The following is a 57,671-nucleotide window of genomic DNA, read 5'->3' on the forward strand; positions in this document are numbered from 1 at the left end:
AGAGCCACTGCCACCAGAACCGTTACCGCCAGAACCATTGCCGCCAGAGCCACTGCCACCAGAACCGTTACCGCCAGAACCATTGCCACCAGAACCGTTGTCACCAGAGCCACTGCCACCAGAACCGTTACCGCCGGAACCATTGCCGCCAGAGCCATTGCCACCAGAACCGTTACCACCGGAACCATTGTCACCAGAGCCACTGCCACCAGAACCGTTGCCACCAGAACCATTGCCGCCAGAGCCACTGCCACCAGAACCGTTACCACCAGAACCGTTACCGCCAGAACCATTGCCACCGGAACCACTGCCACCAGAACCGTTACCACCAGAACCGTTACCGCCAGAACCATTGCCACCGGAACCATTGCCACCGGAACCATTGCCACCAGAACCGTTGTCACCAGAACCACTGCCGTCAGAGCCGCTACCACCAGAACCGTTGCCACCGGAACCACTGCCGTCAGAGCCGCTACCACCAGAACCGCTACCACCAGAACCGTTACCACCAGAACCATTGCCACCGGAACCACTGCCGTCAGAGCCACTGCCACCAGAACCGTTACCGCCGGAACCGTTACCGCCGGAACCATTGCCGCCAGAACCACTATCGTCCTGAGAACCGTTATTTCCTGGAGGTTTATTATTATCCTTTAAATTTCCTTCGGCAAAATGATCGCTATTTTGTACAATAGCGTTTGTTAATGGTTGGAAGTTTTCAGTTGCAGCATTACCGATATTTAAACCGCTAAAAAAAGATAAAGAGAGTGTTGATGCTAAAATGAAGATTTTCGTCATGGTTTTCCTCCTAAGAAATTAATATTCCATCTAAAATACATCCCTTTGTAATATTTCTTAGGAAAAAGAGTTTTATGCAAAAAAAACTATATATAGAAAAAGGTGGTGTATTTGTCAAAGCAGAAAAGAGTTAATGTAGATTTCCTACAAATAGTAGAGGCGGAGAATTTACATTCATAACGGTAGAGGAAGTGGCAGTAGATGAAAGAGTACATAGCGTTTGATATTGGCGGTACGCAAATTAAGTATGGCATTGTTTCAGAAATAGGGAGAGTATTAAAGCGTAAAACAGTTGCAACAGAAATTCATTTAGGCGGAGAACAAATTATTCAAAAACTTATATATGTATCCAAAAAAATAATGAATGAACATACTATTGCAGGAATTGGTATTAGCACTACGGGAATTGTTGATATTAATAAAGGAATTGTGACGGGAGGTGCGGATCATATTCCGGGATATAGTACTATTCCTATTATTGATAGATTGCAAGAGATATTAAAAGTACCAGTATCGATTGACAATGATGTGAATTGTGCAGCGTTTGGAGAAAAGTGGAATGGTAGTGGAAGAGAGAAAGAGAACTTTATTATGCTCACCCTTGGAACAGGAATTGGGGGAGCAATTTTTATAGATGGAGAATTGTACCGAGGACATTCATTTAGTGCTGGTGAATGGGGGAATATGTTAATAGAAGGAAAAACGTTTGAAGAGGTTGCTTCGATTTCAGGATTAATTCGGCTTGTAAGAAAATATAAAGGCAAAGGCGAGTGGAATGGGAAAAAAATTTTCGAGTTGTATGATAAAGGAGATTGGGAAGTTGCTCAAGCAGTTGGGATCTTCTTGAAACATTTGGCGATCGGAATTAGTAATCTTGCTTATATTTTTAATCCAGAAACGATTATTATTGGTGGAGGAATTACCGATAGAGGAAATGAGTTTTTAAAAGAAGTAAAAGAGGAGGTCAGTAAATACTTAAATCAAGAGATTTATAATAATTGTGAGATTGAACTTGCACAAAACGGTAATTGTGCAGGAATGATTGGTGCTATTTACCACTTCTTACATCATCATAAGTAAATTATATGAATGTTTTCATATAACTGAGAATTTATCCTTTTTATCGCTAGGTAAATAATGCTACAATATAAGAGAAGAATACAATATTTTCCGATTTGGAAAATGCTTTGTAGAAAGGGAGAAACTTCATGCCTATTATTTTAGAAAAAGGTCAAAAGATCGATTTAACGAAAGGACAACCAAAAGTAGCAAAACTACAGGTTGGCTTAGGCTGGGATCCAATTGGGCAATCAGGTGGATTTCTGTCTTCATTATTTGGAAGTAAACCAAATGTAGATTGTGATGCATCTGTTGTTATGTTAGAAGGAGATCGTTTTTTAAACAAAAATGATTTAGTTTACTTCGGAAATAAACTTTCTACTTGTGGTAGTATTATTCATTCAGGAGATAATTTAACAGGCGAAGGCGCTGGTGATGACGAAACAATTTTCGTAGAATTACATAAAGTTCCGAGCCGTATTAATCGTTTAGTATTCGTTGTAAATATTTATGACTGTGTAAATCGTCGTCAAGATTTCGGGATGATTCGTAATGCATATATTCGTATTCAAAACCCGCAAACTGGTGAAGAATTAGCACGCTATAATTTATCGGATAATTATGCTGGCAAAACGACTCTAATTGCAGGTGAAATGTATCGTCACGGAAGTGAATGGAAGTTTTCAGCAGTTGGAGAAGGAACACAAGATAAAAACTTAAGTGAGATTGTATCACGTTATCAATAAAATAACCGAGGAGGAATTGTATATGGCATCAATTTCATTGAAAAAAGGACAAAAGGTAGACTTAACAAAAACGAATCCAGGTCTTTCAAAAGTTCTTGTAGGACTTGGTTGGGATACGAATCGTTATGATGGACAAAACGATTTCGATTTAGATGTTAGTATTTTCTTAGTAGGTGCTAACGGTAAAGTTTCAGGTGCAGAGGATTTCGTCTTCTATAATAACCCAAAAGGTGCGAATGGTGCTGTAGAGCATTTAGGAGATAACCGAACTGGCGAAGGTGAAGGCGATGACGAATCGATTAAAGTAGATTTGAAAAATGTACCTGCACATATCGAACGTATTTGCTTCACAATCACGATTTACGATGGAGAAGGACGCAGCCAAAACTTTGGACAAGTTTCTAACTCTTTCGTACGTATTTTAGATGAAGAAAAGAATGCAGAATTAATTCGTTACGATTTAGGAGAAGATTTCTCTATTGAAACAGCCGTAGTAGTAGGTGAATTATATCGTCATGCAGGTGACTGGAAATTCAATGCAATCGGAAGTGGATTCCAAGGTGGATTAGCGTCTCTATGTAATAATTTTGGTTTAGATGTAGAGTAATAGATTTGATTTATATATCCATCGGTGAAATGCGTGTATACCGATGGATATATTTTTAAAGATAAAAATATAGAGGTGAATATAGATGGTTATTCAATTACAAAAAGGACAGAAAATCGATTTAGGTAAGACAAGCCCTGGTTTAACAAAAGCAGTAATTGGTCTTGGATGGGATATTAAATCTTATGACGGTGGATCAGATTTCGATTTAGATGCATCTGCCTTTTTATTAGATGCAAACGGAAAATGTACGAAGGAAACTGATTTTATTTTCTATAATAATTTACAGTCTCCTTGTGGATCTGTTTTACATACAGGAGATAACCGTACAGGCGAAGGCGAAGGCGACGATGAGCAACTTGTTGTAGATTTGAAGAAGGTTCCAGCAGATGTTCATAAAATTGCTATTACAGTTACGATTTATGATGCAGAGGGCCGTAGTCAAAACTTTGGGCAAGTTGGAAATGCGTTTGTTCGTTTAGCGAATGAAGAGACGAATGAAGAAGTTCTTCGTTTTGATTTAGGGGAAGATTTCTCCATCGAAACAGCAGTTGTCTTTTGTGAATTATACCGTCATAATGGACAGTGGAAGTTTAATGCAGTAGGAAGTGGATTCCAAGGTGGTTTAGGTGCGCTTGTAAGAGCGTATGGCTTGGATGCATAGAAAGGAAACGATATTCGTTTCCTTTTTTTGACCTTTCTATAAATCTAGCAAAGAATAGGGGATAAAGGTAAGATGAGTATTTTGCAAGGAATCCTTGATACGTATGCTCAGTTTTTCGACTTGGACATGTGGATTAAAGTGTTGCAAGATCCAGTATCTTGGGGATTAATAGGTACACTTGTTGTACTTGAAGGGTTGTTATCTGCTGATAACGCACTTGTGTTAGCGGTAATGGTAAAACACCTTCCGGAAGAAAAACGTAAAAAAGCATTATTCTATGGACTTATTGGAGCTTATGTGTTCCGCTTTATTGCGATTGGAATCGGGATGTTCTTAATTAAATTAGCATGGGTAAAAGTGTTAGGTGCACTTTACTTAGCGTGGCTTTCAGTTAAATACTTCATTGATAAAAGAAAAGGTAATGCAGAAGAAGAGGAATCTCATGGTATGAACCAAAATAGTATTCTCTTCAGAATGTTCGGTGTCTTCTGGGGAACAGTTGCGATGGTTGAATTAATGGATATCGCATTCTCTGTAGATAGCGTACTTGCTGCATTTGGTGTATCTAATGAAGTTTGGATTTTACTATTAGGCGGAATGCTAGGTATTTTAATGATGCGTGGTATCGCTGGTGTATTCTTAAAATTGTTAGAGCGTATTCCAGAACTTGAAACGACAGCATATATTTTAATTTTAATTATTGCAGCAAAAATGTTATTGTCTGTTATTCATATTGAAATAAGCCATACAGTGTTCTTCATTATTTTAGTTGTAGCATTTGGAGCAACATTTATACTTCACTACATGAAGAATTCTGGACAAGCTAAAGAAGAAGTAGCAGCTACTAAAGAAGACAATAAATAATTGAAATGGGTTTGCTCGTTTTGCGAGCGCCCATTTTTTATAACCAAAAATAGTTTATAATAGAAGAAGGACTTAGAAAAAACGTAAATGTTTTTGGAGGTGAACTGTTGTGTTTTCACGTTTTACACTTCAACCATATGCATTAAAAGATGAATCAGATTTAAAGCAATTTGAAGCGCTTTTAGAAAAACGCCCACAATATGAGCTGACAGAGAATGAGATGAAATTTAGTTATATAGCATGTCGAATCCTAGGCGTTCCTAATGATGTAGATGAATATTTCAATGAACTGTTTGATTATAGTGAAGCGAAAGGAATCGAAGTTTTACACGAACAAAATTTAAACAAAGTGATTGATTCAGAAAAGCTTCGTCATATTCAAGAAGTGTTCGGATTACATCAAGAAGCACCAAATGGTCTGACAGTAAATAGGTTAGTTGCACACTTATCTGGGAAACAACTTTTACCGAAAGTAGACAACCCTGATTTACAGCATTACATACATACGACGTTTATTGCAGTATTGAAATTATATGAGAAACAACATAATCAGTCGTTAAAGACAGAAGGCTTCCGTCGTTTCTTAATCGACATAATTAAACTAAGCGAAAATTACGTAGCGAAGTGGTTCTCTACGATTAATTATAAGAAACAGATGCCACGTATCGTTTGGTATGGTGATGCACAGGAAAGCCGTATATATTTCTTATATTTTCTTATTATGCTCGGTTGTGATGTGCTTTATTATCACCCCGAAGGAAAAGATGGATTTGAAAATATTGATGAAGAGGGAAGAACTTTTATTGTGTCCCATCCGGGTCGCATTTCTCTTGAACCATTCCCTGATCGCCGCCGCGAGCGTGTTGCAACAGTAGCGTATCAAGCTTCGAAAGAAATTGAACAAGTACTTCACCACGATAATTCACTATTATATAAACCGTGGCAATTCCGTTCGTATACACCTGTAGCACGTACGTTAAAAACGACATATGATGAACTCTTTTTAATTACGAAAGAAAAGGCATTTGTACGTCCAACATTCTTTGTTGAAAATAAACATATTTATATTCCTTCTTTATTTGCGAAAATATCAGGCGTTTCAAAGAATGATAAAGAATATTTTCAACGATTAAAGGCTGTTACATCATTTGATAACAGTTTATTAATTAATACATTCCCGTTTACGAAAGAGCAAAAAGCAAACTTCCAATATCATTATCGAGATGCATTGGACCGAGCTGGAAAATTACATCCTGATCTAATTATGAATAGCCATTGGTGGCCGCATAAGCGTTTACCGGAAGGTTTACAACATGGGATTGCAGAGGCGATTATCCATACGTGCGAAAGTGAAATGTGCAAACCAATTGCGAAAGAGACGAAACAAGATGTAGCGCTATATGTTTTCGCACAACTTTCTCAAATACCACCCAATATTTTAGAACAGCTTGAGAAATTTGATTATTCACAAGATGTACCGAAAATTGTTATATTTAATAATGAGAAGAGCGGAGAATTAACTCGTTCTGACGCTGTTTTATTACTATTTTTAAATCAAATTGGAGTAGATGTATTCCATTTCAATCCCACGGGCAGAAACGATATTGAACCATATGTTGAAGCGGGAGCATTTGATTCCCATTGGCTTGAAGAAGTTAATTTCGATCTTGAGTTTCATGGTTCATCAGCCTATAAAAATTTATCACAAACAATAAAAGGACTATTTCGTCCATTTTTATAAGGAAAGGGAGAATACCATATGAATAACCCAGTCGTACTAGATTCGAAAACTGAATTGAATGAGCAAACCGCACAAGATGTTCGCTTGCAACTTAGACAAGATGCAGATGTGCAACGTATTTATAACGCAGTAGATATTAAAGATCAATTGGAATTAATTGAACTTGGAAAAGAACCTTCTATGGAAATTTCACGTTTTGCTGATCAAATTTTACATACAATGTCATTATCAAAGATAGAAGATTCTGGTGAATTGTTAAAGCAACTTGGTAAAATTATGGACAGATTTGATAGTAAAGACTTTGCAGAAGAAAAAAGTGGTTTCTTCTCGCGCATGTTCAAAAAAGCGGATAAAATGATAGAACAAATCTTTAGTAAATATCAAACGATGGGCCGCGAAATTGATAAGGTTTATGTGGAAATTACGAAGTACCAAGATGAGATGAAAAAATCAATTGGAACGTTAGATGGCTTGTATGAGCAAAATTTAAAATATTATTTAGACTTAGAGAAGTACGTAGTAGCAGGAGAAATGCTATTAGAGCGTTTAAATACAGAATTAGTTCCGATGTATGAAGAGCGCGTGCGTAATAATGATCAATTAGCAGGTATTGAATTAGAGTCGCTTAAAAACTCGGTTGAAATTTTAGAGCAACGTATTGATGATTTAGAAAAAGCGCGTATGGTTGCGCTACTTACAGCGCCGCAAATTCGCATGATTCAACGTGGTAATAATAAATTAATTGGTAAAATCAATACAGCATTTATTACAACGATTCCTATCTTTAAAAATGGTATCATTCAAGCAGTAAATGCGAAACGTCAAAAGCTTGTTGCAGATTCTATGGCTGAACTTGATCGCCGTACAAATGAATTACTTAAGAAAAATGCACAAAATATCGCAACGCAAAGTGTAGAAGTAGCGAGATTATCAGGTTCTTCTAGTATTAAGATGGAAACGCTTGAGGAAACTTGGAACATTATTTCAAGAGGTATGCAAGAAACACAACAAATTGAAGAACAAAATAAACGTGAGCGTGAAGAAAGCCGCAAGCGTATGGCTACATTAACGGAGAATATCAAAAAAGAATTACAAGGATAAATGAAAAGGCAATGAGGAATATTCCTCATTGCCTTTTAGTTTCTCTTCACTAATTTAATAATCTCATTCACAATAAGTGGAATGATACTCAATAAGAGAACAAATCCCCAATCTCGCATCGTTAATGCATGTACACCGAATATATTTGCAAGGGGCGGGATGGAGATGATACAAACTTGCATAAGAACACCGATAAGAAGGGAGAGAACTAAATATTTATTTGTAAAGATCCCAATTGAAAAAATTGATTTCGTTCTTGAACGCAAGTTAAATGAATGAACGAGCTGAGAAAAACTAAGAACGACAAATGCCATCGTTTGAGCGTGTAATAGAGCATCGTCATCAATTCGCTCTGGGAAAAGAGGGAATAAATTTGTATCTCCAGTATAGAATTTTGCTCCGGCGATAAAAGCTATTAGCGTTAAAAGTCCAATGATAACTCCATTGAAAATTAGGAAAGGAACGCTACCACTAAATAAGCTTTCTTTTGCATGTCGTGGTTTTTCCTTCATCACATCTGGATCTTCAGGATCAACCCCAAGTGATAATGCAGGCAGTGTATCTGTAATTAAATTCACCCATAAAATATGAATAGGTCGTAGTGGTGTTGCCCAGCCGAGTAAAATTGCTAAAAATAAAGCGATAATTTCTCCGAAGTTACAAGAGAGTAGGAAGAGAATTGATTTTTTTATGTTGCGATAAATATTTCTACCTTCTTCAACAGCTTTCACGATAGATGAAAAATTATCATCTGTTAACACAACATCCGCTGCCCCTTTTGCAACGTCTGTTCCTGTAATGCCCATCGCTACGCCGACATCGGCTTGCTTTAAAGATGGTGCATCATTGACGCCATCACCAGTCATAGAAACGATATTTCCTTTCGCGCGTAATGCCTTTACAATTTTCACTTTATGCTCTGGAGAGACTCTAGCGAATACATTTAAATGATTAATTTTGCTAGCTAGTTCTGTATCAGAAATGTTATCTAATTCAGTTCCAATCATAATTTCCGATATTTCTTCAGCAATGCCAAGTTCTTTGGCAATTGCAAAGGCGGTATCTTTATGGTCACCAGTAATCATAACTGTGCGAATACCGGCTTTTTTACATTCTGTAATTGAATCTTTCACTTCAGTTCGTGGTGGATCAATCATACCGACAAGACCAATAAAGATAAGATTTTCTTCAAGATGATTTATATCCACATCGTTTGAATTGTATTGTTTAAATGCGAATGAAAGTACTCTTAAAGCCTCTTGAGACATTGCTCCGGCAGCTTCTAATATTTGATTTTTATCAGAATCAGTTAAAATCTCGATTTTGCCGTTTTTAAAAATATGGGTACATCGAGGTAAGAGCTTATCAATAGCGCCTTTCGTCATGCTATAGTAGCTTTCATCGTATGTATGTACGGTTGACATCATTTTACGATCTGAATCGAAAGGTACTTCGTTAACACGTTCATGTATTTTTTCTAAATGATCTTTTTGCATGTTAAAAGTGGTTCCAGCAACGAGAAGTGCAATTTCAGTCGGGTCTCCCGTTTGTGATTCGTTATTGTAAGAAGCATCATTACATAGCACCATATTTTCTAACAATAGACGTTGCGCATCATTATTTACATTTAAACTTTCTAAGTGATCGTATGTGTTATCACTATAAAAGTGAGTAACGGTCATTTTATTTTGCGTTAACGTACCTGTTTTATCTGAACAAATAATTGTGACAGAACCGAGGGCTTCAACAGCTGGTAGTTTCCGAATGATAACGTTTTGTTTAATCATACGTTGCACACCAATTGCAAGAACGATGGAAACGATAGCTGGCAAGCCTTCTGGAATAGCTGCAACGGCTAAACTAATAGCAGTCATAAACATTTCTAACGTATCCCGGCCTTGTAAAAAACCGATGAGGAACATAACGATACAAATAGCTACAGCGACAAAGCCTAAATATTTGCCGACTTGTGCTAAGCTTTTTTGAAGTGGTGTCATATCATCGTCTGCTTCATGTAAAAGGGTAGCAATCTTACCAATTTGTGAGTTCATTCCAGTTTCAACAGCAACACCGACGCCTCTTCCGTATGTTACAAGAGTGGACATAAATGCCATGTTTTTTTGATCGCCGAGTGGTACTTGCTCATCACTTTGCATGGAAGGGTGGTAGATTGCATCTTTATCAACAGGGACAGATTCACCAGTTAGAGCAGATTCTTCAACTTTTAAATTTGCGGTTTCAATAAGGCGTAAATCGCATGGGATATATCGTCCGGCGTCGAGCATAACGATATCCCCTGGAACGACGTGCTCAGATGGAATTTCTTTTAGTTCACCATTTCTCTTGACGATAGCTTTAGGTGTTGCCATCTTTTTCAATGCCTCTAAAGCTTGTTCTGCTTTCGATTCTTGGACAACACCGATAACAGCATTTAAAACTACAACAAGCGCGATAATACTGGCATCCGCCCATTCACCTACAAAGGCAGAAATAAGGGCAGCAATAATAAGGACATATACGAGGACGTCATTAATTTGGGCGAAAATACGCTGCCATAAAGTGCGTTTTTGTTTTGTAGCTAATTCATTAGAACCGTATTGCTTTAAACGTTCACTTACAATCTCATCTGTTAAACCGTGTTGTTCGTTTGTTTCTAGGTCAATCAATGTTTGATCTTTCGTCTTACTGTACCAATTGCTCATAAGTAAGCACCTCCAGTAAAAACAGTTAGCAATGGTAGTGTTGCTATTATTTGTGAGTAGTATGTATGGAGAAAAAATCTAAGGTGAGGTTCTACTTCTATTGTACAATATTTTACAGTTGGTTGAGGGAAAGAGAAGAGTTGTCATGAATTTGTTGGAAATAAAAAAGAGCCTCATATAAGAGAGGCTTTTTTACTTTTTAATTAATGTACCTAATTCTTCTGTAATAGCTTGCATTTCACTAATGCTGAATGTTTCACGTTTCATAACATGATCATAAATGTCACGTAAATCTTCGTACATTTCTTCGTTAAAACTAGCAGCTCTCATCGCTCCAGCATTAACCATACGTAATTTTTCTTTAATAGCTTCGACCATGTATTCAACGTTTTCTTCTGACTTTACGGATAAATCCACCGAAGTGTCCCCCTTTAAAATAACATAAGGCTATCTTAACATTTTTTATCATTTTCGTTAATGGATCTTTTCAATCCTATTAAATTAGTAGGGATTTCCTTTATATTTCATAATTGGTTGTTTATACTATAAGTATATATGAAGAAATGCACCAAGAAGGGAAGAAACAAAAACATGGTTCAAGTATTGTTTGTTTGTCTTGGGAACATTTGCCGTTCTCCGATGGCAGAAGCGATTTTTCGAAATCTTGTCGTAAAAGAGGGACTTGAAGAGAAAATTGTCATTGATTCTGCAGGAACTGGAGATTGGCATGTTGGCCATCCGCCACATAAAGGAACACAAAAAATTTTAAAAGAAAATGCAGTCACTTTTGAAGGAATTAAAGCAAGGCAAGTAGAAAAAGAAGACTTAACAAAGTTTGATTATATTATTGCCATGGACAACAAGAATATAGCAGATTTAAAAAGTTTAGGTAAAACTGGAGGCTATATTGGTAGGCTGTCCGATTTTGTTCCAGACGGTGGCTGGACAGACGTTCCTGACCCTTACTATACAGGGAATTTCCAAGAAGTATATGACCTTGTAACAGAAGGGTGTGCAAAGCTATTAGCTTTCATTCGAAATGAACAAGGAATATGAGGAAGCTTAGAAAGAAATACTTTCTAACATAAGAAATGAAAGGGTGAAGGAATATGGCAAAGAAAAATAATATTGCTCGAAACATTGCGATTGGTGTAGCGGCAGGTGTAGCTGTATCCATGTTAAAGAAAGAAAACCGTGAAAAAGTAAAAAATACAGCAGAAAAAGCAAAAACAAAGATGATTGAAATTGGTGAAAATGCAAAGATCAAAGAAAAAGTGCAAACTGTTACAGATAAAGGACGCGAACTTGCTGATTTCAATGTGGTAAAAGCGAAAGTAGCAGAAATTAAAAAATTAACGCCATCTGTTGTAGAGACGTTAAAAGAAACGAAAGAAATTTTTAGTAAGAAAAAAGTTGAGCCAGAAGAAAAGCCAGAAACGATTGAAATTCAAGCTGTATCTCCAAAGGTAGATGAGCTGAAAGCAGAAGAAGAGCCAGTAGTTGCTGAAGATGGTGGTATGAAAGAAGCGCGTGAATTATTTATAAAAGACTCAAATGCAGTGGAAAAAAAAACTGAAGCGTACATTGAGTTAAAGCAAGATAAAGAAGAGAAGAAAAGCGTTTAAACATATATGAGAAAAATTTTAGAAAAGGTGAGAAGAAATCGTACTTATTCGTTTGGTAAAGATTTATATGACCGGACGATGCGCGATGATGTAGCGGGCTTGGCAGCACAGCTCGCTTATTTCTTCTTGCTTGCAATTTTTCCTGGGCTCGTTTTCTTAATTACGCTTCTTGGATTTATTCCCATTCAAACAGAGGATGTGCTTAGTTTATTAGAGGTTTATGTACCAGATGATGCAATGAACTTAATTGAGGTAAATGTAGATAAAGTTGTAAACCAGCAAAATGGTGGTTTATTATCATTTGGTTTATTATCCATGTTATGGTTTGCCTCAAATGGTGTTAATGCGGTTATGAATGCTTTTAACCGCGCTTATGACGTGAAGGAAACACGTTCTTTTATTACAACAAGAGCGTTATCAATTGTGTTTACATTAGCTATTATTTTTATGATTGTCTTTGCGTTAATTGTTCCGGTATTCGGACAAGTTATTGGAGCAGCAGTGTTTAAAGCACTCGGTTTATCAGATAGTTTTTCTTTCGTATGGAGCATTACACGATTAGTAGCGAGTTTCTTCGTACTATTTGCTTTGTTTAGTTTCTTATATACATTTGCACCAGATCGAAAGTTAAAAAGAAGAGAAGTTATTTCAGGGGCGTTATTTGCTACTGTAGGATGGATTGTGGTGTCTTACTCATTTGCTTATTATGTAGATAAGTTTGCGAATTACGCCAATACATATGGTGGTCTCGGTGGTATCATTATTTTAATGTTATGGTTTTATTTAACTGGATGGGTAATTTTACTTGGCGGTGAAATTAATGGTTTACTCCACCATTATAGAACCGGTGACAATAATTCCCGTAATGAATAATGAGTTCTTGTTCCATAATAAAAAGGAACAGGGGGGATATTTCATGAGTAATAATAAAAAGAACCATAATAATAAAAGTAATAATAAACAAAAGAGCAGTTCGCATCCAAAGCATAAAACGAGTAGCAGTGCGAACGGTCATAATAGCTATCACTAAAAAAAACGGGTCCTCTATGAGGGACCCGTTTTATTTGCTTCCTTTTAGTAATCGTAAGCCATTCAAAATGACAAGAATCGTACTTCCTTCATGGCCAATAACACCGAATGGAAGAGCTAAAAATTGCAAGAAGTTTGAACAAATTAGCATGGCAATAACGGCTAGCGAAAAGATTACGTTTTGCTTCACAATACGGTTCATTCGTTTTGATAAACGAATTGCTTGGGAAAGGCGAGATAGTTCGTTCTTCATCAGTACAACATCTGCAGTTTCTAAAGCTACATCTGTTCCTTCTCCCATTGCGACACCAATGCTAGCAGTAGCTAGTGCAGGTGCATCATTTATACCGTCTCCGACCATTGCTACTGTACCATATTTTTCTTTTAACTTTTTAATCGTTTCAACTTTTGTTTCTGGTAAGCATGATGCGTAATATTCCTTTATATTACTTTCAGAGGCAATTGCTTTTGCCGTTTCTTCATTATCTCCAGTAATCATAATTGCTTCGACACCAATGCTTTGTAAATCACGAATAGCAGCTATTGTTTCTTGGCGAAGCGTATCTTTTAAAGCGATAAGTCCAAGAATGCCTCCCTCATCACTAATATAAACGACAGTTTTACCTTCTTTTTCAAGTGAGGCAGAAATACCATTATGAAATGTCTTTGTTTCTTCACCGATAAAATCAGCTTTACCTATTTTATAAGCGTTGTTTTCCAATATTCCTTTTAGACCAAAACCAGTTACATCTTCAACCTTTTCTGGTTTTTTTAAAGTAATGTCGTACGCATGTTGTGCATATTTAACAATGGATTCAGCTAAAGGATGTGTAGAGTGACTTTCAATTGATGCTGTAATATAAAGTAATTCTTTTTCTGTTATATTTTCTCGAACATATACATCTGTTACGGTAGGTTTACCTTCTGTTAATGTTCCTGTTTTATCAAACGCGATTGCTTTCACAGAAGCAAGGCGTTCTAAATGTATACCGCCTTTAAAGAGAATACCGTTTCTCGCTCCGTTAGAAATGGCTGATAACGTAGCTGGTGTAATGGCAGCTACGAGCGCACAAGGAGATGCGACTACAAGTAAGATCATAGCGCGATAAAACGTTTCATTCCAGCTCCAGTCAAGTAAGAAATGAGGAACGAACATCATAAGCGCAACAACGAGTAGTACACCTTTTACGTATGTTCCTTCAAACTTTTCAATGAATAGTTGTGATGGTGATTTTTCACTTTGTGCACTTTGGACGAGACGGATAATCTTTTGGAATAATGTTTGATCGCTCGGCTTCGTAATTTTAACTTCGATAGCACCACGTAAATTTACAGTACCGGCAAATACTTCATCGCCATGTCTTTTCTCATTTGGAATAGGTTCTCCTGTGATTGCTGCCTCATCGATATTTGTTTCACCGTTATGAATCGTACCGTCAGCAGGAACACGTTCACCGGGTTTAATTAAAATAATGTCGTTAATTTGTAACTCTCCAACAGGAACACGTTCCTCAGTTCCGGTGGAAATACGTAATGCTTCTTCAGGTTGTAAGTCAAGAAGAGCGGAAATTTCTTTTTGGCTCTTACTTAACGTATAAGATTCCATAGCACCGCTGAGTGCAAAGATGAAGATTAAAATAGCCCCTTCTGCCCAGTAGCCAATAATTGCAGCACCAATAGCTGCAAAGAGCATTAGCATTTCAACATTTAGCTCTTTTTCTTCAATCGTATCTTCAATTCCTTCTTTTGCTTTTGCATATCCACCAACTATATAAGCAAGGATATAGCAAGTAATACCTACATTTATTGCATCGTTCCTTGTGAATAGCCAGCCAGCTAAAATAAAAATACCAGATGCCACTGCAAATACAAGTTCATAATGTTTTTTTAATGTGTCCCATAAAGAGGGATGAGAAATTGTTTCTTTTGCGTGTAACGTTTTTACTTCTGAGTTCATTACTACTCGCTCCTTCCGAATTCTTATTGAGAAAAATAATCAAAATCGAAACCCCTATAAAACGACGAAAGCTGCCATCCATAATGGATAGCAGCATTTCTGTTGAATCTGTTTTTAATCGTTCTTATGTTGTAATTATTCTATAGTATATCATATGTTTTTATGAGATGGTACGGTTTTGTTTCAAGTATAAACGGAAAACTTGTGTTTTCGCAATTCCTTTGGTATATATGAATATTGTTCATAAAAAGGTCGGAAAGGAAGACAACAAGTGAAGACAGAGAAATTTTTTACCCATCCGATTGGCGTATTTATTGCTGCAATAGTAGCAACTTTTTTATGGGGAAGCGCATTTCCTTTTATTAAATTAAGTTATGTTGAACTTGGAATTCAACCACAAGAAGTTGGAGAGCAAATATTATTTGCCGGTTATCGTTTCTTTTTATCTGGATTCATGCTCTTATTATTCTTTAAAGTGTTAGGAAAAGATATGAGCTTCAAAAAAGGAACGGGGAAACAGTTAATACAAATTGGTTTATTCCAAACGTTTCTTCAATATATCTGTTTTTATATTGGAATGAGTTATAGTTCGGGAATTGAAGGAGCTATCATTTCAGGGACATCATCATTCTTTCAAATTTTACTCGCCCATTTTTTATATAAAGATGATGCCCTCAATATGAGAAAAATAATTGGCGTATCGATTGGCTTTTGTGGCGTCGTTTTAGTAAATGTGCCGAGTGATGGTAGCTTATCATTTCATTTTGGAATCGGAAGCTTATTACTTCTTAGTGCAGCAATGCTGTATTCATATGGAAACATATTAGCGAAAGAAGGTAGTAAAACGTTAGATGTTGGCTATATGACAGCATACCAAATGATGTTTGGTTCTATAGGATTATTATGTATAGGGGCTTTACAAGTTGGAGTAATGCCATTTACATTTAGTCTACATGCACTACTTATGCTGATTTATTTATCTTTCTTATCTGCAGCTGGTTTTTGCATTTGGAATACAATTATGAAGTACAATAAGGTTGGAAAAGTATCTATGTATATGTTCTTTATACCCGTATTTGGTGTGTTATTATCGAGCATGATTTTAGGTGAAGCAATTCATTCATTTGTGTTACTCGGTTTAGCATGTGTAGCCGCGGGAATTATTGTGGTAAATCGGACGCCAGCTAAGCAAAAAATAGAGAAAGAAAAACAAGTAGCATAGAAAGCAGAAAAGCGATTACAATGGAAGAACAGTACTGTTCTTCTTTTTTTATAGAAAAAGGATAATAGACTAAGTGTAACGAAAAAAGATACAAAAAGCATTTATTGAGGAGAACATATTATGAATCTACTTTACGTGGTGTTAATTGGGCAAATACTTCTTTTTTTAATTGGTGCAATTTATGCAATGCGGCAGACAAAAAGAACGAAAGATAATATGCCGTTACCTTTAGCAATCCGTCTTATTCTTAGTTTTTCTTTAACAGGTAGTGCAATTTGGATATGGTTACAAGATCCATCTGTAGAGTATAGTACGTGGGTTGCACTTGGTATGACTTTATCGACTGTGGGAGATTTGTTTATGGCTGGGCTGATTCCAATTGGTCACAGGTTAATTGGTGGGATGGTTACTTTCGCTCTTGCTCATTGTTTTTATGTAAAAGCATTTTTGCAAACAGGAATTTCGTGGAATGGTTTTTGGATTGGCTTACTCGTATATGGGCTCTTTCTAATTGTAGGATGGTTCTTCTTTATCCGAAATGATAAACAGGATAAATTGTTTACGATAGGAGCTCTAATTTACGGATTGTGGGTTGGAGGAATGGCTTGCTTTGCATTCGCCTTATATTATGAAAATACAGGAATATGGTGGATACCAGCGTTTGGTGGTTTACTGTTTGTGATTTCTGATTTTATTATTGGCGTGACAGATATCGGAGGGCGTAAATTGAAGTATGAGCCACTTTGGATTTGGTTTACATATGTAGCTGCTCAAATGTGTATTGTATATGTGGGATTATAAAAAGATACTCTCAAAATAGTGAATAGACTATTTTGAGAGTATCTTTTTTGCTTGTTTAATTTAATCAGTATTTTTATTTTTATTTTTAAATTTCTAATATTATAATTTTATAATTCAGAATTTTGTAGAAAATCATCGGTCGTATTATTTATAATAAAAGTAAAAAGATGATGAGTTGGTGAAATGATGCAAAAGAAAAAACGTTGGCGTGAATTCTTTGGAACTATTGCAATTGCGTGTTTATTGGTGTTTTTGGCGAAAATTTTTGTGTTTTTTCCGACGACTGTAAAAGGAGCATCCATGAGGCCGACGTTGCAAGATGGAGATAAGGTAATTGTTAATAAGTTAGCAAAACAATTTGAAAGCTATGGGAGAGAAGACATTATTGTTGTGAAAACAGATAATTTTTATGTCAAAAGAGTGATTGGATTATCTGGAGATATAATTGAGATGAGAAATGATCAATTATATGTGAATTCTGAAGTGATAGATGAAGAGTATTTGGATAGTAATAAAAAACAAGCAGAAAAAAAACTTATGAATTTAACAGAGGACTTTGGACCGATTACAGTTCCTAAAAATAAGATTTTTGTTATGGGAGATAATCGCTTAATAAGTAAAGATAGTAGAAATGGTTTAGGTTTTATTGATAGAGAAGATGTGTTAGGTAAGTTAGCAGGCATTTATTATCCGTTTGAAAATATGAAGATAATAAAGTAAAAAACCAAGCAAATTTTAGTTTGCTTGGTTTTTTTGTTAAACAGTAGGAGATTCGTTAGATACAAAGATATCTTCATGTTTCTTTGTAGTACTTAAAACAAATTTATGTTGTAGCAATTGTAGTTTAAATAGCGCTAAAGGATCATGATATGTTTCTGGATTGCTTCTTAGCGTTGCTAATGTTTGCTCGTCTTCCTTTATCTCAAGTTGAGCTGCATCCACATTTTGTTTCAATATGCTAAGTGGATCTTTAAAGAACATCATGATATCACGTTCTAATGCACCTTCAAATACTTCAAATTGTAGGAAGAATTGTTTTGAAATTGTGTGAGCAATTTCTGTATAGTCTTCTGTTTCAATATATTGTTTATATTTGTTGGCGAGCATAGATTGGTTTTTTTGCATATTACCAAATAATTTTCCGGCACTTTTTAAGAAAAACTGTGTTGGTGTAAAGCGTAATAAAATATTGATGTTCGTTACTGTAATTCGATTTGTCATTCGTACAACATCTCGATTCCAATCATCTAATAATTTGAAATCGCAAGGAAGTTTCATACGTTCTTCTTTATATAATTTATTAAACGTTTCACTCATTTCATCTAAATAAGCTTGAGCTTGAATAAATTCATTATGTGCTGTTTCAATCCATTCTTGAATAGACCCAGTAAATTTAGGAAGAAGTACCTGTTGTACATGCTTTTGAACTCGTTCATTCATTGCAGCATTTAATTCTTCATGAACTAGTTTGAAATCACTATCTTCTTGAACAAGATCAGAGCAGCTCTGTAATAATTCAGGAATTTGAGAATGTATATCTCGTGTAATTTCTTCTTTCGTTAAAAGATAGGATTCGGTAATAGAGCGAATTTTATCTTTTTCAAGAGCAGTAAGGTTATTAATAAATCCAGTAAGTTTCACTGAGATGTGTTTATTCCAGCGTACGGATTTTACTAATGTATTTTCTAATTCCACACGTTCATTTATGAGATAAGCAATTGTCTTTTGCGTAAACCATATTAGCTTTTCTATACGTTCTTTTTCTATATCGCGTTTTGCAAGATTAGAGAGAATAGATTCTGTTACATCTCCAAGTTGCTGACTACTCTCTTGCGAAGGAGAGTATGGGAAGAATTGTGCATCTGGAAAATGTACTTTAAGTTTACTAATTAGTTTTTCATTAGTAGTCGTATTATTTGTGTGTAATACGAAGTGAATTTGTAAGTTTGGTACTTGTTCACGTAAATAAATTAACGTATCAATTTCTTCACTATGCAATGGTGAAGAAGAATTTAATACGTAAACAAGGCTATCTGCTGCTTGTAAGTATTCAAAGTATGCATTGTTTTTATCCAATTGTCCTTGAATGGATGGTGTAATAAGAAATGTAAACTTATTTTTTCTTAAAAATCTACTTGGTAGCTTAATTTCTATACATTTTTTCTCAAGTTCTGACTGAGCAGATGTAGCCGTTATTTGATGGAATTCATCAAGGTTAGAGATATTTCTGATATCTAACTCGGTAAATTCTGTTATTTCAGTTTGACTAGCGTCTTTAAATAGAATAGGAGTTGTTAAAGTTTCAGTTAAGATGTTCTCTCCTAATATTGAATTAACAAATGATGTTTTATCATGGTCACTAGTTCCAGCTATTAGTAGTGGTGTGACATTTAAATCACATAGTTCATGGACGAGTAGCGTAAATTGATGACTTAAATCTACATCATTTTTCTCAGCCCATACAGCGATTGTTTCGAATAAATGAGAAACTGTTTCCATATTTACATCTGCTTCAGCTGATGTATTAGAAAGTAAGGATCCAGCACTTTTTACGAGTAATGATTCTAAAGTTGTAGGTGAGACTTCATTCCATGCTAATACTGCTGCAGAGACAACTAGAGAATCTTTTGCTTTCGTTAAACTGAACCAATTTGTTAATAGATTTGGTACAAGTCCGTTTAATTCATGCATAAAATGATTTCCGGTAATTAATGCAAAGTATGTTTCTTGATAGCGAGTAGAAATTTCATTCCAATCGTCATTATTGTCTGTTTCAATATGCAAGAATAAATGATTAATACTTTGAATCCAAGGAAGGTATAAGGATTCATGTTGGTAGCTATTCCAAAGAGCAATAACAAGTTCTTTAAATTGAGCTTGATCAACAGCATATAGAGCTTTTAAAGACTCATAGAAATATTCAGGCTTAATATTTTTAGTAAATCCTTTGTTTATGTAATTTATTAATGTATCAAACCAGTGTAAAGATTGTGTTCGAATACCTTCTTGAACAGCTAGTTCGATAGCGTTGTTCCAATCTTCTTGTTTTTCATAGAAAGAACGTGCAATTGCAGTAATATTTGGGTAATCCGGTTGGAATGCAACAGCTTCACTAATCGTCTTAAAAGCAAGTCCTAAACGATCTTGTTCGATATAAAGAGAAAGAAGTTGTAATGAAACTTCCATCGTAAGAGTTGTATCTTCTGTTTGAATAGATTGATAAATTTCTTCTGCCTTTGGTAGGAATCCTAGTTCAAAATAAGCATCTGCAATATTTTTTGTTGCCCAAAGTGCAAGAGTATTATTAACTTTTTCCCATTTAAATATAGCTGCTTCAAAATCTTTATTTTGATAATAAAATTCACCTTGAGCAAATCGAATATTAGAAATGTTGGAGAATTCATTTTTAGATTCATTTATATATGCTTCACCGAGTACTTCCGATGCAGGAGTAGAAGTTTCTTCTGTTAAAAATGTTTTATAGTAAACTTTTTGAATAAATTGATTTTCAATGGTCATGTTCGTTCCCCCCTGTATAATTTAGAAAAATGATGTTGTATGTAAAAGGGTTCATGTTCTTTTAATAGGTAGAAGTTGTATTATATAGACCAAACTATGTTTTTGCTAGATATATCATTTTTCTTGAGAGTTAAACCGTTGCGAAAAGTAACTTTCCTTTATTGTAACAAAAAAACACGCATATGAATTTTTATTTTTTATCAGGACATTTGCAGGCAGTAAGAATCTAATCTCAAAATTAGTGAATGTAAGTGAATTATGTCGGAGGCGAGATACCTGTAGAAGCCTGATGGATGTAGGCTAATAATCAGTAGAGGATGAAGAAAACCCACGCGGATTGAAGTTTAATTTTATCTCTGTTAAAGGAAAGAATAGAAGTAGAGTTCATTATAAAAACAATGTATAGTGAATATGTATACCATGTTTGCCTTAAAGATAGAAAGGGTAAAATGTGGAATAACGATCGTGCATAGGATGTGTCTTCCGAATGGAACAACATATTGGCGAGTTAATCGCGCATTATGGCTATTTTGGAATTGTTATAGCTTTGGCTGGTGGGATTGTCGGATTACCGATACCAGACGAGTTTTTATTGACCTTTGTTGGTTATAATGTTTCAAAAGGAGTTATGTCAGGAACTGCTGCTTTTTTAAGTGGGATGGCTGGTGCGATGTTAGGGATCACGTTAAGCTACATATTAGGTTTAAAACTTGGGCTCCCTGTTTTAAAGAAATATGGGCCGAAAATTAGAATTAAAGAACATCACATTGAAAAAACACATATTTTATTTGAAAAATATGGGCCATTTCTTTTAATGATTGGTTATTTTATACCGGGAGTACGTCATTTAACAGCATATTTTGCTGGGGTATCAAATTTGACACTTTGGCGTTTTTGTTTGTACGCTTACGGTGGTGCGCTCATTTGGATAAGTGTTTTTATTGGGCTTGGCTGGAAGTTAGGCGAGAAGTGGCGCTTCGTTGAGTATAGTTTACATCATTATGGAATATGGATTTTATTAATTTCAGCAGTTGTTACATGTGTTGTATGGTTGTACATAAAGAAAAAGAAAAACCGCTAATAGCGGTTTTTTTAGCTGAAAGCAATAAATAATACACCAGCTGTAATAAAGACTACACCAACACCGGTCATAAAGTTTAACTTTTCACCGAGGATAATCATAGCGAGAATGATAGAAAATACGACGCTTAATTTATCGACAGGAGCTACTTGTGAAACCTTTCCTGTTTTGAGGGCAAGAAAATAAAATAGCCATGACGAAGCACCTGCAATCCCACTTAATGTGATAAATAGCAGTGCTTTTTTATTTAGCAGTACGTCGCCGATATTTTGAAATTTACCTTGTATGATAATAACGCCTATCATAAATAATGCCATAATAATAGATCGAATTGTTGTTGCAACGTTTGCATCGATGCCGTCTAAACCAAACTTTCCAAAAATCGATACAAGGGCAGCAGCAATTGCTGATAATAGTGCAAATAAGAGCCACGAACTCATAGTAAAATCCCTCCAATCTTACAGTATTATACATGAAAATGATTCTCATGTATAAAGTTGAAGCAATTGAGGTTTATAGGAAGCACGACTTCAACTTAACTTCTTGCTCCACCTGAATTTTAAGGTGGGAGTTTTACTGCCTGTAAATAGTGGGCTAAATAACGAAATAATCCCCACCTTATATTTTTAATAAGGTGGGGATTATTATACTACTCTGCAATTTCCTCATATAAAAAGTACGTTACATTATAAATATGTTCTACTTCATCGTCTGTCATAAACAGTAATTCGTCACGCTCAATCCCTTTTTTCTTTTCAATAAACTCAATCATGTTTTTGCGTTCTTCTCTCTTCATCAATTTTATTTCTCCTCTCAATCTGTTTTAATACAGTTTATTTAAGTTAATGTTATTATATAACAGAATCTTTAGAAAGTTCCACCTATTTTATTGTTTTTTTCAAAAGAACTTTTCGACAAAACAAGCCCACCTAAGGGGGCTTGTTTTATTTTATAGTCGTAAAAACTCAGGCTCCGTCGTACCGGCACCATCAATGTAATAAATTGTGTCGGGATTGATTTTTATCAATACGTAATTAGGGTCTTCGGGGCCGAGTAACCAACGTTTTAAGCTATTATTCCAAAACTTGTTTTTTAATGTCGAGTCTTCCTCAATTGAAGCTAATCCTTCAACTTCAATATAATCTTCATCTAACTTTTTCCCTTCTCGTCCGAGTAATACATGGACATTAGGATTGTTTTCAATATCTGTTATCTTTTTTGATTGTCGATCTGTTGCAACGTACAGTACAAAATCTTCATGGAAAAACATCATAAAGGCGCTATGAGGTTTCTCATTTCGTACTGTAGATAATACACCGGTACGTTGACCTTGAATAATAGTTGCGATTTTTTCTTTTAAGTGCATAATTTTAACCCCTTTTCACAATTTATAATTCTGTCTGTTTAAACAAGATAATTTAAATATCTTTCATACTGTTTTCTTCAATCCGATTTTTTAAACGTAATTGTGATGAAATCGGACAAGTTAGGAGAAGAATAATAATAATATTGTGGAGAAATACATACGATGGAAGGGTGAAAAGCATGTTTAATAAAATATTTCTTATAGTAGCACTTATAGGTGTACCACTATCTGTACTTGGAAAAACACTTCATTGGCCAGAAACAATTATGTTCGCTGTGTATTGTATTACGATTATCGCGTTAGCTGGTTTTATGGGGAGAGCAACAGAGAGTTTAGCAATTGTATCTGGTCCTAGAATAGGCGGATTATTAAATGCTACTTTCGGTAATGCTGTTGAACTTATCATTTCAATTTTTGCACTTCAAGCGGGGTTAATTGAAGTGGTGTTAGCTTCTTTAACGGGTTCTGTACTTGGAAATTTATTATTAGTAGGAGGACTATCCTTCTTTGTAGGTGGACTTAAATATAAAAGGCAAAGCTTTAACGTTTACGATGCAAGGCATAATTCAGCTTTATTAATATTTGCTGTTGTCGTGGCCTTTGTTATTCCAGAGATCTTTTCAATGAAGATGGACGCTGGCAAGACGTATCAATTAAGTATAGGTGTTTCTATTATTATGATTATCATGTACATTGCTGCATTACTATTTAAGTTAGTTACGCACCGTGGTGTATATCAACATAAAAGTGACGAAGTAGCGCATGAAGAAGAGCCAGAGTGGTCGAAAGGGAAGGCACTCCTTATTTTAGCGATAGCAACACTGGCGGTAGCTTATGTATCAGAGGCGCTCGTGCATACTTTTGAAACTGTTGCAAAATCATTTGGTTGGTCAGAATTATTTATAGGGGTTATTATCGTTGCAATTGTTGGAAATGCAGCGGAACATGCATCTGCAATTATTATGGCTTATAAAAATAAAGTAAATATTGCAGTCGAAATTGCAATAGGTTCTACATTACAAATCGCCATGTTTGTTGCTCCTGTACTAGTATTGCTATCTATGTTCTTCGCGCAGAGGATGCCTTTAGTATTTACCATACCAGAACTTGTATCTATGATTACAGCCGTTTTCTTAACGATTGCGATTTCAAATGATGGAGATACAAACTGGTTTGAAGGCGGCACTTTACTAGCCGCGTATGTCATTATGGGAATTGGTTTTTATTTATTATGAAAAATAGGCATAACAATTGTGCTCAGAGAAAACAATAAACAAAGTAGTATATATACCTTTACATAGGAAGGAGCCAGACAGGTGAAACGAGTATACAGCATATGTCTTTCAACTATGGTCTCGTTTATTTTATTATTTCCTAACATGAGTTTTGCAAAGACAACAGTAGGAACAAAAATGCCTTCATCTGTTTTAAATATTTCAAAAGACAATACATTTCCAAATGATGCGCAAGATTTGCCACGTTTACAGCCAAGTAAGTTTGCTCAAGAACTATTGAAAACAGCTAATATTAAAATTGAAAATCCAGACTTAATTCGGATGTTTAATGAAACGACAATTTCAAATGCGCCGCTTGCAGTAGGGTACCGGGCAAAAATTTATTTAGGTCAATGGGCTTTACATTATGAATCAGTAGACACATCGATTAATTGGGAATATAAACAAGTGAATCGAAATGTGTATGATAATCGCGGAGGAGACCGTTTATATCCACTTCGCTATAAGCAAGAAACACAAAAGACGGTTGAAGGCGATTTAACAGCAGATATGAAAGATGCTGCAGATGTGAAAAAAATGATGCTTCTCAAAGCGCTTGAAAAAGTACAATTGCCCCTTTCGTTTAAAACAACTATTGGTTATGGTACTGGACATGAGCGTGTGTATAATATTAGTCCGAGTCAACTCGGATATTTATACGCTTATACACCAGCAGTAAATGAAAAGGGAAAAGTAACATTTGGAGAAGTGTATCTTGTATTAAAGGGAAATCAAAAAAGACTTGTTGTGAAAAATATTACTTCTCAAGGAATTGGAGCGGCGATTCCAATTCATGATCATTTATTTTTTAAATTCATTTCTTCTTCCCACTCGCAATAACGTAAAAAAACGTCAGCTTATAAGCTGACGTTTTTTTATAATGTAATGTTTGCTGTTTTTGATAAGAAATCTTCTGTCGGATAGTAGCTGTTTTTTACAAGAACATTTGGTCCAAGACATTTTACTGCAGGACAGTGACAGCTTAATGATTTTGCTGTTTTTGAAGCACTCCATTTGTCATATGCTTCTTGTAATGTGTTTGTTTGTATGTTTCCTAGAAGTGGAACATCACCAAAGTCCGTTACAATAATATTTCCATCGAAAATATTTACATTTAAACGAGAACGGCCATCTGGATCATTACGAACAGTGACATTTTTGCTCTCTTGTAATTTTTTAAATGTGGCAATGTCTCGCTCGTCATCGCTACAAGCATAGAAAGGTAACGTTCCAAATAACATCCATACATTTTCATCACGAATTTCTAGTAAATGCTCAATAGCATCACGAATTTCAGCTTTTGTTAAAATCTCTAGATTACTCGCGAAGTCACTTGGATACATTGGGTGAACTTCATGACGTTTACAGCCCATCTCTTCGACGATTTGACGGTGAATATGTTCAATATGTGGTAGAGTTCTTTTGTTTAACATTGTTTCGGCCGATACAAGTACACCTGCATCTGATAGAGCCTTACTATTTGTAATCATTCTTTCGAATAATTTTGCACGTTGTTCGTAAGTAGGTTTACGCTCCATCATTGCAAATCCGCCTTCAACGAAGTCATCAATTGTTCCCCAGTTATGAGAGATATGCAACACGTCTAAATAAGGAATAATTTGTTCGTAACGTGCTAAATCTATAGTTAAGTTAGAGTTGATTTGAGTGCGAACGCCTCGTTCATGGGCGTATTTTAAGAGTGGTGTTACATAGTTGTCGACGGATTTTTTTGAAAGCATAGGTTCTCCGCCAGTAATACTTAAAGAACGTAAATGAGGAATCTCATCTAATCGTTTTAATAAAAGATCCATCGGAAGCGGATTTGGGTCTTTCGGCTGTAACGTGTAACCAACAGCGCAATGCTCACAGCGCATATTGCATAACGTCGTCGTTGTAAATTCAACATTTGTTAATAGTAGTTTGCCGTACTCTTCAAGGTCCATATACGCTTCCCATGGATCGTAAGAAGGAGTAATCGGCTTCATTTTTTGTGATATCGTCATATGAAATACTCCTTTGACTATTGAAATAACAATTTGTCCATTCTCTATAATAGAAGAATATGTGCTTTTTATAAAGTGAAACTTTTTAGCGTGAAAAGAGAGAGGGCTTACATTATAGTGGATGACTGTGACAAAATTGATGAAATTTCATGCCCATAGCAATCATTTTTGCGGTATAATAAAAGCAACTCGAATTAAAAGGAGAGTGCCTTCATGGGAAAAGCAATTCAAGATAAAGATACACAATTAGTATATTTAAAAGAGCGTTTAAATATGTTCATTGAAGTAATTGATACAATTGAACCTGAAGAAGTAGAATTAGAAGATGTAGATCGTCTTCTTGCAATGTTAGATGAATTAGAATTAAAATGTGAGCAATTTAAAAAAGACGAATAATATATTAAAAAGGCTGCCAATTCCAATTTGGTAGCCTTTTTCTGTGCGGATAATAGAAGGACGATAGAAAAAGAGGTATAATCAAGTTGTGAAAAATTTCATTTATGCTTTAATAGCGTGAAACAAATAAAAAGCTAAAGAGCATAACAATGGAATTTTCAGCTCATAACGTTTTGGTAGCGTTCACAATTGAGGGGGAAGTAACAATGGAAAAGCTTCAAGAAAGCATGTATCAACTAATTGTTGAAACGTCAACGAACTTACCGAAAGATGTTCGTCGTGCGATTCAACAAGCGAAAGAGCGAGAAAATGCAGGGACTCGTTCTGCGATGGCACTTGGCACAATTACAAATAATATTAAAATGGCTGATGATAACATCTCACCGATTTGCCAAGATACAGGGATGCCAACGTTTAAAATTTATACACCAGTTGGTGTGAATCAATTAAAGTTGAAGGAAGCTATCTATAATGCGCTTGAGCGGGCGACAAAAGATGGTAAACTTCGTCCAAATTCTGTTGACTCTCTTTTTGGAGACAATAGTGGAAATAATTTAGGACCAGGTACACCGGTTATTAAGTTTGAACAATGGGAAAAAGATTATATTGATGCACGTTTAATCCTAAAAGGTGGTGGCTGTGAGAATAAAAATATTCAATATAGCTTACCGTGTGAACTAGAAGGACTTGGACGAGCTGGCCGTGATTTAGAAGGAATTCGTAAATGCCTTCTTCATGCAGTATACCAGGCACAAGGTCAAGGATGTAGTGCTGGTGTAATTGGTGTTGGTATCGGGGGAGACCGCACATCAGGTTATGAATTAGCAAAAAATCAATTATTCCGTACATTAGATGATGTCAATCCAGTACCAGAGTTACAACAACTTGAAGAGTACGTATTAGAAAATGCGAATAAGCTTGGCATTGGTACAATGGGATTTGGTGGAGAAACAACTTTACTGGGCTGTAAAATTGGCGTGTATAACCGCCTGCCGGCTAGCTTCTACGTATCTGTGGCGTATAATTGCTGGGCATATCGCCGCCTAGGTGTAACAATCCATCCTGAAACAGGTGAAATTATGGATTGGTTATATCAAGAAGGTGAAGATACACTTCAGCATGAAGCACAAGAAAAAACAGAGCAACGTGAGATTGTATTACAAGCACCAATTACAGAAGAGCAAATTCGTGGACTTCGCGTTGGTGATGTTGTAACAATTAATGGCATGATGTATACAGGTCGTGACGCAATCCATAAGCATTTAATGGATAATGATTGTCCAGTAGATTTAAATGGACAAATTATTTACCACTGTGGTCCAGTTGTTGTGAAAGATGACAATGACAATTGGCAAATTAAAGCGGCAGGTCCAACGACAAGTATTCGTGAAGAACCGTACCAAGGCGATATTATGAAGAAATTTGGTATTCGCGCTGTTATTGGAAAAGGCGGTATGGGTGCGAAAACATTAGCGGCTTTAGAAGAACACGGCGGCGTGTACTTAAACGCAATTGGCGGTGCGGCGCAATATTATGCTGAATGTATTAAAGAAGTGAAAGATGTTGATTTCTTACAATTTGGTATTCCAGAAGCAATGTGGCATTTACGCATTGAAGGTTTTAAAGCAGTTGTAACGATGGACTCTCATGGTAATAGTTTACATGCAGATGTTGATAAAACATCACTTGAAAAATTAGCGAGCTTTAAAGAGCCGGTATTTAAATAAACAAAAATGCATCTCGAATCTTTCGAGATGCATTTTTTGGTATATATAGAAAAACATGCACAGCATGAAAGTAAGTAAGTAAACAGAAACTACAGGTACGATTATATATGGAAAGGAGACTATTTATGAAATATAAATGGTTATATATCGGTCTCATTTTTTCAATTATGATGGCACTTGTTCCAGTTTCGGCATTGGCTTATACAAATACTCCACATAACTGGGGAATCCCGCGTCCTAAAAATGAAACAGTACCAGATGCAGGAAAGTTATATACGGATTTACTGCAAAAAAATGGCGGGTTTTATTTAGGAGATACGAAGAAAAAAGATATTTATTTAACATTTGATAATGGATATGAGAATGGATACACAGGGAAAATCTTAGATGTATTAAAAGAGAAAAAAGTACCAGCAACTTTCTTTGTAACGGGGCATTACATTAAAACACAAAAAGATTTATTGTTAAGAATGAAGGATGAAGGACACATTATTGGAAATCATTCTTGGAGTCATCCTGATTTTACAGCGGTAAATGATGAGAAGCTTCGTGAAGAATTAACGAGTGTAACGGAAGAAATTAAAAAAGTAACTGGGCAAAAAGAAGTGAAATATGTACGTCCTCCGCGCGGTGTATTTAGTGAAAGAACGTTAGCTCTTACGAAAGAAATGGGCTACTATAATGTATTTTGGTCACTTGCATTTTTGGATTGGAAAGTGGATCAGCAAAGAGGATGGCAATATGCGCATAATAATGTTATGACGATGATTCATCCAGGATCTATTTTATTACTTCATGCAATATCAAAAGATAATGCAGAAGCACTTGCAAAAATCATTGATGATTTGCGCGAGAAAGGGTATCATTTTAAAAGTCTAGATGACTTAGTAAAAGGCAATCAACCGTAAGCATGTATGCTTACGGTTTTCTCATGCTATAATGATGTGTAAAAAGGATGGGGAAACGTATGTGGAGCGAACATGTTACGTTAGAGTATCCGTATCATTTTGAAGAAGTATTAAAACGTTTATCTTTTGATCCTCTTAACGTCATTCAATTAGATGAGAAAGTCATTTATATCCCGCTTTGTATAGATGAGGAACAGGTTATTGTTCGCTTACAAGGGATTGGTACTGTTCAAAATCCACAGTTTTGGATTTCTAGTCAGACAGGAAATCCGGAGAAAGTCATGAAACGAATGAGAGCCATTTTTCATTGGAATGAACCGTTTCAAGATATACAAAATCATTTTTTAAACACATCATTACGTCCACTATTTGAAACATATGCTTATACTCCAATTATTTTAGAATTTGATTATTTTGCTTGTCTTCTTCGCTGTATCATTCACCAACAAATAAATTTGAAATTTGCTACTGTGTTAACAGAACAATTTGTGAAACGGTATGGAACAGAGAAGAACGGTGTATTCTTTTTCCCCACTCCGGAAATAGTAGCAAATATTTCAATAGAAGAATTGAGAGAGCAGAAGTTTAGTCAGCGAAAGGCTGAATATATAGTAGGATTAGGTCGAAGTATTGTCAGTGGTACATTAAATTTAGCGAGTATAGAAAATGAGACGGAAGAAGAAGTTTCAGCACAATTGTTGCCAATTAGGGGAATTGGTGCATGGACAGTGCAAAACTTTTTAATGTTTGGGCTTGGACGGAAAAATATGTTCCCGAAAGCGGACATTGGGATTCAGCGTGCAGTGCAAGGTATATTTCAATTAGATGATAAACCTGATGATGTATTTTTAGAAAAAGTGAAACAAGAGTGTGAACCATACTGCAGTTATGCAGCGTTATATTTATGGAAAAGTATAGAGTAGAGGTGTAATAATGATACAAAAGCAACATGAGAGTAAGTTGGAAGTTGGTCAAACGTTTCCTGTGACAATTAAACGTCTTGGGATTAACGGAGAAGGCGTTGGTTATTTTAAGAGACAAGTTGTTTTCATTCCAGGGGCATTACCAGGAGAAGAAGTTGTTGCAGAAACAACGAAAATTCAGCGTGGCTTCGCTGAAGCGAAAGTGAAAAAAGTTCGTAAAGCTTCACCGCATCGTGTGAAAGCACCGTGTCCAGTATATGAGGAGTGTGGCGGTTGTCAGCTGCAACATTTAGATTATAAAGAACAATTGAATCAAAAGCGTGATATCGTTGTACAAGCATTTGAGAAGTACATGAAAAACAGTATGGAAGAGAAAATTCGTCCAACGCTTGGCATGGAAAATCCATGGCATTACCGTAATAAGAGTCAATTACAAGTGGGGCGTAAAGACGAAAAGGTTATTACAGGGCTATATAAACAAAACTCACATCAGTTAATTGATATTGCTCACTGTATGATTCAACATAAAGCAACGAATGAAGCGACAAAAGTTGTAAGACGTATTTTAGAAAAATTAAATGTTTCTATTTACAACGAGAAAAAACAAAAAGGTTTAGTACGCACAATTGTAACACGTACTGCAGTTCAAACAGGGGAAGTACAAGTTACACTTATTACAACAAAAGAAGAATTACCAAATAAAGAACAATTTGTTGCAGAAGTACAAAAACAGATGCCAGCGGTTAAATCAATTATGCAAAATGTAAACTGGCGTAAAACATCTGTTATTTTTGGAGACAAAACATTTAAATTAGCTGGAAAAGAAGTAATTCAAGAAACACTTGGCGATTTATCATTTGAATTATCAGCACGTGCATTCTTCCAGTTGAATCCAGAACAAACAGTTGTTTTATATAATGAAGCGAAAAAAGCAGCTGCGTTAACAGGCGATGAGAAAATTGTAGATGCGTATTGTGGTGTTGGTACAATTGGACTTTGGCTTGCAAATGATGCAGCGGAAGTACGTGGTATGGATGTAATTCCAGAAGCGATTGCAGATGCAAGAAAAAATGCGCAGCGTCACGGATTTACAAATACGAAATATGAAGCAGGTAAAGCTGAACAATGGTTACCGAAATGGGTAAAAGAAGGATGGCGTCCAGATGTAATTGTTGTCGATCCACCACGTACAGGTTGCGATGATAAATTACTGGAAACAATTTTAAAAGTGAAGCCGAAACAAGTTGTGTACGTGTCTTGTAATCCTTCATCATTAGCACGTGATGTACAAGCATTAATGAAGAGCTATGAAGTGGAGTATGTGCAACCAGTTGATATGTTCCCGCATACAGCTCACGTAGAAAATGTAGTGAAGCTTGTTAGAAAGTAAAGTTTATTAATATTCCCTCATGGTATGAGGGAATATTTTCTATGAAGGAGAATATTATGCATAATTATAAATTAACGATTCAGTATGATGGTGCACGTTTTAAAGGATGGCAACGTCTCGGTAATAACGATAATACGATTCAAGGAAAAATCGAAAGTGTCATATCTGAAATGATCGGAAAAGAAATTGAAATTATCGGTTGTAGTAGAACAGACGCTGGTGTACATGCTTTGAATCAAGTTGCTAACTTTCAAAGTGATGAGAAGTTAGTGGAACATAAAGTGAAAAAATATTTAAATCAATATTTACCTAATGATATTAGCATTACGAATGTGGAAGAAGTATATGATCGTTTCCATGCTCGTTACAATTCTAAAGCAAAAACATATCTGTATAAAATTTGGAATGAAGAGCATACAAATCCATTTATGCGTAAATACAGCATGCATGTGAATAAAAAATTAAATGTGGAAAGCATGAAAGCAGCTGCGAAACATTTAGTTGGTTCACATGATTTTACTGCTTTTTCAAATGCGAAATCAAAGAAAAAATCTATGGTTCGAGAAGTATATACACTTGATGTGATGGAAGAGGCAGGGTTTGTACAAATTAGAGTAAGTGGTAACGGCTTCCTTCATAACATGGTAAGAAAAATTGTTGGAGCATTAATTGAAGTTGGATTAGGACAATTAGATGCTGAAGCAATTCCACAAATTCTAGAGGCGAAACAACGTAATCAAATTAATTGTCTTGCTGAGGCGAGTGGTTTGTATTTGGAGAATGTTGAGTTTTAATGGCAAATAAAAAAATCGGGCTAAGTAGCTCGATTTTTTTAGTATTACGAAGATTTCTCTTTTTTTATACGTATCTTCAAATTCCAAAAAGCAGCAAGCATAATAGCTGCAAAGGAGCCGCTAATTGTTCCAAATAGTTTTGCATAAGGAGAGCTGCTTACATCGGCATTAATGAATAACATCATACAGAGCATGGCAGGGAAAAAGTATAAGTATTGTAATAACTTTAATTTTTTATCATTACTCATATATATAGCCCCTTTCTAGCATGTTATATGTTTATTATAACATATTTTACCAAGTTGTTTTTACACTTGGAGACATGTTCATTTCATATGTGTAAATGCAGTTTTTTAATTCGATATTGTAAGTTTTGCCTACTTAATCCTAAAAATTTTGCAGCTTGTGAGATGTTGCCATGATTCTCTTTAAGAATTTGGTTAATGTAGTTCTTTTCCATTTTTTCTATTGTGTGTTTTAAAGTTTTTGGTGCATCAGTATTGTGATTAGTTAGTGCATGTTGCATATTGAATTCTGTTTTTATTCGTTCACGGAAGCGAGTAGGCATATGAAACGCTGTAATGATGGTTTCATCTTCTATTAAGTTCATGGAACCTTCAATTATATGTTCCAACTCCCGTACGTTCCCAGGCCAATCGTATGCATAGAAAAATTCTCTTACATTTACATCTACATCGGTTACGTTTAGCCCGAATTGAGTATTATATTTTTCAATAAAGTGCTGAACAAGAGCTAGAATATCTTCTTTTCTTTCACGTAAAGGCGGAAGACATAAAGTAACGACGCTTAATCGGTAATATAAGTCTTCTCTTAATCGATTATGTGCGATGGCTTCGAAAGGATCTTCATTGATAGTTGCTATAATACGAACATCAATTTCTTTTTCGTGTGTGCCTCCGATTCTTCGTATTGTTTTTTCTTGTATAGCTCGTAGTAACTTCGCTTGAAGTGCTGGACTTAATGAGTTGATTTCATCTAATAACAAAGTTCCTCCGTTCGCTTCTTCAAATAAACCAGCTTTATCGATAGCTCCTGTAAATGCACCTCGGTTTGTACCGAATAATAAGCTTTCCATGAGTGTATCAGGTATAGCGGCACAGTTCTGTGAAATAAAGGGTTTTGTTGAACGCTGACTTTCATTATGGATGCTTTGTGCAAATAGTTCTTTCCCAGTGCCTGTTTCTCCTACTAGAAGTATGGAGGAAGATGTACGAATTACTCTTTTTCCTTCAGTAATGATTGATTGAATAGCTTCAGAATCACCAATTATGTGATCAAAGGTAAATTTAGTACTTTGTTTTCGAGAAGGGCCCATTCTTATTGTTTGCTTTAAGTTACTAATTTCTTTTGATATTTCAATAGCGCCTTTAATTTTTCCATTTTCTATTATAGGGAAAGTATCGTTAATCGTTGTAATTTCTTGTCCTTTATTGTTAAAATACGTTTGTTTTATATTTTTGTTTGTTTTTCCTAATTTTAATGCCTCTATAAGAGTACTATTTTTATTTTCTTCAAATGCAAATATTTCTAAAGGACTTTTATATAATACATCTGAGCGTTCCATTGATTCAATTTCCATCATTTTGCGGTTATAGATAATCGTTTTACTTTCCTCATTAATAATATGAATCCCGATATCGAGTTCATTGAGTAAAGTTTCATATAGCATGTTCATTTCAATGATCTGTTTAAAATTAATGTCTTCTGTACGCATAGATTATCTTCTCCTCATTTCACCCTATGAAGACTGACTTTTTATAATTTTATTAAAATTCTTATAAAACCGCAAAATTTTTTTGCTATTTTCCTTTTAAAACTTTTCAAATGATAGAAAAATTTTGCGGTTGTGCACGCTTTTTTGTGTAAAACTCTCATTTAATATATGAATTAGAGACTTGGTACGCATTTTGCATAAATAATATTTGAAATCTCTAGAGGGGAGAATATGAATTTTTACAGGATATACAACGTTTCGGTGTCAATTAATAAGAGGGAGGGATTTATAAAGTGAAGACAGTTATAGAAGGTGTGTATAGTCCTTGTTATGGAAAAGTAGAGAAGTTATTTGTTACGGAAAGTTCTTACGTATACGAGTGGGAGAAATTAGCGTTAATTGAAACAATAGATAAACAGAAAGTAGAAATTAAGATAGGAATCAGTGGTTATATTGAATCATTAGAAGTAGTAGAAGGACAAGCTATTGCTGATCAAAAGTTATTAATAACAGTAAGGGATGACCTTTTAGTAACAGGCAGTGATTAATGTAAGTGATGTGTATTTTTGCTCTTTTAAATCATTATTTTTACGGTGAAGAATTTTAAAAACGCTTACATTAAATGGATTGGCAAAGTGAAAAGGGGGGATTTATATGATGGATCAAAACCAAGGATTAAAAAGAGAATTGAAAAGTAGGCACATATTTATGATTGCACTCGGTGGAGTTATTGGTACAGGACTTTTTTTAGGATCAGGTTATACGATTCATGAAGCTGGACCTGGAGGAGCAATTGTAGCGTATCTTGTCGGTGGATTTGTAATGTATTTAACGATGCTCTGTCTTGGAGAGTTAGCGGTTGCGATGCCTGACGCAGGGTCTTATCAAACGTATGCGACAAAGCATATTTCTCCTGCAGCAGGTTATGTAGTGGGATGGATGTCGTGGTTAAACTGGTCTGCTACGATAGGTATTGAATTAATTGCAGTTAGTATTTTGATGAAACGTTGGTTTCCTGATGTACCGTCATGGATTTGGTGTGTAGTGTTCGCGGTACTGCTCTTTGCTATTAATGCGTTATCTTCAAGAAGTTTTGCGGAAGTGGAATTTTGGTTTGCAAGTATTAAAGTAATTACAATTATTGCATTTATTATTTTGGGCGGGGCAGCAATGTTTGGGTTTCTAGATATGAAAGGGAATGAACCAGCGCCAATGTTCTCTAGCTTTACTGATTATGGTGGATTGTTTCCAAATGGATTATCAGCCATTTTAATTACAATGATTGCAGTTAATTTTTCTTTCCAAGGAACAGAATTAGTTGGTATTGCAGCAGGTGAGAGTGAAAATCCAGAGAAAACGATCCCGAAGGCAATTAACAATACAGTTTGGCGTATACTTGTTTTCTTTGTACTATCTATTTTTATTCTTGCTGGACTATTCCCTTGGCAGCAAGCAGGAGTAATAGAAAGTCCATTCGTAGTTGTATTTGATAAAATTGGTATTCCTTATGCAGCAGATATTATAAATTTCGTTATTATTACAGCAGTACTATCCGTTGCGAATTCAGGATTATATGCAACTTCGCGTATGCTATGGTCTATGTCTAATCAAGGAATGATTAGTCCAATTTTTGGAAAGTTATCTGAAAACGGTGTTCCTATTTATGCATTAATCGTAAGCACAATTGTAGGGTGTCTCTCACTACTATCAGGTATTTATGCGGAAGATACAGTTTATTTATGGCTGCTTTCTATCGCTGGATTCGGAGCGATACTAGTTTGGGCATCTATTGCTTTATCAAATTTATTAGCTAGAAGGTCATACATGAAGCGGGGCGGGGATGTTAAGGACTTGAAATTTAAAACACCATTGTATCCATTTGTACCACTTCTTGCGTTAGTATTAAATTTAACAGTAATCGTTGGCATGGCCTTTATTCCAGAACAAAGAATGGCATTGTATTGTGGTATTCCATTTATGATTGTTTGCTTACTGTTTTATCGTGCTACAAGAAATAAGGGAAGTAATGTAGAGCATATTGAAAAGACAAATACAACGGAAGTAGAGAGTTTATAATAGTGATTAATTAGGAGACTGTAAAATTGTAAACAGTCTCTTTTTTTGTGAAAATAAAGCTGGAAACATACTATGTATGCAAAGGGGAATTAGCGATGAATCCAGAAGTTTCGCAGTTGTTAAAACAAATAGATTCAAGGAAAGAGGAATTACTAGAACTTACAAAAACTTTAATTCGTTTTGAAACACCAGCACCGCCAGCGAGAAATACAAATGAAGCACAAGAATTTGTTGCAGAGTTTTTAAGAAAACGAAATTTTAGTATTGATAAATGGGATGTATATCCGAATGATCCGAATGTTGTTGGGGTAAAAAAAGGGATAAAAAGTGACTCATATAAAAGTCTTATTATTAATGGACATATGGATGTAGCCGAAGTGTCAGCAGATGAGGCGTGGGAAACAAATCCATTTGATCCATTTATAAAAGATGGCTGGTTAGTTGGACGTGGCGCAGCAGATATGAAAGGTGGGCTGGCTGGAGCGCTATTTGCCATTCAACTTTTACAAGAAGCTGGTATTGAATTACCTGGAGATTTAACTTTTCAATCGGTAATTGGAGAAGAAGTTGGAGAAGCAGGTACACTTCAATGCTGCAAAAGGGGTTACGATGCTGATTTTGCAGTAGTAGTGGATACGAGCGATTTACATATGCAAGGACAAGGCGGTGTCATTACTGGATGGATTACAGTGAAAAGTCCACAAACGTTTCATGATGCAACGCGCAGACAAATGATCCATGCTGGAGGACGTTTATTTGGAGCGAGTGCGATTGAAAAAATGATGAAAATTTTACAAAGCTTACAAGAATTAGAGCGCCACTGGGCAGTTATGAAAACATATGAAGGCTATCCATCTGGAACAACAACAATTAATCCAGCTGTTATTGAGGGAGGAAGGCATGCGGCGTTTATTGCGGATGAGTGCCGATTGTGGATAACAGTGCACTTCTATCCGAATGAAACACATGAACAAATAATAAACGAAATTGAAGAGTATATTGGAAAGGTGGCAGCTGCCGATCCATGGTTAAGTGAAAATCCGCCACAATTTAAGTGGGGCGGAGAATCAATGATTGTAGATCGTGGGGAAATTTTCCCTTCATTAGAAGTAGATAGTGAACATAAAGCTGTAAAAAAACTTAGCTCAGTACACGAGTCTATTCTATCAAAAAATACAATTTTAGATATGTCTGCAACGGTAACTGATGGTGGTTGGTTTAGTGAGTTTCACATTCCAGCGATTATATATGGACCAGGTACATTAGAAGAAGCACATTCTGTAAATGAGAAAGTTGAAATTGAACAGTTAATTGAATTTACAAAAGTGATAACAACATTTATATATGAATGGTGCCACACGAAAAAATAGATTTGTATAGTAAAATCGTACGAGTATGTATACTTGTACGATTTTTTAGTGAACTATTTCAGAGTTGAATATAAACAACTGAAATAGTTCTTTATTTTGCTATGTCTTTCGTTTCATTTCAAGTAATTTCTCTTTTGCTAATTCAACGGCAATCGCATCATCTAAATAGCCAATTGGAAAGAGATAGTCGGGAATAATATCTGTCGATAAAATGAAATAAAGTAATGCGCTCCCAAGAACTGCACGTTCTTCTTTTGAAATGGTTTCATTACAAAATTGTTGATACATATCTGTTAATTGTTCAATAAAAGGACCAGCACTATCAATTTGCTCTAATTTGCTTGCAAAACTGTCATGAATACGTTTTTCGCCTTCTGTTGTCTGGGCATAGCGTTCGTAATTTTCGAGTTCTTGTTTTACGCGAGTTGTAGTGTAATCGAAATCGAATAAGTTAGAGGATTGTAAAGTTTGTTGAATGGTATCAAGAGATGTGTACATATCCGTTTTTTCTTTATTAATGTGAGGAGAATCAGGGTACATTTCATCAAATAACAATTGGGGTGGAACTTGAAGACATTCTGCAAATTTTTGTAGATGTTTTTGTTTTGGCGGTTGTTTGCCATTAATAATTCTTGAGACTGTTGCAGGATCAATATTTGTAAGTATTCCTAGTTGGCGCATAGATAAGGCGCGTTCTTTTAAAAGTTTTTTTATTAATTTACCAAGCCGATCATTCGGGTTTTCATTAGCCATAGTGCAGGCACTCCTTTTTTAGTGTTGAAAAAATGTTGAGCATTTATTACAAGTATATGAAACAGACAGGCACAGTTGCTCAACATTTTCATAATATGCATTGAAAAGTGAGAAAAAGGGGTGACTATTTATGAATACGGTAGGCTTATTTTCAATTTTTTTAATTGGGATTGCTTCTAATTTAGATAATGCAGGTGTTGGGATTGCGTATGGCATTCGTAAAATTCGTATTTCGTGGTTTAACAATTTTATCATCGCATTCTTTGGATTTTTATTTACTTTACTAGCTGGATTTTTTGGGAACTGGATTGCATTATTTATTTCAGAGTTTACAGCAAACCTGATTGGAGCAATCGTTTTAGGGATAATTGGGGTGTTTATTTTATGTCAGCCTTTCTTGGGTCAAAAAAATACTGTAGGTTCTAAAGATGATAATGTACTTATGGGAATTTTACGTGATCCAGAAAAAGCAGATTTTGATGGATCTAAAACAATTAGTTTTTCTGAAGCACTTGTTTTAGGAGTTGCATTATCTATTAATAATATTGCAGGTGGGTTTGATGCTGGGGTAACAAATTTAAATCTTTGGCTTACAGCGACTATTTCTGGGGTGTTTAGTTTTATTTGCATAAGTGGTTTTGCATATGTAGGGAAACGATATTTAGCAGCTTACTTAGGGAAATGGGCGACGGTTATTGCAGGAGTGTTATTAATACTTATTGGGATTGATCAGTTGTTGTGAAAATAGAAAAGCAATGTTCGAGCATTTCCTCGGAAATACTTGAATAAATTGCATATATCGACATCGGATATTTACTTCTTAATAAATAAAAAGCACCTACATACTACATAGGTGCTTTTTAGCGTATGTCTTCAATTAATTGCTCTGATTCTTCATGCATACTGTATTCACTTAACACTTGGATGCAAAGCCATTTTAATTCCTCGATAGTATGCTCAAGTTCTTCAGGAAGCACATGATGAATGTCTTCAAGTCCCATCCCGAAATGAATAAGTTCAAGTACTTGATCATCGATGTTCCGATCCATTAATAATTCAAGTACTTCTAAATTGAATATGTATCGGTGAGCTTCGTCGAGTGAAACAACTTTTAACTTCAAGCTTTCTACAATACTCAATATAAAAAGAAGGATTGTTTTTTCAAGAACAGGTTGTTTTCCCATTTGAAATATTAGTTTCATCTTTCACACCTCCACATATAGCGCTAGGTTGTACTATATTATTCAGGAGGGGGGAACAAATATGCATGATATAGAGAAACTTTCAGCACTGTTTTTGTAAGAGGATTGATAACTGACAAAAGTGAGGTTTTGGTGAAATAAAAAATCCTGCTAGTATAGCAGGATAACTCGCGATTAAAAAATACTCCAGCCTTCTTGAGCAGAAAGAAGTTCAAGAATTTTAAAACCAGCAATACTATTTCCGTTTGCATCTAAAGCTGGTCCGAAAATGCCGATTCCCATATCGCCTTTTACGCAGCCGAAAATACCACCCGCTACACCACTTTTTGCAGGGATACCAACGCGTATTGCAAATTCACCAGATTCGTTATACATACCACATGTGACCATAAATGTTTTGCAAATTTTTGTAATATGTTTAGGGATGATTTGTTTCTTTTTATATGGATCATATCCATCCATTGCAAAAATTAAGCCGATACGTGCTAAATCGATGCAGTTTACTTCAACTGCGCATTGACGAGTATATAAATCCATAAGTTCTTCAATATCACAATCGATAATACCGTTTTGTTTCATATAATAGCAAAGCGAACGATTTAGATAAGCTGTCTCTAATTCTGAATCGGCAACTTTAGAGGAATAATTAATAGTAGGGTTATCTGTTATTTCACGTACAAAATGAAGAATACGTTCCATTTTTTCCTCGTTATCTTTTCCTGCTAACATGCTTGTAATAGCTAATGCTCCTGCATTTATCATTGGATTAAGGGGTTTGGATGGACTTGTCGTTTCTAACTTAATAATAGAATTAAATGGGTCACCCGTTGGTTCCATTCCAACTTTAGAAAATACATATTCTTCACCACGGTCTAAAAGGGCAAGGGCAAGTGTGATTACTTTGGAAATACTTTGAAGAGTAAATAGTGTTTGTGAGTTGCCTGCATGGATATATTCTGTTTCTTTATGGAAAATGGCAATCCCTAAATCGTCTGGATTTGCATTTCCTAGTTCGGGGATATAAGTAGCAAGTTTTCCTTTTTTCGTATATGGTTTTACTTGTTCTAACAACTGTTGTAAGTTGTTTGTTTCAATGCACTGCATAGTACCAACGCTCCTATTTCGAATTAACTAAGTTTACTTTTCCCGATATGCTCGGAAATAAATAATAACATGAAAAAGTGGAATGATAAAACGAAAGTTATATGTTCTATAGTAGGTCGTTCTTTCAAGTCCTTTGTATTAAAAAAGGAGAATTTCCCTTTTATATAACAGTTTGGAAATAGGAGATTTATCCATAAAAAATTCGAAAATAAAAACTACACATCTATACAACTATATGTTATTATGGTTATGTAAATAGAAAGCGTTTTCTAAGGCGTACTTATAATGATAACGATTTCATAAATTTGATAGGGGGAATTAAAATGTTGCAGTTTTTACAACGTATTGGTAAAGCGTTAATGCTTCCAATCGCCGTACTACCAGCAGCAGGATTATTGCTTCGTTTAGGGCAACCAGATGTATTTGATATTCCTGTTATGGCACAGGCCGGTGCAGCAGTTTTTGATAATTTAGCACTCATTTTTGCAATTGGTATTGCAATCGGTCTTTCAGTTGATGGTAGTGGTGCAGCAGGTCTTGCAGGTGCAATTGGTTATCTAGTTATGAAAAACAGTATTGATGCACTTAGTAAGGGATATTCTACTGTAGAATTACAAGATAAATTAGGCAAAGTCCAAGATTTAATAGGTAATAGCGCTAATGTTGATCCATCTAAGCTTGCAGATACAATGACACAAGTATCTAAGGCAGCCGAATTATCGACTAAAGTGGATATGAAAGTTTTAGGTGGTATTATTGTTGGTGTTATAGCGGGACTTCTTTATAATAAATTCCATAAGATTAAACTTCCAGAATGGTTAGGGTTCTTTGCTGGAAAACGTTTCGTCCCAATTGTTACATCGGTTGTGATGTTAATATTAGGAATTCTATTCGCACAAATTTGGCCAGCAATTCAAAATGCTATCGATGCATTAGCTCATGGAATTGTTAATTTAGGGGCAGTTGGTTCAGGTCTATTTGGTTTATTAAACCGTCTATTAATTCCAATTGGTTTACATCATGTAATGAACACATATTTCTGGTTCGTACTTGGTGACTTTACAAATGCAGCAGGTAATGTTGTAAATGGTGATATTGCTCGCTTCCTTGCCGGAGATAAAACAGCAGGTATGTTTATGACTGGTTTCTTCCCAGTTATGATGTTCGGTTTACCAGCAGCATGTTTCGCAATGATTGCGGCTGCTAAACCAGAAAAACGTAAAATGGTTACAGGTATGTTAGGTGGTCTAGCATTAACTTCATTCTTAACTGGTATTACAGAACCAATTGAATTCTCATTCATGTTCTTATCACCAGTATTATATGGTATTCATGCTGTATTAACAGGTCTTTCTTTATTCATTACAACAACTCTTGGTATTCACGATGGTTTCACATTTAGTGCCGGTGCAATCGATTATTTCTTAAACTTCGGTATTGCAACAAAACCATTATTACTAGCGGGAGTCGGCTTAATTTACGCAGTAATTTATTTCGTTGTATTCTACTTCTTAATTAAGAAGTTCGATTTAAAAACTCCTGGTCGTGAAGACGAAGAGGAGGTAGCTGAAGGTGAAGAAGCTCCAGTTGCAGGTTCAATTGGTGAAACTTACGTAGCAGCTTTAGGCGGAAAAGAAAACTTAACAGTTATTGATAACTGTGCAACACGTCTACGCTTACAAGTAAAAGATGCTGGTCAAGTAAATGAAGCAGCATTAAAACGTGCTGGTGCAAAAGGTGTTATGAAATTAAGTAATACAAGTGTACAAGTTATCGTAGGTACAAATGTTGAATCTGTTGCCGATGATATGAAAAAACACGTATAAATAATGAGATAAGAGGATGTCCCAAAAGATTGATAACATCAATTTTTTAGAGGACATCCTCTTTTTTGTTAACAATTTAACGGGAATCTTACTTTTGTAAATTTTCTTTTTCTTTTTTGTACATATGGGTTGGTAATATGTGCAGTGCGTGATAAAGTAGGGATGATATAGAATGGATTATCCATAATCTACTAAAATAAATCTTTAGTAGAGGAATTAAATTATTGGTGAGTAAGGGGAAAAAAGCAATTATGGATCAGGAACAAAATAATGCGAATGGGAAAGCACATCGGCCGATTGTATACATAAAAAGGACAATCATTCTCGTCTTACTATTATCACTTGTATATTTCATGTATACAAAAATTGTTGCGCATAATAAGAAAGAAGAAACTTTAAAAGCGGCAGCAGAAATGAAGAAACAAGAAGAGCTAAAAAAGAAAGAAGAAAAAAAGAAACAAGACGTACAGAAGCAAAAACAAAAAGAGCAGGAAGAACAAGTGAAGCAAGCGCAAGCTGCGGAACAGCCTGCTGAAGGACCACCTCAAGAAATTAATGAAAACGCTCAATTGGACCAGTATTTACAAAACGCAGGATTTAGCGGGACAGCTGTTATTGTGAAGAACGGAAAAGTTCTTCTGAATAAAGGGTACGGTATGGCAAATAAAGAGCAGCAAGTACCGAATAATTCAGAGACGACTTTTTATATTGGCTCTATTTCAAAGGCGTTTGTAGCAACTGCTATTATGCAATTGAAAGATCAAAATAAATTACAAGTTGAAGATACTGTTGCGAAGTATATTCCAGATTTTCCACAAGGTAATAGTATTCAGCTAAAACATCTATTAACACATACATCAGGGATTCCAGAATATGAGCAAGGAAAAGAAGATATTTCTCATGAAGAACTGATAAAGCGAATAGGAAATCAAAAGCGTATTGGTGGTCCAGGAGAGAAGTGGAAGTATTCCGATTCGAACTACTCTATACTTGCATACATTGCCGAGAAGGTAAGTGGACAGTCGCTTGAAGAATATATTAAACAACATATTTTTGCTACTGCTGGTATGAAACATTCTGGTTTTGGCACAGCGTTAGAACAAACAAGATTCCCATCAACGGGTTATAAAATAGTAAATAATAATATGACAACACCTAATATTCCGAGCATGTCACAACTATATGGTTGTGGTGATATATATACGAGTGCACATGATTTATATTTATTTAACGAAGCGTTATACTCTGGAAAGTTAATTTCAAAAGCGAGTTACGATCAAATGTTTACAGCCGTGAAAAAAGATTACGGATTTGGCTGGTACGTAGACCCAGGAAGCTATTCGAATCACGGTGTAATGCCAGGTTGGAATTGTTTAAATGGATTTAGTAAAAACGGTAGTGTGTATGTTGTTTTATTATCTAACATTCAAAACAACATTAAATCATTTGGTAAAGTGAATAATGACATTTATACGATGTTGCGAAATATTGAAGTGTAAGAAACTATCCTTTTGGATAGTTTTTTTTTTTGCCCTGAAACAAATATTTCTTTTAGAAAATGTATGCCTTACCTATCACAAAAATATCTATTTTGTATACATTAAGATGTATGGATGTAAAATTTTATAATCTAAAAATAATAGGAGGAGAAGTGTATGTGTCTGTTCAGAAAATATTGGCATAAATTATCAAGAGTGTTTAATAGACAATTAGGCTATTTTTTAGATGATAAATTATTGCCTGCTGTGGAACGACTTTTATTTTCGCAAAACTTTGCAAGGTTTATTCAAAGAAACTCTAGGCAAGCTACGGAAGAATTTATAAAATCAAGCCAATTTCAATCTATTATTTGTAACATTTTAAAAGAATGCAATACATCACCTTTTAAAGAAATTGCAAAGCAGTATTTAGGTAAAAACGTTGAAATTACGGTGACAGTTGGACAATTAACAGGTGTGATTGTAGCGGTTGGTGATGATTTCTTAACACTACAAGAAGGAATAGGGACGGAAGTTTTATTACCATTTACAAGTATTATATCAATAAAAGAAGCGTAAGAAAGGAGACTTATATATGTTATTTACTGATGAATTGCGTAACCATGTTGGTGAGTTAGTGCAAGTTGTTACAGCTGTAGAAATTGTTGCAGGCATTCTGTTATCTGTGACGGATGGGGCAGTAAGTGTTCGTACTTCTCCTTCTTATGGACCACCGGAAGATGTAATCGTGCGTACTCCTATTATTGCTTATGTTCGCTTGGAAGGGTAAGTGTGATACAAGTATGAGAGTATCAGTTGTTATTCCAGCGCACAATGAAGCGAGTACTTTATCACAAGTTTTAGTAGAAGTGGAGAAGCTCAAGCCTTACGAAATTATTGTAGTAGATAATGGCTCCACAGATGGAACGAAAGACATAGCGTTACAACATCATTGTCACGTGATTTATTATAAACATTCTCTTGGCAATGATGTTGGACGGGCTATTGGGGCTAGAGAAGCAAAAGGTGAAATTGTTTTGTTTTTAGATGGTGATATTGTTATTGATAGTAAAGAGTTACAACGTTTCGTGAAAGGAATTCGACAAGGGCATCAAATTGTTGTGAATAATTTAACATGGTCGGTTTATTTAAAGATGAGACCACATTATACGACAGTTGGAAAGTTCATGTTGAATCGCTATTTGAATAAAAAAGAGCTTGTTGTTGGATCTTTAATCGCAATTCCACATGCGATGAGCAGGGAAGTTATCGAGAAACTTGGGTGGTGGAATTTAGCAGATCCAGCACTATTTCAAGCGATAGCGATGTCTAGAGGAGTAGATATTGTTGATACGGCTTCGGTCGATGTAATTCACACAAATAAGGTCCGTCCTGTGCATACAGGAACATCACCTGGTTCTCCTTATCCGAAAGCGACTAGCCGTATTATGGGTGATCATTTACGTGCTTTGCAATATGTAATCGAAACATATGGTAAACGCGGCGGTTTTTCGGAGGGAAACAGGGATAGGGAGTTTATAGGGAACTATAAACCAGTTGTATTAAAGAAGGAAAAAGCGAAATATAGTGCGATTATACCAGTGTCAGAAGAAAAAATGACGATAAGATCTGTTATACAAGAAGTGAAAAAAGCAGGGGTAGATGAAATTATTGTTGTCGCGAATGGAGCAGATTTTGAGACTGTTAAACAGGCAAAGTTAGAGAATGTTATCGTTATTGAATTCGAGGAAGCACTCGGACATAATGTAGCTCGAGCGATAGGAGCTATGCATGCCACAGCCGATATTTGTTTATTCGTTGATGGTGATTTTGTTATTCCAGCAAAAAAACTCACTCCATTTTTGCAAGCTGTTGAAGATGGAAGTGACGTGGTTTTAAATGATTTACAATGCTTATTAGATATGTTTCATCCTGCAGATCCAATTAGTATGGGGAAATATTTTATGAATTTAGTAGCGAAAAGACCGGATTTATGGAATAACTCATTAACGGCAGTACCACATGCTATGCATAAAAGGGTAATAGAGAAAATAGGATATGACTCGCTTGTTATTCCGCCATTAGCTCAAATGAAAGCTATTTTGGAGGTTTTTTCTATTACAGCAGTAGAATTTGTAGATGTTATAAAAACCAATCGGATACGCCCGGAGCAACATGGATTTGTAAATGGGCGTATTCCGGCATTTGACCGTATTTTCGGTGATCAACTTGAGGCGATTGCTTATCTATTGCAATATACAGACGAACGTGGGAGTTTTACAGATGGAGATCGCGATAGAGACACTATTCAACAATTGAGAAAGGAAGAAAAGAATACAGATGAATGCTAGTAGTAAAGTAGCTATTATTGGATTAGGGTATGTTGGTCTTCCTTTAGCAGTCCATTTTGCAGAAAGAGGACATACCGTACTTGGATTAGATAAAGATACTAGAAAAATAGAATCGATTATAAAAGGAGAAAGTTATATTCCAGATGTTTCTTCTAAAGTGTTGCAAAGTTTATTGACTAAAAATAAATTAATAGTAAATACACCAGATAAAGGTATTACTGATTTCCAAAATAGTGATTATGTTATTGTTACTGTTCCAACTCCAATTAATGAACGAAGAGAACCAGATTTAAGTGCCCTCATTTCAGCTTCGCATTATATACAACAAAATCTCCAAAAAGGACAAACCTTCATTTTTGAAAGTTCCACATATCCAGGCACACTTGAGGAAGTTATTATTCCTATTATTTCTCAAGCTGGCCAAAAGGTAGGAGAAGATTTCTATATCGGATATTCCCCTGAGAGAATTGATCCAGCAAATAGTCAATATTCAGTTCAATCTATTCCAAAAGTTATTAGTGGACAAACAGAAAAGTGTAAACAAAAAGTACAGGATTTATATAGTACCATTTTTGACGTAGTTGTACCTGTTAGTTCGCCGAAAGTAGCAGAGATGTGTAAGCTATTTGAAAATATTCAGCGCTTAGTTAACATCTCTTTAGTAAATGAGTTAAACACATTATGTGAAAGTTTAGGGATTGATTTTTATGAGGCCATTGAAGCGGCATCTACAAAACCTTTTGGATTTACTCCGTATTGGCCAGGACCAGGGATAGGGGGGCACTGTATTCCCGTAGACCCCTTATATTTTCAATGGCGAATAAAAAAGAATGGGGCAATTAGTCAATTAATTGAGGCGGCACATGTAATTAATGAAGAAATGCCAGAGAAAATAGTCCGGAAAGTAAAGGGCATGGTGCAATCACCCGGACTAGTTTTAATTGTAGGAATCGCATATAAGAAAGATGTAAATGATTTGAGAGAATCACCGGCTTTGCCAATTATTCAATTACTAATAAAAGAAGGATACGAGATAAAATACCATGATTCATATATTTCTTCCGCGGAAATTGGAGATAAGGTGTATCAATCTGTTGCTTTGGATGAACAAACAGTTAAAGAGGCAGGTTGTGTTTTAATTTTAACTGACCACTCTAATATCGATTGGAAGCTTTTTAAAGGAATAGACCGAGTAATAGATACACGGGGAATTATAAAGAAGGTGAGTGTATGAGTAAGAAATGTTTAATTACAGGTGGGGCCGGATTTATTGGATCTCATTTAGCTGAAGAGTTGGTGAGAAGGGGTTATGAAGTCACGATTGTGGATAACTTCTATAAAGGGAAAAATAAGTATCATAATGAGCTAATGAGAGAGATTCGGGTTATTCCAATAAGTGTTTTAGATAAAAATTCTATGTATGAATTAGTAAACCAACATGATGTAGTGTTTCATTTAGCAGCAATTTTAGGTGTTAAAACGACAATGGAAAAAAGTATAGAGCTCATTGAAACGAATTTTGACGGAACGAGAAACATTTTACAAGCAGCATTAAAAGGAAAGAAGAAAGTAGTTTTTGCATCTACTTCAGAAGTATATGGTAAAGGCAAACCGCCTTTCTCTGAAGAAGGAGATCGATTGTACGGGGCAACTTCTAAAATTCGTTGGAGTTATGCAGTTTGTAAAACGTTAGAAGAAACATTATGTTTAGGATACGCATTAGAAGGCTTACCTGTAACGATTGTTCGTTATTTTAATATTTATGGTCCAAGAGCGAAAGATGGTCCATATGCAGGAGTAATCCCGCGATTTATCCGTGCAGCTTTGCAAGGAGAAGACATTCTCGTATATGGAGATGGAAAGCAGACACGTTGCTTTACGTATGTGAGTGATGCGGTAGAAGCAACAATTCGGGCAATGGATGAGAAGGTAAATGGTGAGATTATTAATATAGGTTCTGAGAACGAACAGAGTATAAAAGAAGTAGCAGAAACAATAAAAAAACTAACGAAATCTTCTTCGAAAATTGTACAAGTTCCTTTTGAGGAAGTATATCCACATGGCTTTGAAGAAATTCCGAATAGAAGGCCGAACGTAACAAAGTTAAGAGAACTTGTTCAATTTCAAGCGACAGTAACGTGGGAACAAGGATTGAAAGAAACTATTAAATGGTTTCGTGAAGAAAACAATGGCTAAGTCGCTATCAGTTATTATTCCTGCAAGTAATGAAGTAGATACGATTTCAGACGTTATTCAATCGGTAAAACCGTTAAATCCAGTAGAGATTATTGTCATAGCAAATGGTTGTAATGATGGTACAGAAGAGGTTGCTAATCAGCTAGGTTGTAAGGTAATCAGGTATACAGAACTATTAGGGAACGATGTTGGGCGTGCAGTTGGCGCAAAACATGCGATAGGTGATGTATTACTATTTATAGATGGGGACTTTGCTATTCCAACTTCCAAATTACAATTGTTTCTTAATCCAATTTTACATGATCAGACTGACATCGTTTTAAATAATTTGGACGCATTGTTTTTAAAGAAACAAAAACCCCATTCCGTTACAGTGTGGCGTCAAATATTAAATGCAATGTTAGAGCGTGAAGAATTAAAGATAGATTCTTTATTATCTGTACCTCATGCGTTGACGAAAGAAGTCGTCCAAAGTATTGGATATGAATGTTTAGTTAATCCTATTGTAGCTCATTTACGTATAGCACAAAGTAAATGGAGAATTAACCGTCATTGTGCTATTGATGTTATTACGCCGAATAAATTTCGACCGATTGAACATGCTGCATATGGCACGAACCTTTCTCAATCTGAAAGACGAATGATAGGTGATCATATAGAAGCAGTTGCAGAACGAATAGTAAGCAGTGATATACGCGGGGGATATTATGATGGAAATAGGAAAAGGGATAGCGTCTATCATACTTTAAATTTCGAAGATTTTTATCAAGGATGGGGCGTTACATCCAATTTGTATAGAGAAAAGCAACTATCGGTTGTTATTCCTGTACAAAATGAAGAGAAAACAATTGGAAAGGTTATAGAAGAGCTTCGTAAAATTGAACCTTTTGAAATCATCGTTGTCGTAAATGGTTCGTCAGATAAAACAGCAACGATTGCAAAAGACAAAGGCGCAACAACCATTGTATATAAAGAAGCCCTTGGAAACGATGTAGGGCGTTCACTTGGAACTTATTTTGCAAAAGGAGAAATTGTGTTATTTATAGATGGTGATTTTGTTATTCCAGCTAGTGAACTATATCCTTTTGCAAAAGCTATTGCAGATGGAAAGGACGTCGCATTAAATGATTTAAATCATTATTTAGATTTAAGAGTACCACTTCATCTTGTAACTGCATTTAAGTATGCACTAAATTTAGCTTGTGATAGAAAGGATTTAGGGGTAGGCTCACTTATTGCGGTACCTAATGCATTTAGCCACAAGTGTTTGAAAGCAATTGGATATAAATCTTTATTGTCACCTTGTGTAGCACAGGTGAAGGCTCTTCTTTCTGGATTTGAAATTGCATGTGTATGTCGTGTTGAGGTTGATAAGATGAACCGTATTCGTCCCAGTGAACATTTTGCAAAAATAGGTCATCCTCCAGCTGTACTTCGAATTATAGGTGATCATATAGAAGGACTAGAGCAAATAATTGCATCAACAGACAATCGTGGCGGATTCTATGATGGCAATAGAAAAAGAGATGTTTTATAGAAGTAACAAAAAAGTGTACAACATGTGTACACTTTTTTGTTCTGTTATAAAAACTATAACAGATTAGGAGATAAGAGTATTACAGCTCTACAATGGGTATTGTTCTTATATTACAAAATAGGACTCGTATATAAGGATACCAAAAAAATACAATTAAGGAAAGGGTTAATTTTAAAGACTTTTAAATGAAGTTAACACTATATATATAGTAGTTTGCTCAACATTTCACAAACATGTCACAACTATTTCGTTCACTTTCGTAAAAAAGTAGTATTCTAAGTGTGTAAGCTGTTATATAAAAAATCTTAGTCCTGTACTAATCAAAAATGGAGGAGATTAGGATGACTCAAGTATTAGAAAATGTTAAAAACGCATGGGAAAACTTTAAAGGTGAAAAATGGAAAGCAGAGATTGATGTTCGCGATTTCATTTTAAATAATGTAAACGTTTTCGAAGGAGACGAATCTTTCTTAGCAGAAGCAACTGAAGCAACGAAACAACTTTGGGATCAAGTAATGGATTTAACAACAAAAGAACGTGAAAACGGTGGCGTTCTTGATATGGATACAAAAATTGTTTCTTCTATTACATCACATGACCCAGGATACTTAAATAAAGATATTGAAAAAGTAGTCGGTTTCCAAACTGATAAACCATTTAAACGTTCTTTACAACCATATGGTGGTATTCGTATGGCAGAACAAGCTTGTGAATCTTATGGATACGAAATGGACAAAGAACTTAGTCGTATTTTTAGAGATTGGAGAAAGACTCATAACCAAGGTGTATTTGATGCTTATACACCAGAAATGAGAAATGCACGTAAATCAGGTGTTATTACTGGTCTTCCAGATGCATACGGTCGTGGACGCATTATCGGTGACTATCGACGCGTAGCATTATATGGTATTGATCATTTAATTGAAGCGAAAAAAGCCGATTTGAATTTAACTGGTGGTGTAATGAGCGAAGATACAATGCGTTTACGCGAAGAGTTATCTGAGCAAATGCGTGCACTTCAAGAACTAAAACAAATGGCTGCTTCTCATGGTTTCGATATTTCTAAACCAGCAACAAATGCACAAGAAGCATTCCAGTGGTTATACTTCGCATATCTTGCAGCGATTAAAGAGCAAAACGGAGCTGCAATGAGTCTTGGACGTACTTCTACATTCTTAGATATTTACATTGAAAGAGATTTAGCAAATGGTACTTTAACAGAAGAAGAAGTACAAGAAATTGTAGATCACTTCATTATGAAATTACGTCTTGTGAAATTCGCAAGAACACCTGATTATAATGAATTATTCTCTGGTGACCCAACTTGGGTAACTGAATCTATCGGTGGTATGGCATTAGATGGTCGTCCATTAGTAACAAAGAACTCATTCCGTTTCTTGCATACACTAGATAATTTAGGACCAGCTCCAGAACCGAATTTAACAGTTCTTTGGTCTAAACAATTACCAGAGAACTTTAAAAACTACTGTGCGAAAATGTCCATCAAAACATCAGCAATTCAATATGAAAATGATGACATTATGCGTGCTGATTACGGCGATGATTACGGAATTGCTTGTTGTGTATCTGCAATGAGAATCGGTAAGCAAATGCAGTTCTTCGGAGCTCGTGCAAACTTAGCGAAAGCATTATTATATGCGATTAACGGTGGTAAAGATGAAAAATCAAAAGCACAAGTTGGCCCTGAGTACGCACCAATTACTTCTGAAGTACTAAATTACGAAGAAGTTATGCATAAGTTTGATATGACAATGGAATGGTTAGCGGGTCTATATTTAAACACATTAAATGTTATCCATTATATGCATGATAAATATAGCTATGAACGTATTGAAATGGCACTTCATGATACAAATGTTCTTCGTACAATGGCAACAGGTATCGCGGGTCTATCTGTAGTAGCAGACTCATTAAGTGCAATTAAATACGCACAAGTAAAACCAATCCGTGATGAAAATGGTATTGCAGTTGACTTCGAGATTGAAGGAGACTTCCCAAAATACGGTAACAATGATGATCGTGTAGATGAGATCGCTGTAAATCTCGTGAAAACATTTATGAATAAACTGCGTAAACATAAAACATATCGTAATTCCGTTCATACAATGTCAATTTTAACTATTACTTCTAACGTTGTATACGGTAAGAAAACTGGTAACACTCCAGATGGACGCCGTACTGGAGAGCCATTTGCACCAGGTGCAAATCCAATGCATGGACGTGATACAAAAGGTGCATTAGCTTCATTATTATCTGTAGCTAAATTACCATATGAAGATGCACAAGATGGTATTTCTAATACATTCTCTATTATTCCAAAAGCACTTGGTAAAGAAGATGATGTACAAGTACGTAACTTAGTATCTATGCTTGATGGCTATGCAGTAAAAGAAGGCCATCACTTAAATATTAACGTATTTAATCGTGAAACATTAATGGATGCAATGGAACATCCTGAGAAATATCCACAATTAACAATTCGCGTATCTGGTTACGCTGTAAACTTTATTAAATTAACTCGTGAACAACAAATTGATGTAATTAACCGTACAATGCATGAAAGCATGTAAATGAAAAAAGTGTCCCTTCGCTTTTAATACATAGCGAAGGGAGGCTGTTTCAATAAAGGAGGAAGTAACATGGTAAAAGGAAGAATACATTCTGTAGAGTCTTGTGGTACTGTTGATGGCCCAGGGATTCGTTATGTCATATTTACACAAGGGTGTTTATTACGTTGTCAATATTGTCATAATGCTGATACGTGGGAAATCGGTAAAGGTAAAGAAATAACAGTTGAAGAAGTGATGCAGGATGTGACATGTTACCTTCCATTTATTGAAGCCTCCGGAGGCGGTATAACAGTTAGCGGTGGAGAGCCATTATTACAGCTAGACTTTTTAATTGAGTTGTTTAAAAAGTGTAAAGAGGCTGGTATCCATACAACAATCGACTCTTCTGGTGGGTGTTATTCTGAGGAACCAGAATTCCAAAATAAGCTAGATATTTTAATGGATTATACAGATTTAGTTTTATTGGATTTGAAACATATCGATTCCAAAAAGCATCGTAAATTAACAGGGAAACCAAATGAACATATTTTACAATTTGCTCGTTATTTATCGGATAAGAATAAAGCGATTTGGGTACGACACGTATTAGTTCCTGGTGTTACGGATAATGAAGAGGATCTACAAAAACTATCTAGCTTTATTCAAAGTCTGTCTAATGTTCAAAAAGTTGAAGTGTTACCATATCATAAGCTTGGTGTATATAAATGGGAGGCGCTTGGACACAAGTACCCACTCGCAAATGTAGAACCACCTACTGAGAAAAATGTAGAACATGCTAAACATATTTTACAAGCGGTCTAATCCAAATATTGGATTAGGCTTTTTGCTTTCTTTACAATAAAATCTAGAGTATATATTGATAAAAGAGTATACTGAAAGTAGAATATCCATAATTTTGTACGGACTAAGTGGATAAATTTACATAATTGTAAAGGGAAATCAAAATAGTAAAAAGAATTAAGAAGTAAAAGAGTGAGTATCATGGAATAGAGAAGATTTGTAAGTTATTGCGAAAGCTCTTATAGGAAAGTATAATGTAAAGATATGAGCACAGATAGGATTAAGGGGTCAATCTTATATGCTTTGCATATCCACGACAGGTACATAGCTGGAAAGGGAATTATTAGAATCTGTTTATGTAATTTTTAAGGAAAATGTTTTTCCTATTGTCGTATATGCAATATGGAAAAACAAAAAGCTAGGAGTGGATTTGTTTGATAAAAAACCCCAAGGTTTTAATATTAACTGCACATTACGGTAATGGTCATGTGCAAGTAGCAAAAACATTAGAACAAACATTTCGCCAAAAAGGAATTGAAGATGTTATTGTATGCGACTTGTTTGGAGAATCACATCCATTTATAACTGACATTACAAAATATCTATATTTAAAAAGTTATACAATAGGAAAAGAATTATATCGTTTGTTTTATTACGGGGTAGAAAAAATTTATGATAAGAAAATAGCATCTTGGTATGCGAACTTTGGAAGAAAACGTTTGAAAACACTGTTACAGGTGGAGAAACCTGATATTGTGATTAATACATTTCCAATTATTGCTGTACCAGAATTGAAAAAACAAACGGGGATTTCAATTCCTGTCTATAACGTATTAACGGATTTTTGCGTGCACAAAATATGGATTCATCGAGAAGTAGATCGTTATTTTGTTGCAACGGATCACGTGAAAGAATTGATGGTTGATATCGGTGTACCTGCGGAACAAATTGTTGAAACAGGAATTCCAATTCGGAGTAGTTTTGAGTTAAAGGTAAATTCAGACATCATATATAATAAATATCAGTTATGTAAGAATAAAAAGATTTTACTAATTGTAGCAGGTGCTCATGGGGTATTAGGAAATGTAAAAGAACTATGCCAATCATTTATGTCAGTGCCTAATTTACAAGTAGTTGTCGTTTGTGGAAAAAATGAAGCTTTAAAACATGATTTATTAAGTTTACAGAAGCAAAATTCCGATGCATTAAAAGTGTTTGGGTATGTTGAAAATATTGATGAATTATTCCGAGTTACTTCTTGTATGATTACGAAGCCAGGCGGAATAACATTAAGTGAAGCAGCAGCGTTGCAAGTACCTGTCATTTTATATAAGCCTGTTCCAGGACAAGAAAATGAAAATGCGATGTACTTTGAAAAAAAAGGAGCAGCAGTTGTCATTCGCGATGATAGTGAGGTTTTCGCAAAAACAGAGGCATTATTACAAGATGATGTGAAGCTTCTTCAAATGAAAGAAGCAATGAAAAGCATCTATCTTCCAGAGCCAGCTGGTCATATTGTAGATGCAATTTTGGCAGAAAATCATGCAGAACCGCGTCATATACCTATTAAATCACCTGCTCTTGCACAATCTTTTACTTAATATGAAACCCTCTTTGTATATGTAAAGAGGGTTCTTTATTATTTTCAAAGAAAATTTAGCCAGTTATCCACAAAATAATTGCGCTTTCATTAAACAGTAAAGTCGGAATATTAACAACTATATCCACATTGTCCACAATTTTTAGAAAAATATCCACAATTAAAACAGCTGATATATGCTTTAATATAGAAAAATATTAAGTGTTTTTGAAAATTACTAACAATTGCATCAGTTTTGTGGATAAAGTTGTCCACAGCAAAAAGACCCCTTATGCATAAGCATAAGGGGTCTTTTTGCTTACTTCTATCAGTCGAGAAAATTATGTAATGAAAATGAATAATTAGGGGGGAAACTTCTAATTATTCATTTTCACTTTAAATGCTTTTCGAGCGATATCCTGCTGCACGATCTGCTTTTTGAAATTCGCGTTGATAGAGAACTTCTTGTGTACTAGATAATGTGTTTTTTGCTTTATCACGTTTCTTTTTATCCATTACAAATCACCTCGTGTCTTAAAGTTACTATTTATCGTTTCCAAAGACATGAGGGGATATACGCATATGGAAAATGTTAATGATTGATTATCATTTCAGAAAATTTAGATTATGCTTCTTTTAATTGATGAGCATCTTGGAAGGTTGTATCTCGCATTGTAGCAAGTGTGTATTGATCTTTTGGAATTTCATATAAGTTATATACTTCTTCGTTTGCGTTAATTTCATCATATACGGCTTTTCTTGTTTCATTTGCTAGATTCACATATTGCAGTTTTTCTGCAGCTTTAATAGAACGAATATTTATTTTACGAATACGCATGAAAATTGTTTCAATATCTAATTCATAGAAAAGTTCACTAAAAAATGAATCTTTTGCCAATTTATTATAGCCTTTTCCATGATATGGTTTGCCAAGCCATGTCCCGAGAAATCCAGCTTTTTCTTGCACATCAAATAAAGTAATTGTTCCGATAGGGTTACCCCATTCATCTAAAATTGTGCGTGAAATTAATTCACCACGCTCTTCAGCTTCAATCGTTTGTTTCGTTAAGAATAAATATTCTTCATAAGAATAAGCCTTTTGACGCACAAAAGGGAAGACAGCTGGATCCACCATTAACTCGTATAGAACGTGGCTGTCGTGTAAGTCGCGTTTTTTCAACATACTAACTCCTCCTCACACGAGGGTAGCATGACGAAAAAACACCCCACCCTCGAAATTTTTATATCAATCTTTAAAAAATTTCGGGGTGGGAATCGAACCCACTAGAACCAGTTTCTAACGCTGGTGGCGCACCATTTGCCTTCCCCATTCATCAATTTGAAAATGATAATCACGACACAAATTGATTATGGTTTCATTCAGTTTATAATCGTATAATACTTTATCTAGTCAAAAAAATAAACTAGTTTTTTTTATTTTTTTTGTAAATTATTTTTCCATCAATCATAGTTAGTACAGGCTTGGCTAAATAATGGAAAGGATGATGAGTCCATAACACGAGATCGGCGTCTTTTCCAACCTCGATGCTTCCAATTCTATCCTCTAACCGCAAATTTCGCGCTGGGAATATGGTGATTCCTTCTAGTGCTGTTTTCTCGTCTAACCCTTCTCTTACTGCGACAGCAGCACAAATATTTAAATACTGAATGGGTGTATAAGGATGGTCTGTTGTTATAGAAACTTCCACACCATTTTTGGATAATATATGGTAAGTATCCCATGTCTTGTTTTTTAGTTCGATTTTAGAACGGCGTGTCAGAGTGGGACCAACTGAAACCTTCAAATTGTGTTTCGAAAGCTCTTCAACAAGAAAGTGTCCTTCTGTACAATGTTCAATACGTAGATCGAGGTTGAATTCCGTTGCAAAGCGTAGCGCAGAACTAATATCATCTGCTCTGTGAGCGTGGATACGTACGGGTATTTCACGACGTAATGCTTTTAAAATAGGAAGCATTCGAAAATCAGCTTCGTGCCCGTAGTGTTGTGCTTCATAGAATGATTCCCGAAGTAACCCCATAATCCCCATACGTGTTATGGATTCTTTTGTTCCATTACTATGGACTTTTTTAGGGTTTTCTCCAAAGGCAATCTTTAAACCAGCAGGTTCTTGAATAATCATATGATCAATACAAGTTCCAGCTGTTTTTATTACACAAGTAGTACCCCCGATAATATTTTGACTGCCAGGCATAACGTGAACGGTTGTAATTCCATTTTGTACAGCGTCTTGAAAGGCGATATCGAGAGGATGGATTCCATCTAAAGAACGAATATGTGGTGTTGAAACTTCAGATGTTTCATTGGCATCATTTCCAGCCCAACCAGTACCTTCATCATAGAGACCAAGGTGAGTATGGACATCAATAAAGCCAGGTAAGAGATGGAGTGCTCGTGCATCTATAACGGTCATATCTTGAGTAGGTTGAATAAAAGGTTTGACCTCGGTAATTCGCTCTCCTGTAACGAGTACATCGCCTTGAAACTTTGGAGATGTAATAGGGTATACAATGGCTTGTTTGAGCAATATTTTCATAGGTACCTCATTTCTGTTACTTTATAATGCTAATGGAAGTTAAGGGAAAGTAACTGAAAGGTTATTTGTATGGTAATGCTTCGGATCCTAGAAAATGAAAGTTTTAAAAGGGCCCATGTAAAATTGTGTTTTAGAAGTACTACATTGTATGCGAAAGTATATTTTGTAATGCATGGTCTATTGCCGGAAATGTGTATTGGTATCCATGTTTAATTGCTTTACTAGGTAATACATGTTGCCC

55 protein-coding genes and 2 pseudogenes (1 of these 57 running past the window's edge) are annotated in these 57,671 nt (G+C 35.4%); 39 read left to right on the forward strand and 18 right to left on the reverse strand.

Annotated elements, in window-relative coordinates; all coding sequences use genetic code 11:
* Window positions 1–798: cell wall anchor protein (locus tag ACS2FK_RS26050; RefSeq protein WP_438899875.1), on the reverse strand; the 798-nt coding region annotated here is incomplete at its 3' end.
* Window positions 799–999: 201 nt separating this feature from the next.
* Here ACS2FK_RS26050 and ACS2FK_RS26055 point away from each other — a divergent pair.
* From ACS2FK_RS26055 to ACS2FK_RS26085, 7 genes are all read left to right on the forward strand, one after another.
* The gene (locus tag ACS2FK_RS26055; protein WP_023520990.1) at window positions 1,000–1,878 is read left to right on the forward strand and encodes an ROK family protein; all 879 of its coding nucleotides are present in this window, start codon (window positions 1,000–1,002) and stop codon (window positions 1,876–1,878) included.
* A 128-nt stretch (window positions 1,879–2,006) separates the two neighbouring features.
* Window positions 2,007–2,603, forward strand: a complete 597-nt coding sequence (locus tag ACS2FK_RS26060) for a TerD family protein (RefSeq protein WP_001121586.1) — start codon at window positions 2,007–2,009, stop codon at window positions 2,601–2,603.
* Window positions 2,604–2,625: 22 nt separating this feature from the next.
* Window positions 2,626–3,210, forward strand: a complete 585-nt coding sequence (locus ACS2FK_RS26065; RefSeq protein ID WP_000146729.1) for a TerD family protein — start codon at window positions 2,626–2,628, stop codon at window positions 3,208–3,210.
* Window positions 3,211–3,295: 85 nt separating this feature from the next.
* Window positions 3,296–3,874 (forward strand): TerD family protein, encoded by a 579-nt coding sequence (locus tag ACS2FK_RS26070; RefSeq protein WP_000236649.1) that lies wholly within the window; start codon window positions 3,296–3,298, stop codon window positions 3,872–3,874.
* A 72-nt stretch (window positions 3,875–3,946) separates the two neighbouring features.
* Complete coding sequence (locus ACS2FK_RS26075) at window positions 3,947–4,738, forward strand: TerC family protein (protein ID WP_023520991.1); 792 nt, start codon at window positions 3,947–3,949, stop codon at window positions 4,736–4,738.
* A 109-nt stretch (window positions 4,739–4,847) separates the two neighbouring features.
* Entirely contained in the window at window positions 4,848–6,479 is a 1,632-nt protein-coding gene (locus tag ACS2FK_RS26080) for a YceG family protein (RefSeq protein ID WP_000492846.1), read from the forward strand.
* Window positions 6,480–6,497: 18 nt separating this feature from the next.
* Complete coding sequence (locus ACS2FK_RS26085) at window positions 6,498–7,580, forward strand: toxic anion resistance protein (RefSeq protein WP_001064413.1); 1,083 nt, start codon at window positions 6,498–6,500, stop codon at window positions 7,578–7,580.
* A 35-nt stretch (window positions 7,581–7,615) separates the two neighbouring features.
* On the opposite strand, the gene ACS2FK_RS26090 is transcribed toward ACS2FK_RS26085, so the two are convergent.
* Both ACS2FK_RS26090 and ACS2FK_RS26095 read right to left on the reverse strand, forming a co-directional pair.
* Complete coding sequence (locus ACS2FK_RS26090; protein WP_063546349.1) at window positions 7,616–10,282, reverse strand: cation-translocating P-type ATPase; 2,667 nt, start codon at window positions 10,280–10,282, stop codon at window positions 7,616–7,618.
* A 192-nt stretch (window positions 10,283–10,474) separates the two neighbouring features.
* Window positions 10,475–10,699, reverse strand: a complete 225-nt coding sequence (locus ACS2FK_RS26095; protein WP_000366196.1) for a DUF1128 domain-containing protein — start codon at window positions 10,697–10,699, stop codon at window positions 10,475–10,477.
* A gap of 174 nt (window positions 10,700–10,873) precedes the next feature.
* On the opposite strand from ACS2FK_RS26095, the gene ACS2FK_RS26100 reads away from it, so the two are divergent.
* Genes ACS2FK_RS26100 through ACS2FK_RS26110 form a run of 3 tightly spaced genes read left to right on the forward strand, consistent with a single transcriptional unit; the run spans window position 10,874 to window position 12,780 of the window.
* A complete protein-coding gene (locus ACS2FK_RS26100; protein ID WP_000250916.1) occupies window positions 10,874–11,338 on the forward strand; it encodes a low molecular weight protein-tyrosine-phosphatase in 465 nt (154 codons plus the stop codon).
* 53 nt (window positions 11,339–11,391) lie between these two features.
* A complete protein-coding gene (locus tag ACS2FK_RS26105; RefSeq protein WP_001085387.1) occupies window positions 11,392–11,907 on the forward strand; it encodes a DUF4075 domain-containing protein in 516 nt (171 codons plus the stop codon).
* Window positions 11,908–11,913: 6 nt separating this feature from the next.
* Entirely contained in the window at window positions 11,914–12,780 is an 867-nt protein-coding gene (locus tag ACS2FK_RS26110) for a YihY/virulence factor BrkB family protein (protein ID WP_001226536.1), read from the forward strand.
* Window positions 12,781–12,967: 187 nt separating this feature from the next.
* Here ACS2FK_RS26110 and ACS2FK_RS26115 read toward each other — a convergent pair whose 3' ends face one another.
* Entirely contained in the window at window positions 12,968–14,893 is a 1,926-nt protein-coding gene (locus tag ACS2FK_RS26115) for a heavy metal translocating P-type ATPase (protein ID WP_063546352.1), read from the reverse strand.
* 271 nt (window positions 14,894–15,164) lie between these two features.
* Here ACS2FK_RS26115 and ACS2FK_RS26120 point away from each other — a divergent pair, with 271 nt between their 5' ends.
* The 3 genes from ACS2FK_RS26120 (at window position 15,165) to lepB (ending at window position 17,636) form a co-directional block, all read left to right on the forward strand.
* Window positions 15,165–16,115, forward strand: coding sequence for a DMT family transporter (locus tag ACS2FK_RS26120; RefSeq protein ID WP_063546354.1), 951 nt, complete (start codon window positions 15,165–15,167; stop codon window positions 16,113–16,115).
* Between the two features lie 120 nt (window positions 16,116–16,235).
* Window positions 16,236–16,916 (forward strand): lysoplasmalogenase, encoded by a 681-nt coding sequence (locus ACS2FK_RS26125; protein WP_001051080.1) that lies wholly within the window; start codon window positions 16,236–16,238, stop codon window positions 16,914–16,916.
* 183 nt (window positions 16,917–17,099) lie between these two features.
* Window positions 17,100–17,636, forward strand: a complete 537-nt coding sequence (lepB, locus tag ACS2FK_RS26130; protein WP_000983309.1) for a signal peptidase I — start codon at window positions 17,100–17,102, stop codon at window positions 17,634–17,636.
* A gap of 36 nt (window positions 17,637–17,672) precedes the next feature.
* Here lepB and ACS2FK_RS26135 read toward each other — a convergent pair whose 3' ends face one another.
* Window positions 17,673–20,435, reverse strand: a complete 2,763-nt coding sequence (locus tag ACS2FK_RS26135) for a tetratricopeptide repeat protein (protein WP_023520995.1) — start codon at window positions 20,433–20,435, stop codon at window positions 17,673–17,675.
* 487 nt (window positions 20,436–20,922) lie between these two features.
* Between ACS2FK_RS26135 and ACS2FK_RS26140 the strand changes: the two genes are divergently transcribed.
* Window positions 20,923–21,516: a DedA family protein gene (locus ACS2FK_RS26140; protein WP_000434878.1), complete on the forward strand. Its 594-nt coding sequence runs from the start codon at window positions 20,923–20,925 to the stop codon at window positions 21,514–21,516.
* A gap of 11 nt (window positions 21,517–21,527) precedes the next feature.
* On the opposite strand, the gene ACS2FK_RS26145 is transcribed toward ACS2FK_RS26140, so the two are convergent.
* The 3 genes from ACS2FK_RS26145 to ACS2FK_RS26155 form a co-directional block, all read right to left on the reverse strand.
* Window positions 21,528–21,956, reverse strand: coding sequence for an EamA family transporter (locus ACS2FK_RS26145; protein WP_000100295.1), 429 nt, complete (start codon window positions 21,954–21,956; stop codon window positions 21,528–21,530).
* Between the two features lie 209 nt (window positions 21,957–22,165).
* On the reverse strand, window positions 22,166–22,312 hold the full coding sequence (locus ACS2FK_RS26150) for a BH0509 family protein (RefSeq protein WP_000817786.1): 147 nt from the start codon (window positions 22,310–22,312) through the stop codon (window positions 22,166–22,168).
* A 153-nt stretch (window positions 22,313–22,465) separates the two neighbouring features.
* Window positions 22,466–22,882 carry a pyridoxamine 5'-phosphate oxidase family protein gene (locus ACS2FK_RS26155; RefSeq protein WP_000550219.1) on the reverse strand — a complete coding sequence of 139 codons (417 nt, stop codon included), beginning with the start codon at window positions 22,880–22,882 and terminating at the stop codon, window positions 22,466–22,468.
* A 179-nt stretch (window positions 22,883–23,061) separates the two neighbouring features.
* Here ACS2FK_RS26155 and cax point away from each other — a divergent pair, with 179 nt between their 5' ends.
* A complete protein-coding gene (gene cax, locus ACS2FK_RS26160; protein WP_000482131.1) occupies window positions 23,062–24,117 on the forward strand; it encodes a calcium/proton exchanger in 1,056 nt (351 codons plus the stop codon).
* A gap of 81 nt (window positions 24,118–24,198) precedes the next feature.
* Window positions 24,199–24,996 (forward strand): YfkD famly protein, encoded by a 798-nt coding sequence (locus ACS2FK_RS26165; protein ID WP_002083605.1) that lies wholly within the window; start codon window positions 24,199–24,201, stop codon window positions 24,994–24,996.
* A gap of 35 nt (window positions 24,997–25,031) precedes the next feature.
* On the opposite strand, the gene yfkAB is transcribed toward ACS2FK_RS26165, so the two are convergent.
* Window positions 25,032–26,159, reverse strand: coding sequence for a radical SAM/CxCxxxxC motif protein YfkAB (gene yfkAB, locus ACS2FK_RS26170; RefSeq protein ID WP_000156022.1), 1,128 nt, complete (start codon window positions 26,157–26,159; stop codon window positions 25,032–25,034).
* 213 nt (window positions 26,160–26,372) lie between these two features.
* On the opposite strand from yfkAB, the gene ACS2FK_RS26175 reads away from it, so the two are divergent.
* The 6 genes from ACS2FK_RS26175 (at window position 26,373) to truA (ending at window position 32,297) form a co-directional block, all read left to right on the forward strand.
* On the forward strand, window positions 26,373–26,555 hold the full coding sequence (locus tag ACS2FK_RS26175) for an SE1561 family protein (RefSeq protein WP_000513558.1): 183 nt from the start codon (window positions 26,373–26,375) through the stop codon (window positions 26,553–26,555).
* Window positions 26,556–26,761: 206 nt separating this feature from the next.
* Window positions 26,762–28,282, forward strand: a complete 1,521-nt coding sequence (gene fumA, locus ACS2FK_RS26180) for a class I fumarate hydratase (RefSeq protein ID WP_000413530.1) — start codon at window positions 26,762–26,764, stop codon at window positions 28,280–28,282.
* Between the two features lie 125 nt (window positions 28,283–28,407).
* Window positions 28,408–29,190: a delta-lactam-biosynthetic de-N-acetylase gene (gene pdaA, locus ACS2FK_RS26185; RefSeq protein ID WP_000875956.1), complete on the forward strand. Its 783-nt coding sequence runs from the start codon at window positions 28,408–28,410 to the stop codon at window positions 29,188–29,190.
* A 59-nt stretch (window positions 29,191–29,249) separates the two neighbouring features.
* Window positions 29,250–30,113, forward strand: coding sequence for a DNA-3-methyladenine glycosylase family protein (locus ACS2FK_RS26190; protein ID WP_000269416.1), 864 nt, complete (start codon window positions 29,250–29,252; stop codon window positions 30,111–30,113).
* Window positions 30,114–30,123: 10 nt separating this feature from the next.
* A complete protein-coding gene (gene rlmD, locus ACS2FK_RS26195; RefSeq protein WP_063546356.1) occupies window positions 30,124–31,503 on the forward strand; it encodes a 23S rRNA (uracil(1939)-C(5))-methyltransferase RlmD in 1,380 nt (459 codons plus the stop codon).
* A 56-nt stretch (window positions 31,504–31,559) separates the two neighbouring features.
* Window positions 31,560–32,297, forward strand: a complete 738-nt coding sequence (gene truA, locus ACS2FK_RS26200; protein ID WP_048538466.1) for a tRNA pseudouridine(38-40) synthase TruA — start codon at window positions 31,560–31,562, stop codon at window positions 32,295–32,297.
* 44 nt (window positions 32,298–32,341) lie between these two features.
* Here truA and ACS2FK_RS26205 read toward each other — a convergent pair whose 3' ends face one another.
* Entirely contained in the window at window positions 32,342–32,545 is a 204-nt protein-coding gene (locus ACS2FK_RS26205) for a hypothetical protein (protein ID WP_000063858.1), read from the reverse strand.
* Between the two features lie 83 nt (window positions 32,546–32,628).
* Entirely contained in the window at window positions 32,629–34,032 is a 1,404-nt protein-coding gene (locus tag ACS2FK_RS26210) for a sigma-54 interaction domain-containing protein (RefSeq protein WP_001258420.1), read from the reverse strand.
* A 293-nt stretch (window positions 34,033–34,325) separates the two neighbouring features.
* On the opposite strand from ACS2FK_RS26210, the gene ACS2FK_RS26215 reads away from it, so the two are divergent.
* From ACS2FK_RS26215 to ACS2FK_RS26225, 3 genes are all read left to right on the forward strand, one after another.
* On the forward strand, window positions 34,326–34,580 hold the full coding sequence (locus ACS2FK_RS26215; RefSeq protein ID WP_000859489.1) for a biotin/lipoyl-containing protein: 255 nt from the start codon (window positions 34,326–34,328) through the stop codon (window positions 34,578–34,580).
* Between the two features lie 106 nt (window positions 34,581–34,686).
* The gene (locus ACS2FK_RS26220) at window positions 34,687–36,108 is read left to right on the forward strand and encodes an amino acid permease (RefSeq protein ID WP_000969245.1); all 1,422 of its coding nucleotides are present in this window, start codon (window positions 34,687–34,689) and stop codon (window positions 36,106–36,108) included.
* 95 nt (window positions 36,109–36,203) lie between these two features.
* Entirely contained in the window at window positions 36,204–37,478 is a 1,275-nt protein-coding gene (locus tag ACS2FK_RS26225; protein ID WP_001067761.1) for an acetylornithine deacetylase, read from the forward strand.
* Between the two features lie 99 nt (window positions 37,479–37,577).
* Here ACS2FK_RS26225 and ACS2FK_RS26230 read toward each other — a convergent pair whose 3' ends face one another.
* Window positions 37,578–38,231, reverse strand: coding sequence for a DUF1232 domain-containing protein (locus tag ACS2FK_RS26230; protein WP_001262773.1), 654 nt, complete (start codon window positions 38,229–38,231; stop codon window positions 37,578–37,580).
* 130 nt (window positions 38,232–38,361) lie between these two features.
* On the opposite strand from ACS2FK_RS26230, the gene ytaF reads away from it, so the two are divergent.
* Window positions 38,362–38,973, forward strand: a complete 612-nt coding sequence (gene ytaF / locus ACS2FK_RS26235) for a sporulation membrane protein YtaF (RefSeq protein ID WP_001098787.1) — start codon at window positions 38,362–38,364, stop codon at window positions 38,971–38,973.
* A gap of 118 nt (window positions 38,974–39,091) precedes the next feature.
* Here the strand turns inward: ytaF and ACS2FK_RS26240 are convergent, their stop codons facing one another.
* Both ACS2FK_RS26240 and glsA read right to left on the reverse strand, forming a co-directional pair.
* A complete protein-coding gene (locus ACS2FK_RS26240) occupies window positions 39,092–39,433 on the reverse strand; it encodes a DUF3969 family protein (RefSeq protein WP_000766603.1) in 342 nt (113 codons plus the stop codon).
* Between the two features lie 174 nt (window positions 39,434–39,607).
* Window positions 39,608–40,537, reverse strand: coding sequence for a glutaminase A (glsA, locus tag ACS2FK_RS26245; RefSeq protein ID WP_001149850.1), 930 nt, complete (start codon window positions 40,535–40,537; stop codon window positions 39,608–39,610).
* A gap of 69 nt (window positions 40,538–40,606) precedes the next feature.
* Between glsA and ACS2FK_RS26250 the strand changes: the two are divergent.
* The 13 genes and pseudogenes from ACS2FK_RS26250 (at window position 40,607) to ACS2FK_RS26310 (ending at window position 54,897) form a co-directional block, all read left to right on the forward strand.
* Window positions 40,607–40,719, forward strand: a pseudogene (locus ACS2FK_RS26250) (transcriptional regulator).
* 141 nt (window positions 40,720–40,860) lie between these two features.
* Entirely contained in the window at window positions 40,861–42,363 is a 1,503-nt protein-coding gene (nagE, locus tag ACS2FK_RS26255) for an N-acetylglucosamine-specific PTS transporter subunit IIBC (protein WP_000938907.1), read from the forward strand.
* Window positions 42,364–42,614: 251 nt separating this feature from the next.
* A complete protein-coding gene (locus ACS2FK_RS26260; protein WP_000371895.1) occupies window positions 42,615–43,862 on the forward strand; it encodes a serine hydrolase domain-containing protein in 1,248 nt (415 codons plus the stop codon).
* A 156-nt stretch (window positions 43,863–44,018) separates the two neighbouring features.
* The gene (locus tag ACS2FK_RS26265; RefSeq protein WP_000335546.1) at window positions 44,019–44,420 is read left to right on the forward strand and encodes a hypothetical protein; all 402 of its coding nucleotides are present in this window, start codon (window positions 44,019–44,021) and stop codon (window positions 44,418–44,420) included.
* A gap of 16 nt (window positions 44,421–44,436) precedes the next feature.
* A complete protein-coding gene (locus ACS2FK_RS26270; protein WP_000899471.1) occupies window positions 44,437–44,631 on the forward strand; it encodes a hypothetical protein in 195 nt (64 codons plus the stop codon).
* 13 nt (window positions 44,632–44,644) lie between these two features.
* Entirely contained in the window at window positions 44,645–46,192 is a 1,548-nt protein-coding gene (locus ACS2FK_RS26275; RefSeq protein ID WP_001266449.1) for a glycosyltransferase family 2 protein, read from the forward strand.
* Window positions 46,182–47,426: a nucleotide sugar dehydrogenase gene (locus tag ACS2FK_RS26280; RefSeq protein WP_000994261.1), complete on the forward strand. Its 1,245-nt coding sequence runs from the start codon at window positions 46,182–46,184 to the stop codon at window positions 47,424–47,426. Before ACS2FK_RS26275 ends, ACS2FK_RS26280 begins: the two co-directional genes overlap by 11 nt.
* Window positions 47,423–48,388, forward strand: coding sequence for an NAD-dependent epimerase/dehydratase family protein (locus ACS2FK_RS26285; protein ID WP_000037050.1), 966 nt, complete (start codon window positions 47,423–47,425; stop codon window positions 48,386–48,388). Before ACS2FK_RS26280 ends, ACS2FK_RS26285 begins: the two co-directional genes overlap by 4 nt.
* Window positions 48,381–49,925, forward strand: coding sequence for a glycosyltransferase family 2 protein (locus tag ACS2FK_RS26290; RefSeq protein ID WP_001130008.1), 1,545 nt, complete (start codon window positions 48,381–48,383; stop codon window positions 49,923–49,925). The genes ACS2FK_RS26285 and ACS2FK_RS26290 overlap by 8 nt, the downstream gene beginning before the upstream one ends.
* A pseudogene (locus ACS2FK_RS26295) lies at window positions 49,894–50,114 on the forward strand (hypothetical protein). Before ACS2FK_RS26290 ends, ACS2FK_RS26295 begins: the two are co-directional and overlap by 32 nt.
* Before the next feature lie 152 nt (window positions 50,115–50,266).
* The gene (gene pflB, locus ACS2FK_RS26300) at window positions 50,267–52,516 is read left to right on the forward strand and encodes a formate C-acetyltransferase (RefSeq protein WP_000195468.1); all 2,250 of its coding nucleotides are present in this window, start codon (window positions 50,267–50,269) and stop codon (window positions 52,514–52,516) included.
* 69 nt (window positions 52,517–52,585) lie between these two features.
* A complete protein-coding gene (gene pflA, locus ACS2FK_RS26305; protein WP_000238463.1) occupies window positions 52,586–53,317 on the forward strand; it encodes a pyruvate formate-lyase-activating protein in 732 nt (243 codons plus the stop codon).
* 413 nt (window positions 53,318–53,730) lie between these two features.
* Window positions 53,731–54,897 carry a diglucosyl diacylglycerol synthase gene (locus ACS2FK_RS26310; protein WP_000594694.1) on the forward strand — a complete coding sequence of 389 codons (1,167 nt, stop codon included), beginning with the start codon at window positions 53,731–53,733 and terminating at the stop codon, window positions 54,895–54,897.
* Window positions 54,898–55,271: 374 nt separating this feature from the next.
* Here the strand turns inward: ACS2FK_RS26310 and ACS2FK_RS26315 are convergent, their stop codons facing one another.
* The 4 genes from ACS2FK_RS26315 to ACS2FK_RS26330 form a co-directional block, all read right to left on the reverse strand.
* Complete coding sequence (locus ACS2FK_RS26315; protein ID WP_000358482.1) at window positions 55,272–55,391, reverse strand: YfhE family protein; 120 nt, start codon at window positions 55,389–55,391, stop codon at window positions 55,272–55,274.
* Window positions 55,392–55,500: 109 nt separating this feature from the next.
* Complete coding sequence (locus ACS2FK_RS26320; RefSeq protein ID WP_000914737.1) at window positions 55,501–56,058, reverse strand: GNAT family N-acetyltransferase; 558 nt, start codon at window positions 56,056–56,058, stop codon at window positions 55,501–55,503.
* 241 nt (window positions 56,059–56,299) lie between these two features.
* Window positions 56,300–57,430: an amidohydrolase gene (locus ACS2FK_RS26325; protein ID WP_000698297.1), complete on the reverse strand. Its 1,131-nt coding sequence runs from the start codon at window positions 57,428–57,430 to the stop codon at window positions 56,300–56,302.
* 139 nt (window positions 57,431–57,569) lie between these two features.
* Window positions 57,570–57,671, reverse strand: the end of a protein-coding gene (locus ACS2FK_RS26330) for a TIGR01777 family oxidoreductase (RefSeq protein WP_000684406.1). Its footprint extends 804 nt past the window's final position; only the last 102 of its 906 coding nucleotides appear in the window; its start codon lies off the right edge, out of view; its stop codon occupies window positions 57,570–57,572.

Origin of the sequence: Bacillus cereus group sp. BceL220 (genome assembly GCF_051776965.1) — a bacterium.
In the GTDB taxonomy this organism is placed as follows: domain Bacteria; phylum Bacillota; class Bacilli; order Bacillales; family Bacillaceae_G; genus Bacillus_A; species Bacillus_A cereus.

Excerpts from the sequence above, each read along its gene's own strand:
- ACS2FK_RS26055 (WP_023520990.1), top strand. The coding sequence starts at position 1,000 with ATGAAAGAGTACATAGCGTTTGATATTGGCGGTACGCAAATTAAGTAT.
- ACS2FK_RS26060 (WP_001121586.1), top strand. The coding sequence starts at position 2,007 with ATGCCTATTATTTTAGAAAAAGGTCAAAAGATCGATTTAACGAAAGGA.
- ACS2FK_RS26065 (WP_000146729.1), top strand. The coding sequence starts at position 2,626 with ATGGCATCAATTTCATTGAAAAAAGGACAAAAGGTAGACTTAACAAAA.
- ACS2FK_RS26070 (WP_000236649.1), top strand. The coding sequence starts at position 3,296 with ATGGTTATTCAATTACAAAAAGGACAGAAAATCGATTTAGGTAAGACA.
- ACS2FK_RS26075 (WP_023520991.1), top strand. The coding sequence starts at position 3,947 with ATGAGTATTTTGCAAGGAATCCTTGATACGTATGCTCAGTTTTTCGAC.
- ACS2FK_RS26085 (WP_001064413.1), top strand. The coding sequence starts at position 6,498 with ATGAATAACCCAGTCGTACTAGATTCGAAAACTGAATTGAATGAGCAA.
- ACS2FK_RS26090 (WP_063546349.1), bottom strand. The coding sequence starts at position 10,282 with ATGAGCAATTGGTACAGTAAGACGAAAGATCAAACATTGATTGACCTA.
- ACS2FK_RS26100 (WP_000250916.1), top strand. The coding sequence starts at position 10,874 with ATGGTTCAAGTATTGTTTGTTTGTCTTGGGAACATTTGCCGTTCTCCG.
- ACS2FK_RS26105 (WP_001085387.1), top strand. The coding sequence starts at position 11,392 with ATGGCAAAGAAAAATAATATTGCTCGAAACATTGCGATTGGTGTAGCG.
- ACS2FK_RS26110 (WP_001226536.1), top strand. The coding sequence starts at position 11,914 with ATGAGAAAAATTTTAGAAAAGGTGAGAAGAAATCGTACTTATTCGTTT.
- ACS2FK_RS26115 (WP_063546352.1), bottom strand. The coding sequence starts at position 14,893 with ATGAACTCAGAAGTAAAAACGTTACACGCAAAAGAAACAATTTCTCAT.
- ACS2FK_RS26125 (WP_001051080.1), top strand. The coding sequence starts at position 16,236 with ATGAATCTACTTTACGTGGTGTTAATTGGGCAAATACTTCTTTTTTTA.
- lepB (WP_000983309.1), top strand. The coding sequence starts at position 17,100 with ATGATGCAAAAGAAAAAACGTTGGCGTGAATTCTTTGGAACTATTGCA.
- ACS2FK_RS26135 (WP_023520995.1), bottom strand. The coding sequence starts at position 20,435 with ATGACCATTGAAAATCAATTTATTCAAAAAGTTTACTATAAAACATTT.
- ACS2FK_RS26140 (WP_000434878.1), top strand. The coding sequence starts at position 20,923 with ATGGAACAACATATTGGCGAGTTAATCGCGCATTATGGCTATTTTGGA.
- ACS2FK_RS26145 (WP_000100295.1), bottom strand. The coding sequence starts at position 21,956 with ATGAGTTCGTGGCTCTTATTTGCACTATTATCAGCAATTGCTGCTGCC.
- ACS2FK_RS26150 (WP_000817786.1), bottom strand. The coding sequence starts at position 22,312 with ATGAAGAGAGAAGAACGCAAAAACATGATTGAGTTTATTGAAAAGAAA.
- ACS2FK_RS26155 (WP_000550219.1), bottom strand. The coding sequence starts at position 22,882 with ATGCACTTAAAAGAAAAAATCGCAACTATTATTCAAGGTCAACGTACC.
- cax (WP_000482131.1), top strand. The coding sequence starts at position 23,062 with ATGTTTAATAAAATATTTCTTATAGTAGCACTTATAGGTGTACCACTA.
- yfkAB (WP_000156022.1), bottom strand. The coding sequence starts at position 26,159 with ATGACGATATCACAAAAAATGAAGCCGATTACTCCTTCTTACGATCCA.
- ACS2FK_RS26175 (WP_000513558.1), top strand. The coding sequence starts at position 26,373 with ATGGGAAAAGCAATTCAAGATAAAGATACACAATTAGTATATTTAAAA.
- fumA (WP_000413530.1), top strand. The coding sequence starts at position 26,762 with ATGGAAAAGCTTCAAGAAAGCATGTATCAACTAATTGTTGAAACGTCA.
- pdaA (WP_000875956.1), top strand. The coding sequence starts at position 28,408 with ATGAAATATAAATGGTTATATATCGGTCTCATTTTTTCAATTATGATG.
- ACS2FK_RS26190 (WP_000269416.1), top strand. The coding sequence starts at position 29,250 with ATGTGGAGCGAACATGTTACGTTAGAGTATCCGTATCATTTTGAAGAA.
- rlmD (WP_063546356.1), top strand. The coding sequence starts at position 30,124 with ATGATACAAAAGCAACATGAGAGTAAGTTGGAAGTTGGTCAAACGTTT.
- truA (WP_048538466.1), top strand. The coding sequence starts at position 31,560 with ATGCATAATTATAAATTAACGATTCAGTATGATGGTGCACGTTTTAAA.
- ACS2FK_RS26205 (WP_000063858.1), bottom strand. The coding sequence starts at position 32,545 with ATGAGTAATGATAAAAAATTAAAGTTATTACAATACTTATACTTTTTC.
- ACS2FK_RS26210 (WP_001258420.1), bottom strand. The coding sequence starts at position 34,032 with ATGCGTACAGAAGACATTAATTTTAAACAGATCATTGAAATGAACATG.
- ACS2FK_RS26220 (WP_000969245.1), top strand. The coding sequence starts at position 34,687 with ATGATGGATCAAAACCAAGGATTAAAAAGAGAATTGAAAAGTAGGCAC.
- ACS2FK_RS26225 (WP_001067761.1), top strand. The coding sequence starts at position 36,204 with ATGAATCCAGAAGTTTCGCAGTTGTTAAAACAAATAGATTCAAGGAAA.
- ACS2FK_RS26230 (WP_001262773.1), bottom strand. The coding sequence starts at position 38,231 with ATGGCTAATGAAAACCCGAATGATCGGCTTGGTAAATTAATAAAAAAA.
- ytaF (WP_001098787.1), top strand. The coding sequence starts at position 38,362 with ATGAATACGGTAGGCTTATTTTCAATTTTTTTAATTGGGATTGCTTCT.
- ACS2FK_RS26240 (WP_000766603.1), bottom strand. The coding sequence starts at position 39,433 with ATGAAACTAATATTTCAAATGGGAAAACAACCTGTTCTTGAAAAAACA.
- glsA (WP_001149850.1), bottom strand. The coding sequence starts at position 40,537 with ATGCAGTGCATTGAAACAAACAACTTACAACAGTTGTTAGAACAAGTA.
- nagE (WP_000938907.1), top strand. The coding sequence starts at position 40,861 with ATGTTGCAGTTTTTACAACGTATTGGTAAAGCGTTAATGCTTCCAATC.
- ACS2FK_RS26260 (WP_000371895.1), top strand. The coding sequence starts at position 42,615 with ATGGATCAGGAACAAAATAATGCGAATGGGAAAGCACATCGGCCGATT.
- ACS2FK_RS26265 (WP_000335546.1), top strand. The coding sequence starts at position 44,019 with ATGTGTCTGTTCAGAAAATATTGGCATAAATTATCAAGAGTGTTTAAT.
- ACS2FK_RS26270 (WP_000899471.1), top strand. The coding sequence starts at position 44,437 with ATGTTATTTACTGATGAATTGCGTAACCATGTTGGTGAGTTAGTGCAA.
- ACS2FK_RS26275 (WP_001266449.1), top strand. The coding sequence starts at position 44,645 with ATGAGAGTATCAGTTGTTATTCCAGCGCACAATGAAGCGAGTACTTTA.
- ACS2FK_RS26280 (WP_000994261.1), top strand. The coding sequence starts at position 46,182 with ATGAATGCTAGTAGTAAAGTAGCTATTATTGGATTAGGGTATGTTGGT.
- ACS2FK_RS26285 (WP_000037050.1), top strand. The coding sequence starts at position 47,423 with ATGAGTAAGAAATGTTTAATTACAGGTGGGGCCGGATTTATTGGATCT.
- ACS2FK_RS26290 (WP_001130008.1), top strand. The coding sequence starts at position 48,381 with ATGGCTAAGTCGCTATCAGTTATTATTCCTGCAAGTAATGAAGTAGAT.
- pflB (WP_000195468.1), top strand. The coding sequence starts at position 50,267 with ATGACTCAAGTATTAGAAAATGTTAAAAACGCATGGGAAAACTTTAAA.
- pflA (WP_000238463.1), top strand. The coding sequence starts at position 52,586 with ATGGTAAAAGGAAGAATACATTCTGTAGAGTCTTGTGGTACTGTTGAT.
- ACS2FK_RS26315 (WP_000358482.1), bottom strand. The coding sequence starts at position 55,391 with ATGGATAAAAAGAAACGTGATAAAGCAAAAAACACATTATCTAGTACA.
- ACS2FK_RS26320 (WP_000914737.1), bottom strand. The coding sequence starts at position 56,058 with ATGTTGAAAAAACGCGACTTACACGACAGCCACGTTCTATACGAGTTA.
- ACS2FK_RS26325 (WP_000698297.1), bottom strand. The coding sequence starts at position 57,430 with ATGAAAATATTGCTCAAACAAGCCATTGTATACCCTATTACATCTCCA.